62 protein-coding genes and 1 other RNA gene (1 of these 63 running past the window's edge) are annotated in these 57,671 nt (G+C 32.2%); 40 read left to right on the top strand and 23 right to left on the bottom strand.

The features are described from left to right. From ABD011_RS09520 to ABD011_RS09440, 17 genes are all read left to right on the top strand, one after another. Positions 1–588 carry the 3' portion of a putative phage abortive infection protein gene (locus ABD011_RS09520; protein WP_343797769.1) on the top strand. It extends 438 nt beyond the left edge of the window, so the window shows 588 of its 1,026 coding nt (coding positions 439–1,026); its start codon lies beyond the left edge, outside the window; its stop codon occupies positions 586–588. A 141-nt stretch (positions 589–729) separates the two neighbouring features. After that, entirely contained in the window at positions 730–1,173 is a 444-nt protein-coding gene (locus ABD011_RS09515; protein ID WP_343797767.1) for a hypothetical protein, read from the top strand. A 96-nt stretch (positions 1,174–1,269) separates the two neighbouring features. Continuing rightward, entirely contained in the window at positions 1,270–2,091 is an 822-nt protein-coding gene (locus ABD011_RS09510; protein ID WP_343797765.1) for a leucine-rich repeat domain-containing protein, read from the top strand. A gap of 141 nt (positions 2,092–2,232) precedes the next feature. Then, positions 2,233–2,697, top strand: coding sequence for a hypothetical protein (locus tag ABD011_RS09505; RefSeq protein WP_343797763.1), 465 nt, complete (start codon positions 2,233–2,235; stop codon positions 2,695–2,697). A gap of 151 nt (positions 2,698–2,848) precedes the next feature. Continuing rightward, complete coding sequence (locus ABD011_RS09500) at positions 2,849–3,142, top strand: barstar family protein (protein ID WP_343797761.1); 294 nt, start codon at positions 2,849–2,851, stop codon at positions 3,140–3,142. Continuing rightward, complete coding sequence (locus ABD011_RS09495; RefSeq protein ID WP_343797759.1) at positions 3,143–3,448, top strand: hypothetical protein; 306 nt, start codon at positions 3,143–3,145, stop codon at positions 3,446–3,448. 159 nt (positions 3,449–3,607) lie between these two features. Further along, on the top strand, positions 3,608–4,177 hold the full coding sequence (locus ABD011_RS09490) for a hypothetical protein (RefSeq protein WP_343797757.1): 570 nt from the start codon (positions 3,608–3,610) through the stop codon (positions 4,175–4,177). A gap of 162 nt (positions 4,178–4,339) precedes the next feature. After that, positions 4,340–4,909, top strand: coding sequence for a hypothetical protein (locus ABD011_RS09485; RefSeq protein WP_343797755.1), 570 nt, complete (start codon positions 4,340–4,342; stop codon positions 4,907–4,909). Positions 4,910–5,065: 156 nt separating this feature from the next. Then, a complete protein-coding gene (locus tag ABD011_RS09480) occupies positions 5,066–5,251 on the top strand; it encodes a hypothetical protein (protein ID WP_343797754.1) in 186 nt (61 codons plus the stop codon). Further along, positions 5,251–5,778 carry a DUF2199 domain-containing protein gene (locus ABD011_RS09475; protein ID WP_343797753.1) on the top strand — a complete coding sequence of 176 codons (528 nt, stop codon included), beginning with the start codon at positions 5,251–5,253 and terminating at the stop codon, positions 5,776–5,778. Before ABD011_RS09480 ends, ABD011_RS09475 begins: the two co-directional genes overlap by 1 nt. 202 nt (positions 5,779–5,980) lie before the next feature. Then, on the top strand, positions 5,981–6,523 hold the full coding sequence (locus ABD011_RS09470; protein WP_343797751.1) for a hypothetical protein: 543 nt from the start codon (positions 5,981–5,983) through the stop codon (positions 6,521–6,523). Between the two features lie 238 nt (positions 6,524–6,761). Further along, a complete protein-coding gene (locus tag ABD011_RS09465; RefSeq protein ID WP_343797749.1) occupies positions 6,762–7,304 on the top strand; it encodes a hypothetical protein in 543 nt (180 codons plus the stop codon). Positions 7,305–7,481: 177 nt separating this feature from the next. Then, complete coding sequence (locus ABD011_RS09460) at positions 7,482–7,832, top strand: hypothetical protein (RefSeq protein ID WP_131506588.1); 351 nt, start codon at positions 7,482–7,484, stop codon at positions 7,830–7,832. Positions 7,833–8,015: 183 nt separating this feature from the next. After that, on the top strand, positions 8,016–8,795 hold the full coding sequence (locus ABD011_RS09455; protein ID WP_343797747.1) for a hypothetical protein: 780 nt from the start codon (positions 8,016–8,018) through the stop codon (positions 8,793–8,795). A 145-nt stretch (positions 8,796–8,940) separates the two neighbouring features. Continuing rightward, positions 8,941–9,390 carry a hypothetical protein gene (locus ABD011_RS09450; protein ID WP_343797745.1) on the top strand — a complete coding sequence of 150 codons (450 nt, stop codon included), beginning with the start codon at positions 8,941–8,943 and terminating at the stop codon, positions 9,388–9,390. Between the two features lie 72 nt (positions 9,391–9,462). Beyond that, complete coding sequence (locus ABD011_RS09445) at positions 9,463–10,152, top strand: hypothetical protein (RefSeq protein ID WP_343797743.1); 690 nt, start codon at positions 9,463–9,465, stop codon at positions 10,150–10,152. A gap of 37 nt (positions 10,153–10,189) precedes the next feature. After that, positions 10,190–10,831, top strand: coding sequence for a hypothetical protein (locus ABD011_RS09440; protein WP_343797741.1), 642 nt, complete (start codon positions 10,190–10,192; stop codon positions 10,829–10,831). A gap of 125 nt (positions 10,832–10,956) precedes the next feature. Here the strand turns inward: ABD011_RS09440 and guaB are convergent, their stop codons facing one another. Continuing rightward, positions 10,957–12,429 carry an IMP dehydrogenase gene (gene guaB, locus ABD011_RS09435; RefSeq protein ID WP_134201329.1) on the bottom strand — a complete coding sequence of 491 codons (1,473 nt, stop codon included), beginning with the start codon at positions 12,427–12,429 and terminating at the stop codon, positions 10,957–10,959. 235 nt (positions 12,430–12,664) lie between these two features. Between guaB and ABD011_RS09430 the strand changes: the two genes are divergently transcribed. Next, positions 12,665–14,896, top strand: coding sequence for a TonB-dependent receptor family protein (locus ABD011_RS09430; RefSeq protein WP_343797738.1), 2,232 nt, complete (start codon positions 12,665–12,667; stop codon positions 14,894–14,896). 57 nt (positions 14,897–14,953) lie between these two features. Here ABD011_RS09430 and ABD011_RS09425 read toward each other — a convergent pair whose 3' ends face one another. Beyond that, positions 14,954–15,817, bottom strand: coding sequence for a hydroxymethylglutaryl-CoA lyase (locus ABD011_RS09425; protein WP_131506577.1), 864 nt, complete (start codon positions 15,815–15,817; stop codon positions 14,954–14,956). A gap of 132 nt (positions 15,818–15,949) precedes the next feature. On the opposite strand from ABD011_RS09425, the gene ABD011_RS09420 reads away from it, so the two are divergent. After that, positions 15,950–16,852 (top strand): T9SS type A sorting domain-containing protein, encoded by a 903-nt coding sequence (locus tag ABD011_RS09420; RefSeq protein WP_343797736.1) that lies wholly within the window; start codon positions 15,950–15,952, stop codon positions 16,850–16,852. Here the strand turns inward: ABD011_RS09420 and ABD011_RS09415 are convergent. Then, the gene (locus ABD011_RS09415; protein WP_343797734.1) at positions 16,838–17,854 is read right to left on the bottom strand and encodes a quinone-dependent dihydroorotate dehydrogenase; all 1,017 of its coding nucleotides are present in this window, start codon (positions 17,852–17,854) and stop codon (positions 16,838–16,840) included. The two genes, ABD011_RS09420 and ABD011_RS09415, sit on opposite strands and share 15 nt — an antisense overlap. A gap of 96 nt (positions 17,855–17,950) precedes the next feature. On the opposite strand from ABD011_RS09415, the gene pepT reads away from it, so the two are divergent. The 7 genes from pepT (at position 17,951) to ABD011_RS09380 (ending at position 23,988) form a co-directional block, all read left to right on the top strand. Next, the gene (pepT, locus tag ABD011_RS09410; protein WP_131506574.1) at positions 17,951–19,192 is read left to right on the top strand and encodes a peptidase T; all 1,242 of its coding nucleotides are present in this window, start codon (positions 17,951–17,953) and stop codon (positions 19,190–19,192) included. A gap of 181 nt (positions 19,193–19,373) precedes the next feature. Further along, on the top strand, positions 19,374–19,790 hold the full coding sequence (locus ABD011_RS09405; protein WP_131506573.1) for a hypothetical protein: 417 nt from the start codon (positions 19,374–19,376) through the stop codon (positions 19,788–19,790). A gap of 38 nt (positions 19,791–19,828) precedes the next feature. Further along, positions 19,829–20,509, top strand: a complete 681-nt coding sequence (locus tag ABD011_RS09400) for a hypothetical protein (protein ID WP_343797731.1) — start codon at positions 19,829–19,831, stop codon at positions 20,507–20,509. A gap of 102 nt (positions 20,510–20,611) precedes the next feature. Continuing rightward, positions 20,612–21,472, top strand: a complete 861-nt coding sequence (locus ABD011_RS09395) for a helix-turn-helix domain-containing protein (protein WP_343797729.1) — start codon at positions 20,612–20,614, stop codon at positions 21,470–21,472. Positions 21,473–21,561: 89 nt separating this feature from the next. Next, positions 21,562–22,581 (top strand): alpha/beta hydrolase family protein, encoded by a 1,020-nt coding sequence (locus ABD011_RS09390; protein ID WP_343797727.1) that lies wholly within the window; start codon positions 21,562–21,564, stop codon positions 22,579–22,581. Between the two features lie 156 nt (positions 22,582–22,737). Then, positions 22,738–23,388: a hypothetical protein gene (locus ABD011_RS09385; RefSeq protein WP_343797725.1), complete on the top strand. Its 651-nt coding sequence runs from the start codon at positions 22,738–22,740 to the stop codon at positions 23,386–23,388. Between the two features lie 3 nt (positions 23,389–23,391). After that, positions 23,392–23,988 carry a YdeI/OmpD-associated family protein gene (locus tag ABD011_RS09380; protein WP_343797723.1) on the top strand — a complete coding sequence of 199 codons (597 nt, stop codon included), beginning with the start codon at positions 23,392–23,394 and terminating at the stop codon, positions 23,986–23,988. Positions 23,989–24,072: 84 nt separating this feature from the next. Here the strand turns inward: ABD011_RS09380 and yajC are convergent, their stop codons facing one another. The 4 genes from yajC to ABD011_RS09360 all read right to left on the bottom strand — a co-directional run bounded on the left by yajC (position 24,073) and on the right by ABD011_RS09360 (position 27,095). Continuing rightward, positions 24,073–24,363: a preprotein translocase subunit YajC gene (yajC, locus tag ABD011_RS09375; RefSeq protein ID WP_129761827.1), complete on the bottom strand. Its 291-nt coding sequence runs from the start codon at positions 24,361–24,363 to the stop codon at positions 24,073–24,075. A 6-nt stretch (positions 24,364–24,369) separates the two neighbouring features. Then, positions 24,370–24,867, bottom strand: coding sequence for a DUF1573 domain-containing protein (locus tag ABD011_RS09370; RefSeq protein ID WP_129761826.1), 498 nt, complete (start codon positions 24,865–24,867; stop codon positions 24,370–24,372). A 74-nt stretch (positions 24,868–24,941) separates the two neighbouring features. Further along, positions 24,942–25,886 (bottom strand): transcription antitermination factor NusB, encoded by a 945-nt coding sequence (nusB, locus tag ABD011_RS09365; RefSeq protein ID WP_343797719.1) that lies wholly within the window; start codon positions 25,884–25,886, stop codon positions 24,942–24,944. Positions 25,887–25,991: 105 nt separating this feature from the next. After that, complete coding sequence (locus ABD011_RS09360) at positions 25,992–27,095, bottom strand: Glu/Leu/Phe/Val family dehydrogenase (protein WP_134201345.1); 1,104 nt, start codon at positions 27,093–27,095, stop codon at positions 25,992–25,994. A 135-nt stretch (positions 27,096–27,230) separates the two neighbouring features. On the opposite strand from ABD011_RS09360, the gene ABD011_RS09355 reads away from it, so the two are divergent. The 3 genes from ABD011_RS09355 (at position 27,231) to ABD011_RS09345 (ending at position 32,046) form a co-directional block, all read left to right on the top strand. After that, entirely contained in the window at positions 27,231–28,991 is a 1,761-nt protein-coding gene (locus tag ABD011_RS09355; RefSeq protein ID WP_343797716.1) for an ABC transporter ATP-binding protein, read from the top strand. Between the two features lie 71 nt (positions 28,992–29,062). Beyond that, the gene (locus tag ABD011_RS09350; RefSeq protein WP_131506564.1) at positions 29,063–29,461 is read left to right on the top strand and encodes a PUR family DNA/RNA-binding protein; all 399 of its coding nucleotides are present in this window, start codon (positions 29,063–29,065) and stop codon (positions 29,459–29,461) included. A gap of 83 nt (positions 29,462–29,544) precedes the next feature. Then, positions 29,545–32,046 (top strand): M14 family metallopeptidase, encoded by a 2,502-nt coding sequence (locus ABD011_RS09345; RefSeq protein WP_343797714.1) that lies wholly within the window; start codon positions 29,545–29,547, stop codon positions 32,044–32,046. Here the strand turns inward: ABD011_RS09345 and ABD011_RS09340 are convergent. Genes ABD011_RS09340 through ABD011_RS09330 form a run of 3 tightly spaced genes read right to left on the bottom strand, consistent with a single transcriptional unit; the run spans position 32,041 to position 34,320 of the window. Further along, positions 32,041–33,069, bottom strand: a complete 1,029-nt coding sequence (locus ABD011_RS09340; protein ID WP_343797712.1) for a lysophospholipid acyltransferase family protein — start codon at positions 33,067–33,069, stop codon at positions 32,041–32,043. The genes ABD011_RS09345 and ABD011_RS09340 overlap by 6 nt on opposite strands. Then, positions 33,066–33,980: a bile acid:sodium symporter family protein gene (locus ABD011_RS09335; RefSeq protein WP_343797710.1), complete on the bottom strand. Its 915-nt coding sequence runs from the start codon at positions 33,978–33,980 to the stop codon at positions 33,066–33,068. The genes ABD011_RS09340 and ABD011_RS09335 overlap by 4 nt, the downstream gene beginning before the upstream one ends. Before the next feature lies 1 nt (position 33,981). Continuing rightward, positions 33,982–34,320 (bottom strand): tRNA-binding protein, encoded by a 339-nt coding sequence (locus ABD011_RS09330; RefSeq protein WP_343797708.1) that lies wholly within the window; start codon positions 34,318–34,320, stop codon positions 33,982–33,984. Positions 34,321–34,358: 38 nt separating this feature from the next. Here ABD011_RS09330 and ABD011_RS09325 point away from each other — a divergent pair, with 38 nt between their 5' ends. After that, complete coding sequence (locus ABD011_RS09325; RefSeq protein ID WP_343797706.1) at positions 34,359–34,913, top strand: thioredoxin family protein; 555 nt, start codon at positions 34,359–34,361, stop codon at positions 34,911–34,913. A 98-nt stretch (positions 34,914–35,011) separates the two neighbouring features. Here ABD011_RS09325 and ABD011_RS09320 read toward each other — a convergent pair whose 3' ends face one another. Beyond that, positions 35,012–36,046, bottom strand: coding sequence for a hypothetical protein (locus tag ABD011_RS09320; protein WP_343797704.1), 1,035 nt, complete (start codon positions 36,044–36,046; stop codon positions 35,012–35,014). A 110-nt stretch (positions 36,047–36,156) separates the two neighbouring features. Here ABD011_RS09320 and ABD011_RS09315 point away from each other — a divergent pair, with 110 nt between their 5' ends. Then, positions 36,157–36,624, top strand: a complete 468-nt coding sequence (locus ABD011_RS09315) for a nuclear transport factor 2 family protein (RefSeq protein ID WP_343797702.1) — start codon at positions 36,157–36,159, stop codon at positions 36,622–36,624. Between the two features lie 133 nt (positions 36,625–36,757). On the opposite strand, the gene ABD011_RS09310 is transcribed toward ABD011_RS09315, so the two are convergent. The 7 genes from ABD011_RS09310 to ABD011_RS09280 are packed head-to-tail and all read right to left on the bottom strand — an operon-like array spanning position 36,758 to position 42,555. Continuing rightward, positions 36,758–37,306, bottom strand: coding sequence for a 1-acyl-sn-glycerol-3-phosphate acyltransferase (locus ABD011_RS09310; protein ID WP_335975316.1), 549 nt, complete (start codon positions 37,304–37,306; stop codon positions 36,758–36,760). A gap of 1 nt (position 37,307) precedes the next feature. Beyond that, the gene (locus ABD011_RS09305) at positions 37,308–38,390 is read right to left on the bottom strand and encodes an iron-containing alcohol dehydrogenase family protein (RefSeq protein ID WP_343797699.1); all 1,083 of its coding nucleotides are present in this window, start codon (positions 38,388–38,390) and stop codon (positions 37,308–37,310) included. 45 nt (positions 38,391–38,435) lie between these two features. Next, the gene (locus ABD011_RS09300) at positions 38,436–39,053 is read right to left on the bottom strand and encodes a CatA-like O-acetyltransferase (protein WP_343797698.1); all 618 of its coding nucleotides are present in this window, start codon (positions 39,051–39,053) and stop codon (positions 38,436–38,438) included. Next, a complete protein-coding gene (locus ABD011_RS09295) occupies positions 39,054–39,755 on the bottom strand; it encodes an HAD family hydrolase (protein WP_129761814.1) in 702 nt (233 codons plus the stop codon). Further along, positions 39,746–40,474, bottom strand: a complete 729-nt coding sequence (gene kdsB / locus ABD011_RS09290; protein WP_129761813.1) for a 3-deoxy-manno-octulosonate cytidylyltransferase — start codon at positions 40,472–40,474, stop codon at positions 39,746–39,748. Before kdsB ends, ABD011_RS09295 begins: the two co-directional genes overlap by 10 nt. A 48-nt stretch (positions 40,475–40,522) precedes the next feature. Then, positions 40,523–41,089 carry a DUF4126 domain-containing protein gene (locus ABD011_RS09285; RefSeq protein WP_134201371.1) on the bottom strand — a complete coding sequence of 189 codons (567 nt, stop codon included), beginning with the start codon at positions 41,087–41,089 and terminating at the stop codon, positions 40,523–40,525. A 41-nt stretch (positions 41,090–41,130) separates the two neighbouring features. After that, entirely contained in the window at positions 41,131–42,555 is a 1,425-nt protein-coding gene (locus ABD011_RS09280) for an ATP-dependent DNA helicase (RefSeq protein WP_131506555.1), read from the bottom strand. 199 nt (positions 42,556–42,754) lie between these two features. Between ABD011_RS09280 and ABD011_RS09275 the strand changes: the two genes are divergently transcribed. From ABD011_RS09275 to rsmD, 3 genes are read left to right on the top strand one after another with little or no spacing between them, the layout of a single operon-like run. Next, positions 42,755–43,483: a hypothetical protein gene (locus tag ABD011_RS09275; RefSeq protein WP_238155778.1), complete on the top strand. Its 729-nt coding sequence runs from the start codon at positions 42,755–42,757 to the stop codon at positions 43,481–43,483. Then, entirely contained in the window at positions 43,446–44,294 is an 849-nt protein-coding gene (locus tag ABD011_RS09270) for a DUF3822 family protein (RefSeq protein ID WP_343797693.1), read from the top strand. Before ABD011_RS09275 ends, ABD011_RS09270 begins: the two co-directional genes overlap by 38 nt. Further along, positions 44,294–44,848 (top strand): 16S rRNA (guanine(966)-N(2))-methyltransferase RsmD, encoded by a 555-nt coding sequence (gene rsmD / locus ABD011_RS09265; RefSeq protein WP_131506553.1) that lies wholly within the window; start codon positions 44,294–44,296, stop codon positions 44,846–44,848. The genes ABD011_RS09270 and rsmD overlap by 1 nt, the downstream gene beginning before the upstream one ends. Before the next feature lie 35 nt (positions 44,849–44,883). Here the strand turns inward: rsmD and rnpB are convergent. Beyond that, positions 44,884–45,211: RNase P RNA component class A (gene rnpB / locus ABD011_RS09260), an RNA gene on the bottom strand. A 102-nt stretch (positions 45,212–45,313) separates the two neighbouring features. Here rnpB and ABD011_RS09255 point away from each other — a divergent pair. Genes ABD011_RS09255 through ABD011_RS09240 form a run of 4 tightly spaced genes read left to right on the top strand, consistent with a single transcriptional unit; the run spans position 45,314 to position 49,361 of the window. After that, positions 45,314–47,050, top strand: coding sequence for a DNA polymerase III subunit gamma/tau (locus ABD011_RS09255; protein WP_343797691.1), 1,737 nt, complete (start codon positions 45,314–45,316; stop codon positions 47,048–47,050). Positions 47,051–47,053: 3 nt separating this feature from the next. Next, positions 47,054–47,617 (top strand): hypothetical protein, encoded by a 564-nt coding sequence (locus tag ABD011_RS09250; RefSeq protein ID WP_343797689.1) that lies wholly within the window; start codon positions 47,054–47,056, stop codon positions 47,615–47,617. A 2-nt stretch (positions 47,618–47,619) separates the two neighbouring features. After that, a complete protein-coding gene (locus ABD011_RS09245) occupies positions 47,620–48,201 on the top strand; it encodes a MiaE family protein (protein ID WP_131506550.1) in 582 nt (193 codons plus the stop codon). A 38-nt stretch (positions 48,202–48,239) separates the two neighbouring features. After that, a complete protein-coding gene (locus tag ABD011_RS09240) occupies positions 48,240–49,361 on the top strand; it encodes a T9SS type A sorting domain-containing protein (protein WP_343797684.1) in 1,122 nt (373 codons plus the stop codon). 59 nt (positions 49,362–49,420) lie between these two features. Here the strand turns inward: ABD011_RS09240 and ABD011_RS09235 are convergent, their stop codons facing one another. From ABD011_RS09235 to ABD011_RS09220, 4 genes are all read right to left on the bottom strand, one after another. Next, a complete protein-coding gene (locus ABD011_RS09235) occupies positions 49,421–49,969 on the bottom strand; it encodes an outer membrane beta-barrel protein (RefSeq protein WP_343797682.1) in 549 nt (182 codons plus the stop codon). A gap of 93 nt (positions 49,970–50,062) precedes the next feature. After that, positions 50,063–50,974, bottom strand: coding sequence for a Ppx/GppA phosphatase family protein (locus tag ABD011_RS09230; protein WP_343797680.1), 912 nt, complete (start codon positions 50,972–50,974; stop codon positions 50,063–50,065). Then, positions 50,974–53,028 (bottom strand): polyphosphate kinase 1, encoded by a 2,055-nt coding sequence (gene ppk1, locus ABD011_RS09225; RefSeq protein WP_343797678.1) that lies wholly within the window; start codon positions 53,026–53,028, stop codon positions 50,974–50,976. Before ppk1 ends, ABD011_RS09230 begins: the two co-directional genes overlap by 1 nt. A gap of 137 nt (positions 53,029–53,165) precedes the next feature. Continuing rightward, positions 53,166–53,654: a SixA phosphatase family protein gene (locus ABD011_RS09220; RefSeq protein ID WP_343797676.1), complete on the bottom strand. Its 489-nt coding sequence runs from the start codon at positions 53,652–53,654 to the stop codon at positions 53,166–53,168. Between the two features lie 357 nt (positions 53,655–54,011). Here ABD011_RS09220 and ABD011_RS09215 point away from each other — a divergent pair, with 357 nt between their 5' ends. After that, the gene (locus tag ABD011_RS09215; RefSeq protein ID WP_343797674.1) at positions 54,012–54,515 is read left to right on the top strand and encodes a hypothetical protein; all 504 of its coding nucleotides are present in this window, start codon (positions 54,012–54,014) and stop codon (positions 54,513–54,515) included. Positions 54,516–54,562: 47 nt separating this feature from the next. Beyond that, a partial coding sequence (locus ABD011_RS09210) for a SprB repeat-containing protein (protein ID WP_343797672.1) occupies positions 54,563–57,671 on the top strand: 3,109 nt, incomplete at its 3' end.

The following is a 57,671-nucleotide window of genomic DNA, read 5'->3' as shown; positions in this document are numbered from 1 at the left end:
AAATCTAGGACTGAATTAAAAAGGGTTATTAAAGCCTTGAAATCTGATTCTTATAACGAATATTCTGAATGGGGCGAATACTCTGAATATTATGAATCACCAACCAACGAATATGAAGCACATAGTCTTACGGAATCGAGAAGAATAGCTTACACTCTGAAATACTACAGAATTTCAAAAGAAACTTGGCAAAAGGCTAAAGATATGCAATCAATTGAAGTTGCAAGATTAGCCTATGGTGTGTTTTTCAATAGGTTTCATTTTGTAATGGGTCATTATTTTAGACATTTATACCATATAATTAACTTTCTAGACGAAAAAGAAAAAGAAAGAAAAATTGATAAGACTGGCCCAGAAAAAGAAGAGGTAGAAAAAGAATTTCAATCTTATGCAGATTTTGTACAAGCACAAATGACAACACCTGAATTATTCTTATTATTTTATAATTCTTTGTCATTTCCGAAACTTCAAAAATTGCTTATCAAGTATAATATATTGGAAAACTTAACTATCGAAGATTTACTTGAAGAAGACCATAATTGTATTGATGGTATTAACCTAAAAAGTAGAAACGAACTATTAAAATAACTATGCACAACAATGGCTATAAGTAATTGCTTGTTCTCGCCTACTTCTGAAAATCCTTGCGGATTTTCAGTTTGGTGTGTACTTGCTAAATTACGTGCTAAACCACGCAACGAAATCATACACAAAACCGTTGTAAAATATTTGAGAAAATCAAAAATCATATCATCATTAGTTCTGATTTTAATAATCGGATGCAAATCTCAAAGCGGAATTAAATACTCTGCTGATGATGGATTAGGTTTTGAATATTTAAATATCAAACAAAGTTTTAACATGAAATTGGTGGATTTTTTTCAGAATACTGCTCATTGTGGAACTGAAGGGCTTCCTTACGCACTTCTGATTGGAAAAACGGAATCGGAATTTGTACCTGAAAACATAACTGTTCTTTCTTATTGCGATAACAGGATATTTAAGGTTGGAGAGAAGTTAAAAATTGAGCTAACCGAAAATCCAACCGAAAAAACAACTATGAATCCAATATATTTTGTAAAAGACACAATAATTAATGGAAATAAAAATAGATGGTTAATTGGTTCGGAATATAAAGCGATCTGGGGAAGACCAATTAAACTTAAGAAATAAAAAACTATAACCGCATTTGCTTCACCAGTTCTTAACCGAAAATTAACATATATTAGTAACTGATGATTATACGAGACCGTTGTGCGTAATTAGAGAATGAACGATATTTCAATAAACAGATTTGAGAATAAACCAGAATTCACTTCTGATTTGGCGGATTTTGACAATTCTAAAACGGAATTGCATATTCGTGCGGACGTAAAAAATAGAAAGCTCTTAAACGAACTGAATATTGAAAAACTTTGGTTAATTGGAGCTAAAGAAAAAGACATTGAACAAATTTTTTCGCTTCATCAACCGAAATATGTGAGTCTTTACCAATTTCTGGCAAAAGATTTAAGCTGTTTAGAGAATTTGAATAAGTGCGAAACTCTAATAACAGAATGGAATACAAAAGCGACTGAACTTTGGAATATAGAATCTAATCCAAACTTGAAAAAATTGGCGATTAGAGATTATTCTAAAATTTCGGACTTGTCAGCATTAGAGAAAGCGACTAAAATCAAAAGTTTGTCATTAGATGGTGGAATAAATAATAAATTAAAAGTAGACAGCTTAGAACCGCTATCTAAACTTCCTCAATTGGAATATTTGAGACTGACTAACATAAAAGTCGGAGACGAATCTCTTGAACCAATTGCAAATTTGAGAAATTTAAAATTACTTGAACTTTCCAATCAATTTCCGACAAAAGAATATGCAAATCTTGCAGTCAAATTGACCGAAACGGAATGTTCAATGTTTCGACCTTATCACGAAGTTGAAATAAAAGACTCAAACGGAAAATTGGTTTATGACAGGATGATTATCGGAAAAAGAAAACCATTTCTCTTGTCGTCAAAAGACCAGAGTCGAATAGAGAAATACGAAAAGGAATTTGAAAAACTAAAAAACAACTACGCACAACAATGGCTATAAGTAATTGCTTGTTCTCGCCTATTTCTGAAAATCCTCGCGGATTTTCTATTCGGTTTTTATTTGCTAAATTACTTACTAAAACACGACACAAATTATACACAAAACAGTTGTAGCACATTAAACCAAAATCGCGTGAAAAGAATGAATACCTACATAATCTTTGGAGTTTTAGCACTAATCGGAATATTTGTTTTGATTAGTTGGAATTCAAACACACACGGAATTGCGGAAGATAAAACTGAATTGCGGAATCGTGAAATCCGACAAGAAAAACGAGATTTAAAACTCATTATTACCTACGACTACGGAGAAAAAACAGAAATTATAACTGAAAAAGCAACAGCGGAAATAATAAAAAGTACGATGAAATCAATAAATTGGAATGAATTTCACATCGTGCAATTGGAAGACACAAATGCGGATGGATATAAAGCTTTGGACGTTGGTGGAAGTTTAGGAGATGACGGATTAGCTTCTGGACTTGTGACAGACGATAACCACATTCTATTGGTAAAGCCATTGGAAACGGTTGACCAAATGACTGAAATACTTCTTGACTTTTTGAAAGGAGAAGAAATTTGGCGGAATAAATATGAATATAAATAACGTGCTACAACAACGTGTATAGCTCAATGCGGCTGAATTCCTAATCGGAATTCATTGCAATTTTGCTATCTTTGGTTTACGGCGGAAAATCCTCGCGGATTTCCCGCAACGAGCCATACACAAAACCGTTGGCAGTAATTTAAGAACCGAAATGCAAACATTCAGAATAAAAGGAAAAAGATTAAAAAATTGGAGGACATTCCACTCTGAATTTAAGAAAGAAATGAATTTTCCAGATTATTATGGAGAAAATATGAATGCTTGGATTGACTGCGTTGACGAACTGACTGACGAACCAACTATTTTACAAATTGACAACGGAAAATACCTGAAAGAAAACGAACCCGAATTATTTAACGCAATTTTGGAATGTGGAGCTTTCGTGAACTATAGGAAATTGAAAGTCGGAGAAAAGCCGAATTTGATAATTGCAACTGATTACTAAATGAAGGAAAGTAAAACTTTAAAATGGACTTTGATTTCGATTTGCGGAATTGGAATGATGCTGATAAGTTTTACCTTATTATATGATTTGCTAATTCCAGACATTTGCTACTATCACACTCACGAAATGAATTCATTTTTGAATTTATTTTATAGTGCTGGACCAGCAAGTAATGGACATCCAGAACCGAATATTTTGAATTTCATTTTATCATTATCAGTTGGTGGAATAATTGGAAATGGAATTTATGGAATACTGACAAAAAAGAACGAATTAAAAATAAAAACTACTGCCAACAATGTATAACCGCAATTACGGCGGATTCGACTACGTCCGAATCCACTCGGAATTGCTAACGTTATTAGTGCTAAACCGAAAAATTTGCGTACTTTATCCCGTAACTGACGGTTATACGAGACCGTTCTACGCAATTTGAAAAAAGTATTCGACATAGCATTAATAATTGTGACAATATTAGTTGTCGGTTTTGTTGGTATTTCACTTTTTGCTGTTTCAATAATGGGAAAAAGAGCAAATCCGAAAAATGACTTTCAAACAGAACAAAAAACATCTGATTTCAATTTAAAAACTGACTTAACTGATTTTAAGAAAAAAATGACTGAATTAGATACCATAAAGGTTTTCTTTGACCATTCAGTTTGCACTTACGAAGGTTTTGAGAGAATTGAAATCACAAAAAAATCTGACTCAATAAAAGTACGGACTGAATTTAAAGAATTGACTTTTAATGAAAATCAAAATCCCAATTGGAATTTAGTTTACGAGAAAAAAATTTCAGAAACCGATACAATTTGGCAATTTGAAAAGTTTATTGAGCGAAATTCTAACCGCAAAACATCGGACGAAAAAGAACGCGGAATTTTAATTGTTGCAAATAAAAAAGATACTATTCAGTTTTTCACAAACGGACTTGTGGACTTGAATCGATTTTTAGAAGATTATTATTTGACTATGAGAAAAATCTATCCAGAAAACAAAAATGGAATTTACGGAATTGAGCTTATTGAGGAATAAAAACTGCGTAGAACAATGGCTATAATTCATTGCGGTTGAATTCCTAATCGGAATTCAACGCAATTTTGCTATCTTTCGGCTACGGCGGAAAGAATCCTGCGGATTTTTCCGTAACGAAATCATAGCCCAAACCGTTGTAGGTAATTTAAGAAACTGTGTGACTTGAGAAAACAAATAGTATTTTCCATTATAATTTTAATTGTGTTTATTCTTGTAAACACTAGTTATTTATGGGAGGAAAATAGTGGAATCTTTGCTTTTGTTTTTGGAGCTTTTTTTATGATTTCATTTTTGATAATTGGAATCATCCAATTAATAAACATTGGAGTAATCATTTTCAAAAAAAAGTTTGGACTAAAAAGAATACTCTTAAATCTCTTTAATATTGTACTCTTGACAATTCTGTTTTTCAACCCAAATGGCATTATCAAACCGAAAGAAACAAGAGAAATATATTTAGAAGCATTTGCAGAAGGTGCTGCTAACTGTACGACTTCTTTAAAATTATTCAAAAATAAAGAGTTCAAGGAACTGAATATTTGTTTCGGAATTACAAGTGCAAAAGGAACATACAGAATTGAGAATGATACTGTTTATTTTGACACCAAAATAGTCCCAGAACATTCTAACAGATATTTTGATTTCGCAGTAATTAAAAATAAGGAATCGGAAATTATTAGATTTTATAAAAACGACACTATAGGAAAAAGACTAAAAATTAAACTGAAATAAAAACTACCTACAACAACGTGTATAGCTCATTGCGACTGAATTCCTAATCGGAATTCATTGCAATTTTGCTATCTTTCGGTTACTGCGGAATAACACTGCGTGTGATTCCGCAACAAGCCATAGACAAAACCGTTACCCAACATTTTGACATTAACTATGGATAAAAAAATATTAGGGAATTTTATAATCTATTTTCCAATTGTAGCATACACAGCTTACACAATTGTTATGAAAAAAGAAAACTCTGGAATTGATTGGACATCAGTCGTTATTGGAGGACTAATCGGAATGATAAGTTATACGATTGGAAATAGAATAAAAAATAAAGGAGAGGTTGAATAATGTTCTGGAATAGAAATAAGAAACATAAATGCTCAGAATGCAGACAAGTCCATTCGGAATGGCCTGCTTTGGCGTTTAAATCTCCTGTGAATTATGATTTTCTTTCCGAACAAGAAAAGTCTGAAATTGGAAAATTGGATTCTGACTTTTGCGAAATCCATTACGGAAACCAAATTGACAGATTTGTAAGAGTAACTCTAACTCAAAAAGTAAATGATACTTGTGAAAACTTGGATTATGGAGTTTGGGTTTCGCTGAGTGAAAAAAGTTACTCGGATTATAAATGCAATTTTGACAATGAAAATCACGAAACTGGATATTTTGGTTGGTTATGTAGTAACATTCCAGAATACGGAGACACAATGTCAATTCCTTGTGATGTAATTACAAAAAGTGGAAATGATAGACCTGAAATTTTTCCACACGAAGATTTTGACCATCCATTTGTTCGCGATTATTATGATGGAATTTCAAAAACAGAAGCGGAAAAGAGAATAAACGAAATGATAAAAAAACAGTGGCTATAAGTAATTGCTTGTTCTCGCCTACTTCTGAAAATCCTCGCGGATTTTCAGTTTGGTGTGAACTTGCAAAGTTAAGTGCTAAACTACGCAACTACTCATAGCCGAGACCGTTGTGCATAATATGAAAAAAACATTTTTGCTAATATTATCATTTTCGTTTTTCCTATTTCTAAACTCTTGCGGAACGAAATACTCGACGGCTGAAATGGAGTCAAATTTTACCCAAACTGAAATTGAAGATTTAAAACAAGTCACGGACTTTTTTATTAAAAGTGTATGTGGAAAATCGGATTTTGAAAATTGCTATAAAAACGTAAATCACGATTCCCTAATGATGCAAGGAACTGGAATATGGAAGAAAATAAATTTTGAAGAGCAGAAAAATATTTATGAACAAATATCTAAAACGACTTTTGACAAAATTTGGATGTATTGCGAATCGACCTATTATCCGAGTGAAACAAAATCCAAAGATATTTGTGCAGTAGCATTGGGAAAATACCAAAATTATTTGGCGGAATTGGGAAAAACAAACCCAAGAATTGCCAAATATGCCGAAAGAATTCAAGCATCAGGGGCATTTAATGGATTTGACATTCAGTATCAGGAAATTTTAAAATCAGATAGCAACTTTGATTTAAATGACCCGAATATAAAACTGATTTTGGCAATACATTATTTATCGCTAAACGATGAAGTAAATAGAAACGCTCATTTAAGGCAACGACAAGAACCAACATTTAAATAAAATACTATGCACAACAAGGTGTATAGCTCATTGCGACTGAATTCCTTAATCGGAATTCATTGCAATTTGCTATCTTTTGGTTACGGCGAAAAATCATAGCTGATTTCCCGCAATGAGCCATACACAAACCGTTGGCAAACATTTAAGAAAACCGGTTAACTAATTGAAAATCTACCTTCACTCATTAAGAGTTTCGGGAAAATAAAACACGTAATAGATTTGACAAAAGTCTAACTGAATGAAAAAAATTGGAATAATACTTTTGACAATTTTGCTGAATCTCAATTTGAGTTTCTCACAAACCAAATCTGAAATTGACTCATTGTTAAACGGAATTTCGGAAACAGAAAACTCTAAAGAAATTACGAAAACCGAGCAAGCGAAAAAGATTATTGCTTTTGGAGAAAACTCTCTGAAAACTCTTGCGGAATTTTTTACTGACTCAACTCTGACTAAAGTTAAATCGGAATGTCAAGAGCGGAATTTAACGAAAGGAGAAATTGCAATTATTATGGCTGACCGAATTGAGGGAATGCCATACTTTACAGTAACTGGAATTCAAAACTGTTTAATTACTTTCTGCGAAAACAATCCGAATTTAATAGAGTATTATTTATGGGCGATTAAAAGAGATGGAACCGAAAAGTTTAAAGAAAAATATTTAGCGTGGTTAGAAAGTGATGACAGAATAGAATGGACACCACTACTCGACTATAAATCAAGAAAAGAACGGAAAAAAGAAATACGGAAACGAAAACGTGAAAAGAGGAAAGCTGAATAAAAAACGATTTGCCAACACCGTGTATAATTAATTGCTTTGGTCGTTGCTTATTTGGAAAATTCCTTCGGAATTTTCTCGCGTTCGTTTTTGTTTACTAAATTAGTTGCTCAACCACGCAACTAATCATACACAAACACGTTGTGTATAATTTGTAAAAATAGAAATCAAAACTGAAATTTGAATAAAACTGCAATAAATATCAAAACTGAAAAGTGGAATGAAATAATCTCTGTATTAAGAAAAAGAGGTTGGGTTGTAACCGCAAAATATTACGGATTTGACGCAGGAATTGATAATGATTTTTTGATTTTAAGAAAGGGATTCAAAAAAATATTGTTTGGTTGGACTAATTGGTTTGAGGGAGAAATAAAATGTAATGACCGAATTTTTGACTATTTAGAATCTGAATTTAAACTGGAATTTGAATATGGAAAACCGACAAGTCTGAAACCAGTTGTGGTTGCTACTTACAGGATTCAATCTCTACCGTTATTTCTTGTAAAAAAACTGAATTTATTAAAAAGTTGAAAAATAGAAGCTGTACACAACAATGTATAACCGCAATTGCGACGGATTCGACTACGTCCGACACGAGCACAAAGTGCGAACTGGCGAAGCAACCCACTCGGAATTGCTAACGTCAGTTCTAAACCGAAAATTAACGCATATTAACCCGTAACTGGCGGTTAAACGAGACCGTTAGCACCAATTATGAAAAAAATTCTGCTTACCATAATATTTATTACTATTTCAAGCAAACTTTTGGCTTGTTCTTGTGGAATAGTTCCATTAATGGATAGAATTCCAATGTCTGACTTTATTGCAACTGCAAAAATCCTTAAAATTTCACCTGACAAAGAAAATTCGAACTTACATGATATTCAAATAGAAATAATTGACCTGTATAAAGGACAACAAACGAGCAATTTAAAAATCTATAGTGCTTTAAATAGTAGTTGTGCATTTTATACACCTGAAAATAGTGAATGGTTAATTTTTGCGAGTAAAAATAAAAACGGAGATTTGAGTTTTGGGTATTGTTCTGGCGCAAAACAAATAGATAGAAAATTCAACTCTGAAAAATATCCATACGCGGAAAAGAACTATAAAAAATCGATTGAACTCAAACTTCAAGTCCTTGAATATTTAAAAAAGTCTGAACTTCAAACTTCAAACGAATTTGGATTAAGAACATCATTTTCTAACGGTTGCTTAAAGGAATTCAAAGGTTATGAAGTCAAAACGGATAGATTTGCACTTTATGAATTGACTGTTGAGAGTGATTTGTCGATTAGTGAAGTTAAAGCATTAAAAGAATTTGACAATGAAAACCTTAAAAATGACTTGTTGAACTGTGTTAAAGAAAGTGTCAAGATTTATACTCGGAAAAAAGAAACTGATATATCAAATAAAACAAAAATTATAATTGGACTTTACTATTATGCTTCCGAAAGAGGTAACGAAAGTTTTATAGGACAATTTGATTTATAAAATAACTGGTGTTAACAATGTCTATAAGTAATTGCTTGTTCTCGCCTACTTCTGAAAATCCTCACGGATTTTCTATTCGGTTTTTATTTGCTAAATTACTTACTAAAACACAACACAAATCATACACAAAACGGTTTAGTACATTATGAAACACCTCATACTAATCATTTTAATACAATTCTCATTTATTTGCTTCGGTCAAGAATCAATTGAAAACAATGGTGAAATGTGTCGATTGTTGAATGAAATGATTAATAATGATCAATTATATAGAAGTGGAGAAATCTTAGGTGGTTCTTTTGGTACTGAAAATAATAGTTCAAAAAAAGAAATTGATTCGGTTTGGTCTCTACAAATTAAAATTGATAACAGAAACACTGAAAAACTAATTGAACTGACCAAAAAATACGGATGGATATCTGATGAACGAATTGACTGTCCTAAACTTAACATTTGGCTTATATTTAGACATTCTCAAAAAAAATATTTTCCAGAGATTTTGGAACTAATTACAAAGGAACATGAAGCTAAAAGACTGAATGATTTTCATTACAGACTTATAAAAAATCATTTGGAAGGAAGACCAAAAATGTAATTTGCTATTAGTAAATGTGACAAAACAACGTGTATAGTTCATTGCATTTTTACAACACACAAACACTCAACTATGAAAAAAATACTACTACTAATTGCAACTGTTATATTATTTAACTGTACTAATGACGATTCTGACTCAATAGATACCAACAATAGTATTGAAATGGTTTCTGAATTTAACAAGTGGTATCATAGAGGCGAATATGAATATTTTAATGGTGCAACAGCAACAATTGAATCTACCAAAATATATTTAACCTATTTTTTTGATGGAGATACGCTTATTAACAACGTTGAGTACAAAAAAATGTATACAAATCAGTTAGATTCCATTTTTCATTTACCTTCTTCTTCTAGTGCTTATCAATTTATATCTACAAGTACAAGTTTAAATTATAGATGCGCAATGCGTCAAGATGCAAGTATGGTGTACTTTGTTAATAAAAATCAAAATAACGAAGAGTTATATGCTGATTTTAACATTACCCTTGGAGATGTTTTAAACTATAAATGGAGCTCAAATAATGAAGTGGTTACCGAAATTGATTCAATACCTATAGGAAGTAGCTATTTAAAAAAATATAAACTAAGTAATGATCAATATTTTTATGAAGCTATAGGTGCATCATATGGGCTGTTTAAAGACTGGAGTATTGGTTTTGAAGGAGGTCATTATTTAAACTGTTTTAGGCATAGCAATGATAAAATAAGTGTTGATGAGAGTTTAAGTCCTACAAACAACTACTGTCCTGAATATTAATTTTTTACTCATAAAAAGTTAAAAAAGCTGCTATATAATGATAACGCATCGAAAAATAAGAGGTGGTAATCGTATTTTAAAATCTATTGAAGAATGGAAAAACTACAATATAGAGTTAGACTTAGATTATCTTAAATCTAGTAAACGAAATTACTGTAAAATATGGGTAAGTCCTTTTGTCAACATCTCTATTACAGGTTCCAATATACCTTCACCTAAACTCAAACACAGACAAGAAATTATAAAAGGTTTATTGGAAATTTATAACCATTGGGAACAGCAGCTAAACACATTAAACAAGCCTTACTATTTGGCAATTTGGTTGTTTGAACCTCGCTTAAAAAAGTCTCAAGTTGTTTGTGCTATTGATGAAATGGTAAATTTTTATGACATCACATTTTATAAACCAAAAGACCAGCACAATTTTCCGTCTCAAAATTACGGTAAACTTCAAGAAGAATTAAACACTTTTAATTGGACTTATGCGTTGGATGAAGATCATTTTTTTCAGTCTGATATCGATTTAGAAGAAGATAGTTATGCTAGCAAGCAAGACTATATTGGCATGCAAAAATGGTATAATAGAAAACTAAAACAGGGTTTGCGAACCGACACTTCTTCAAAAGACACCTTTTATGCTATAAAAATGGGTGCTACTTGGATTGGTACTAAAAATTAAATAATAGATCCTATAATGGTACAATAAAAAGTACCTTCTGAAAAGTATAATGCTAATACAAATCCTAAATTATCTAATTTGTAATCTATCCCATTAAAAAGAGTAAACCCAATAACAATCTAAATCTATCTTGAATAATTAGGAGCTTCTTTAGTAATAGTGACATCATGCGGATGACTTTCGTTGATTCCGCTAGCTGTGATTTTTACAAACTGTCCTGTTTCTTTAAGTGTTTCAATATCTTTGGCTCCACAATAACCCATTCCAGCACGTAATCCGCCAATAAACTGATGGATACTTTCTACCAATTCGCCTTTGTATGGCACACGACCTACAATACCTTCTGGTACTAGCTTCTTGATGTCATCTTCTACATCTTGGAAATAACGGTCTTTACTACCTTGTTTCATGGCTTCAACCGATCCCATTCCTCGATACGATTTAAATTTTCTTCCTTCGTAAATAATGGTTTCACCTGGAGATTCTTTAGTTCCTGCTAAAAGCGATCCTAACATTACACTATCAGCTCCTGCTGCAATGGCTTTAGGGATATCACCTGTGTAACGAATACCACCATCAGCAATTACTGGTACTCCACTACCCTTTATTGCTGCAGCAACTTCTAATACTGCTGAAAATTGAGGAAAACCTACACCTGCAACTACACGTGTTGTACATATTGACCCTGGACCAATACCTACTTTTACAGCATCAGCTCCTGCCTCTACTAAGTACTTTGCAGCTGCAGCAGTAGCTATATTACCTACTACTACATCCAATTCTGGGTATTTAGTTTTTACTTCTTTAAGCACTGAAACCACACCTTTGGTATGCCCATGGGCTGTATCAATAATAACAGCATCAACACCTGCACTTACTAGAGCAGATACTCTATCTAGAGCATCTCCTGTAACACCAACAGCAGCAGCAACACGTAATCTTCCGTATTTATCTTTATTTGCAATAGGTTTTTGGGTGAGTTTAGTAATATCTCTAAATGTTATTAACCCAATAAGTTTATAGTTATCGTCAACTACAGGTAATTTTTCAATTTTATTGTCTTGTAAAATAACTTCAGCATCCATTAAAGATGTGCCTTCACCAGCAGTTACTAAGTTTTCAGAAGTCATTACTTCAACAATGGCTCTGTCATTGTCTTTTTCAAATCTTAAATCACGATTGGTAACAATTCCTTTTAATGTTCCGTTTTCATCAACAATAGGAATTCCGCCAATACTGTGCTCTGCCATATTTTGCTTAGCATCAATTACTTTGGCAGTAAGCGGTAAAGTTACAGGGTCTATAATCATACCACTTTCGGCACGTTTTACACGTCTTACCTTTATAGCCTGCTCCTCAATGGTCATGTTTTTATGCAACACACCAATACCTCCTTCTCTAGCAATGGCAATAGCCATTCTACTTTCGGTAACGGTATCCATAGCTGCAGAAACTATAGGAACGTTAAGTGTAATGTTACGCGTGAATTTTGTTTGGATGTTAACCTCTCTTGGTAATACTTCGGAATAGGCTGGGACTAAAAGTACGTCGTCATAAGTTAATCCTTCTCCTAGTATCTTATTTTGATGTGCTGTCATGTTGCAATTAAAATTAATTGCGCGTAAAGGTACGATTTATATATGAAATTACACTTAAATTTTAATATTAAAAGTATTATTTCTGATATAATTTACGAGCTATTTCATAAGCTAACTCTAGAAGAGTATTCAATTGAAATTTATTTTTAATTATTCTAAATAAAATTTGATAAACTAAAAATGAGTAGTAATTTTGCAGGCTGAAAACCAAATTATACTTAATCAGTCTAAATAAATGAAAACTAAGTTATTATTACTTTTATTAATAGTTACAAGCAGTTTAACTGCACAAAATGCTATTGATAGTACAAAAACTAACCTAGATTCTATTCAAAGTCTAGAAGAAATTTTAATTAAAACTAATGTTATTTTTGGGAATAAATATTTAGCTAAAAACCGTACAGGTTCTGCTTATTATATTTCCCCATCTGAATTAAAAAAACTGGGTTATACAGATATTAACCGTGTTTTAAAAACCGTTCCTGGTGTTACTATTGTAGAAGAAGATGGTTTTGGACTACGTCCAAATATTAGTTTAAGAGGAACTTCTGCAGAACGCAGTGCAAAAATTAGTTTAATGGAAGACGGAGTACTAATAGCTCCTGCTCCTTACAGCGCCTCAGCTGCTTATTACTTTCCTTCTGTAGGACGTATGGAAGCTGTTGAAATTTTAAAAGGTAGTAGTCAAGTACAATATGGTCCATTTACAACTGGTGGTGCTATAAACATGGTCTCTACACAAATACCTGATAGTTTTTCTGGGCGAATAAAAGCTTCTTATGGTAGTTTTAATAGTGGTCAAGTATATGCAACTGTAGGAGATAGCCATGAAAACTTTGGGTACAATATTGAGTATTTAAATTTTAATTCTGATGGTTTTAAAAACTTATTAAACGACCTTAACACAGGATTCGATAAAAACGATGTTGTTGCAAAATTCCGACTAAACACAGAGAAGGAAGCAAAGATTCAACAAAGCTTTGAAACTAAATTTCAGTTTGCTGATGAAGTATCAAATGAAACCTATTTAGGGTTAACAGATGCTGATTTTAATAATAATCCTTTTGATAGATACGCAAGTTCTCAAGAGGATAAAATGACCAATGAGCATATTCAACTGTTATTAACTCACAATATTGAATTTTCTAAAAAATTTGCTATAACCACCAATGGGTATTTTAATAGATTTGAAAGAAACTGGTATAAATTAAACGATATTACCGCTAATGGTGATAATGTAAGTATTGCTAACATTGTATCTAACCCTGAATTATATCCTACACATTTTAATTACATGACAGGTTTAGAAAATGCGCCAGAAGATGCATTAACAGTCAAAGCTAACAATCGTAAATATATTTCAAAAGGTGTACAAACTAAATTAGATTATCATTTTTATGGAGAAAACACTTTTCATGATATTGAGTTAGGATTAAGATACCACTACGATGAAGAAGATCGTTTTCAATGGAAAGACTACTATAACATTGTAAACAATACTATGCAATTAACTACTAAAGGTATACCAGGAACAGATGCAAACAGAATTAGTAGTGCTAAAGCTTTTGCCTCTTACGTTATGTATAAATTTAAGTATAAAAACTTAACATTAACACCAGGTTTGCGTTATGAAAACATTGTACTTAAGCGTGAAAACTATGGTACAAACGACGTAAACAGAACAGGAAGTGATTTATCGATAAGAGAAAATAAGGTAGATATTTTTATTCCTGGGATTGGTTTTAACTATAAATTCAACAATAACTATTCTGTTTTTGGTGGTGTACATAAAGGGTTTTCACCTCCTGGAAATGAAGACGGACAAAAACCTGAAGAAAGTATCAACTATGAGTTAGGAACCAGATTTAACTATAATGGTATACAAGGAGAAGTTGTTGCGTTTTACAACGATTACAGTAACTTATTAGGAAGTGATCTTGCTGCAAGTGGTGGCACTGGGAGTTTAGATGTATTTAACGCTGGAGAAGTGGCTGTAAAAGGTATTGAAGTGCTGCTAAACTATGATGTTTTAAAAAGCAATACAGCCTTTGATTTACCAATTACTATAGGTTACACTTTTACAGATACTGAATTTTTAAATAGCTTCGGTAGTGATGATGGTATTTGGGGAACAGTTACTGAAGGCGACGAAATACCTTACATAGCAAAACACCAATTAAATGCAAGTATTGGTTTTGATCATAAAAAATACTCAATTAACTTAAACGGTAGATATAATGGAGAGTTTAGAACAGTTTCTGGTAGCGGATTTATACCTGAAAACCAAAAGGTTGACTCTGCTATTGTTTTAGATCTTGCTGGTCGCTATAATATTACTTCTAAGTTAAGTACAACATTAAACATTATTAACCTATTAGATAACGAGTATGCAGTATCAAGAGTACCTGCAGGATTAAGACCTGGTCATCCTTTTGGAGTGTATGCTGGTTTAGAATTTCAGTTTTAATCTAGACAAAACAATAAATAAAGAAAAGAGTTTGTATTATTTACAAACTCTTTTTTATTAATGATAAAAATTAAAAATTTTACTCGCTTCGTTATAAGCACTTTCAAAACTCATAGCGTTAAGGTCGCTACTTTTTTGAGATGTAAAGTAAGATAATAGCTTTTCAGTAGGCATATTACCCGTAAGTTCGTCTTTGGCCATAGGACAACCACCAAAACCTTGTATAGCTCCATCAAAACGTCTGCAACCTGCTTTATATGCTGCATCTACTTTTTCGAACCAAGTAGTTGGTGTAGTATGTAAATGTGCCCCAAACTCTACATGAGGATATTTAGGAATAAGGTTGGAAAATAAATAATCAATACTTTCAGGATTAGAAGTCCCTACAGTATCACTTAACGAAAGAATCTTCACTCCCATTGCTGCAAGTTTTTCGGTCCATTCACCAACAATATCCACATTCCAAGGGTCTCCATAAGGGTTACCAAATCCCATAGAAATATAGACAACCACTTCTTTGTTTGACTTATCTGCTATTTCCAGTATTTCATTTAAGGTCACTACAGATTCTGCAATGGTTTTATGCGTGTTTCGCATTTGGAAGTTTTCAGAGATTGAAAACGGATAGCCTAAATAGTTAATTTCCTTGTGCTGTGAAGCATCATTTGCTCCTCTTGTATTTGCAATAATTGCCAACAACTTGCTAGTCGTTTTGCTTAAATCTAATTGCGAAAGGACTTCGGCAGTATCCACCATTTGCGGAATAGCTTTAGGTGACACAAAGCTTCCAAAATCAATAGTATCAAAGCCTACACGTAGTAAAGACTGAATGTACTGTACTTTCTTTTCGGTAGGAATAAATGCCTTAATACCTTGCATGGCATCTCTAGGGCATTCAATGATTTTTACTGGATTGCTCATTAGCTTCAAAGATAGAAAAGAATATTGTCATCGAAAACGATTTCATAAAAATCTATTTTCAACAAACAGCTAATACTTTGTAAGTTATTAATATAAGTTTTCGACTTAACAAATAATTATCATTTGCAAGCTATGAAAAACTTTACTTTACTATTTCTTTTCCTCTGTTTTAACCCTCTTCTATTTTCGCAAACTACTGCTGTTTACGATGTTGTATTTAATAGTATATGGAATGAAGCCGATCATGGTACGTTTCCTAACAATCCGCATTGGTCAAAACTTGTAGGCGTTAATCACAATGCTAACATTACATTTTTAGAACTTGGTGGTATTGCTTCACAAGGTATTGAAGACGTTGCTGAACTAGGTATTAATGATGCTTTTGAAGCAGAAGTACAAACAAGCATTACTAATGGAAATGCTCAACAGTATATTGATGGTGACCAACTTGCTACAGCTACAGGTAACATTGAGGTTTTAGGCTTACAGATAAGTGAAGATTATCCGTTGCTTACTTTGGTTTCAATGATTGCTCCTAGTCCTGATTGGATGATTGCAGTAAATGGTGTTAACTTAAGAGCAAGTGGTACTTGGGAAAATTCACTAGTTATAGACTTATACGTTTATGATGCTGGTACTGATAGCGGAATGAATTATTCATCACCAAATGCCGATATTACTCCTCATGTTCCTATAACAAGTCTATCTGGTGTAGCGCCTTTTAATACCGAAAAAGTAGGCACTTTAACCATTACGCTTCAACAAGTACTTGGCGTAAATGATATTGAAACAACTAATCACATCCAGCTCTTTCCTAATCCAGCAACTTCGGTACTGCAAATCTCAACAGAAACAACTAGTCTATCAGAAGTAGTGTTTTATGACGTTCTTGGAAAAAAAGTTAAATCTTACAAAAACACTTCAAACAGTAAAGAACTACGTATTGATATCAACAGCTTAACAACTGGTGTGTATCTTGTAAAATCGATTGCTAATGATGGCTCTAACAACATCCAGCGACTACTTGTTAAGTAATGCTTTATTGATGTCTTTAATAAGTTTTGGTCCTTCGTAAATAAACCCAGTATAAAGCTGAACTAAATCTGCTCCAGCCTCTAGTTTATCAAGCGCATCTTGAGCTGTATGAATGCCTCCTACTCCAATTATTGGAAATGCTTTTTGGCTTTTTTCTGATAAGAAACGAATCACATCAGTAGAACGTTGCGTTAATGGCTTACCACTTAATCCGCCAACTTCTGTTTTATTATCAGACTGTAAACCTTCTCTAGAAATGGTTGTGTTGGTAGCAATAACACCATTTATTTTAGTTACTTTAACAATATCAATGATATCTAATAATTGCTCATCGGTTAAATCTGGAGCAATTTTTAATAAAATAGGCTTAGGATTAGCCTTTTTAGCATTTTGCAGTTTTAACTCTTGTAAAAGCTTAGTTAGAGGTTCTTTGTCTTGTAACGCTCTTAAATTAGGTGTGTTGGGAGAACTTACATTTACCACAAAATAATCGACATAATCATATAAAGCGTTAAAGCAGTATACGTAATCATCAGTTGCATTTTCGTTAGGTGTTACTTTATTTTTACCAATATTACCACCAATAAGCACACCTTTGTTTTTCTTTAATCGTGTTACAGCCTCTTCTACACCTCCATTATTAAAACCCATTCGGTTAATAATAGCGTTATCTTCTTTTAATCTGAATAATCGCTTTTTAGGGTTTCCTGGTTGCGGCTTAGGAGTTAGCGTTCCTATTTCAATAAACCCGAACCCTAAGTTACCTAGTTCGTTAAACAGTTTAGCATCCTTATCAAAACCAGCAGCAAGACCAACGGGATTTTTAAATGTTAATCCAAATAATTGTCGCTCTAGCGATTTGTCTTTCATCAAGTATAAGCTTTTAAACAACGAAGGTACCAAAGGTATTTTGTTTAAAAATCGAATTAATGAAAACGTAAAGTGATGGATGCGTTCTGGGTCGAAACAGAATAGTAATGGACGAACAATGATCTTGTACATGAAATTATGTTTGCGCAAAAGTAATTTTAAATAAAAAAACCTACAATTCAAAAACCAAAAAAATTATAAATGTTATTTTTGAATAAAATAAAAAACATGATCGAAAAACAACATATTATTGACCGCTTTATAAGCTATGTAACCGTAGATACTGAGTCTGACCCAAACTCTGATACAACTCCAAGTACAGCTAAACAATGGGATTTAGCACACGCACTTGTAAAAGAACTTATAGCTATTGGGCTTAAAGACGTTACCATAGACAATAACGCTTATATTATGGCAACCTTACCTAGCAATGTTGAGCACGATGTACCAACAATTGGGTTTATATCGCATTTTGATACTTCACCAGATTTTACAGGAGCCAATGTAAAACCTCGCATTATTGAAAACTACGATGGTAAGGACATTGCTTTAAATGCAGAAGAAAACATTATCCTGTCTCCTAGTTATTTTGAAGATCTGTTGCTTTACAAAGGTCAAACCCTAATCACTACTGATGGTACTACGCTTTTAGGTGCTGATGATAAAGCAGGTATTACCGAAATTGTTTCGGCAATGGAATACCTTATTCAGCATCCTGAAATAAAACATGGCACGATTAAAATTGGGTTTACACCAGATGAAGAAATTGGTCGTGGAGCGCATAAGTTTGACGTTGAAAAATTTGGAGCAGATTGGGCTTACACTATGGATGGAAGTCAAATAGGTGAATTAGAATATGAAAACTTTAATGCTGCAGGAGCAACTGTAAAAGTAAAAGGTAAAATTGTACATCCTGGTTATGCCAAAGGAAAAATGGTAAACTCTATGTATATCGCTACCGAATTTATTAATGCCTTACCACGATTAGAAACACCAGAGCACACTGAAGGTTACCAAGGCTTTTTTCATTTACACTCTATACAAGGCGAAGTTGAAGATACTGTTTTAAAATACATTATTAGAGACCATGACAAAGCACACTTTGAAGCACGTAAAGAAGTAATGCAAAAACTTGCTTTTGATATCAATACCGAATATGGCAGAGAAGTTATTGACATTGACATTAAAGACCAATACTTCAACATGAAAGAAAAGGTTGAACCTGTTATGCATATTGTTGATATTGCCGAAGAAGCCATGAAACAACTTAATATTGAACCTTTGATAAAACCTATACGAGGTGGTACTGATGGGTCGCAGTTGAGTTATATGGGATTACCTTGCCCAAACATTTTTGCTGGTGGACATAACTTTCATGGACGTTATGAGTATGTACCAGTTGAAAGCATGATAAAAGCAACCGAAGTAATTTGCAAGATTGCTGAATTGACTGCTGAAAAGTATAAGTAATTATTAGTTGTGAGCAATATGACTGACTCAAATAAATCAAAATTGACTAAAGAAGAGAAAATCAGAAAAATTCTTGATGAATAAAAAACAGCTAACAGCAACATGTGTAGTTCATTACCGGTTTTTTATTTGTTAAATAATTGCTAACCAACATTACGTATCCTTTACAAAAATTTGAGAAATGAAGGAAACCATTTCAAATAATAAGAAATCTTTAAATATTCTGAATAAATTAATTCTGAATGGATTTTATGACGGAAATATAAGTCCAAACAGAATAGAGTTTGAACGAAAAAAATTTCCTTCTATTCTATCTGTAAACCAATACAGAATAATTGGATTTCTTAACGATGAAAACAAATTTGAGTTGGGTTTTGACTTCAAATTTCCACTAAACATAGTTGTGAAAGTAGCACTTGGAATCGGAATTATTTTTTCAATAATATCTTTAATGTATGGAAATTGGGTTACACCAATACCATTGTTTGTTTTACCGTTTCTGATTATATATATTAATTTTAATTTAAAAAAGAGAAAAGAAATAAGTCTCTTAACTTCTAAGTTCTTGGAATTGTATAAATCTGAATATGAAACTTAATTAAACCATACACAAACTGTTATTACATACCCTACACTATGAAATTTAGTCGAATAATAGTTGTCTTTTTTATATGTTTATTTTTGTTTACTAGCTGTAAAAGTAAAATTATTCCGCTTTCAAAAACCTATTATGATAACACCAACAAAGTTGGAGTACTCTTTATAGCTGACTCTATTAGAGCAGAAATTATTGGAGACCAAAGTTTATTAGAAATGGCGTTAACTGGTACTAAACGGTTTAGAGCACCATTAGAACTAGTCGACAAAACAATTAACCCTATTAGCGACATTGAAAACATTTACTTTAACACTTACCAAGAAAAAGGAAAACCGATTAAAAAAATTGATTACGAGTTTAAAACTGAAGATTTAGTTGAGTTTGAAAAACCAAAAAAATCTAAGAAGCAGTATTTTAATTATGATTTAAGATTTTTACAAAGTAAAGACATTGATGAACTTTTAATTGTAACTATTGAGTATGGACTTTTGGTAAACTACGATGGTATTTTTGAAGAAGAGAAACTAGGAAATTGTAGAATAGAATCTAAAATCATAAACCTAAAAGACAATTCTATTTTGTATAACAACTTTACGGTTTTTAATGTTGAAGTTATTGGTAATTGGAAAACACCACCCAACTATCCTAATTTAAAACATGCCATTCAATTAGCTATTAAACAAGCTATTGAAGAAGAGAAGAGAAAGTTTAACAACTAGATTAATAAAGTTATCGGCAACTAAACAACTAGGGTTAGTTATCACTAAATTTAAATTTTAGTATTATTAAAGTAAATTTAAACCTCTTTGAACATTAAACTAGTGAACAAAAAATTCAACATACCAGATTTTGCTAAATATCTAAATATAGACAACTCTAAAGATGAGGATGTTTTAATAGTACTCTATGACGATAAAAGTAAAGTTCCTCTTAAGTCACAACCAGTAAAAATTGACTTTTACCTCTTGGCATTAAAACTGGACTTTGATAAAAACATGAACTATGGACAAACTGATTTTGATAATGCAGAGTCACTACTTTATTTTGATGCACCAAACAATTCTATAGAATGGGATTTAGAAAAACCTATGACAGGTTATAACATCTTAATCAGTTCTAATTATTTTGACAACTATGCAAAACGATATAGTTTTATGAATTATAACAGTCATGAAGCATTGTTTGTTAAAGACGAAGAAAAAGTAATTTTGTTAGACTTGTTTGAGAAAGCTTATACAGAATACAGTTCTGCACAATTTTCAAAAGAAATTATAACATCCTACGCTAATTTAATATTAACCTACATTGAAAAATATTACAAAAGACAGTTTGATACTCGAAGCTTACTTTATAATAATGTAGTTGAAGATTTTCGCGAAAATTTAGAGTCTTATTTTAACGATACCACAGATATTAAAAAACTACCAACAGTAAGTTATTTTGCGAAAAAAGCAAACCTTTCTTCAAACTATTTTGGAGATGTTATAAAGCATTTTACAGGTGAATCTGCACAAAATTATATTCAACACTATATTTTACAAATTGCTAAAACAAAATTAAAACAATCTTCATTATCTGTTAGCGAAATAGCCTATAGCCTAGGCTTTGATTACCCAACATATTTCACCCGATTTTTTAAAAAAGAGGTAGGAGTTACACCAACTGTTTTTCGTAAACAGTAATTTGTTTCAGTCTTCAAGTAATCTGTTTAAGTGTCTAGAGTACATGTGTCTATATCTTTGTTGTATTGTTAATCTAAAAATATAATACAATGGAAAATCAAGTAAATTTAGCTGGAAGCGAAAGAGCTTCTACACATACATCTAGAATGTCTAAAGAGCGAATGGAGAATGCTGTTAGACAGTTGAATGAAATTTCAGAAGCAGATTACGAAAAAGTAGTAGGTTTAGCTAATGTTTGTAAACCTTTTAGAAGTGTTATTCATAAAACACCAGATGATTACGGAATGATTGGTTGGGAAGACGTTTTCCTTCACGGTATTGATGGTGTGCCATTAGATGGTTGGTACATTCCTGCAAAAGGAGGCGAAAGTGACAAATTAGTAATATTTAATCACGCGTTACCTATGTGTCGTTCTGGGTTTCAAGGTCATTTTGGGTTACCTTTTAGCGGATATGATAATGTTGAGATTGATTTTGTAATACAAATGAAACATTTAACTGATGCTGGATATAATGTTTTAGCTTATGATATTAGAAACCACGGACGAAGTGGGTCATCAAACAATGGAGTAAGTGGTATTGGTCAATTAGAATGGAGAGATTGTGCAGGTGTAAAGCAATATGTAGATAATCATCCTAGATTAAGCAAAATGAAAGTGGCTTTATATAGTCAATGTATGGGTGGAAATTCGCAATACGAAGCCATTAGTCGTCGTCCTGATTTGTTTAAAAATGTAAAATGTATGGTAAGTCCTATGGTTGTTTCTATGAGAGCCATTTATGAAGCATTTTCTGGATTGCAAGGTGTAAGTCAATATTTAGATTTAGTAGATTTTGAATTACTAAAAATGGGCGGATGGTTAATGGATGAAATGACACCACATACAGCAGCACCAAATGTAAAAATGCCAGTATTTATGATTCAAGTAAAAGACGATGCTTGGACTAAAAACCCTGAAGATGGCCAAAAAACATTTGATCTTTTAGGAAGTGAAGAAAAAGAACTTCATTGGATAGAGAATACACCTTTTAGATTTAAAGACGGTTATAACTATTTTGGTAGACATCCTGAGAAAGTTCTTGCTTTTTTAGATAAATACATGGGCTAAACAAACAGACAAAAAACCATTATCTATAATAGAGATAAAAGCGATTTGAGGATTAACTCAAGTCGCTTTTTCTTTAAAAAAAAGTTATATTGTTGTCAGAAAAATAGATTATAGTAATCTATTGCATTTCACACATAAAACATTTAAACCAAACTCATGAAAAAAACCATACTATTTCTAGCTTTAATCATCAGTTTTTCAAGTTTTTCGCAAAGCATGTGGAAAAAAGAAGCTGATAGATATAAACAAAATGGAATAAAAGAAGTTAAAATCTACTTGTTAGATCTTGAGCATCAAAATGAAAAAAGATTATGGGATTGGGAACTTTATGACAAAAATGGACGTATGATTGAGAAAAAAAGATTTCAACCCAATGGAGCCTTAGAGTCTCATTACAAGTTTGAATATCCTAATGATACATCCCGAATTTTAATTTCCTATAATTCCAAAGGAAAAGAAATTAAGCGAGTAGACCAAGAATTTGACTTATCTGGTGATAAAAATCCACAGAATCAATACAGTAAAAATGGTGCTTTTGAGTACGAATACAACAAAGCAGGTGACATTACTAAAGTTTGGAGAGTTAAAGACAACCCTAAACGACTTCAAACTGAAAACGTATATGATGAAAAAGGATTTTTAATTGAAAGTAAAAGCTTAGTGTTTACAAATAATCAAAAAAGTAATTACATATCCACAAGTACCTACTGTGTGGACAACACTGGAAATATTTCAAAAATAACTACCGAAGCTAACGGAACAATAACAAGTGTCGCTATTTATGAATATGTAAAACATAATAACTAAACTATGAAAAAAGTATCCTCAGTAGAAGAATATATAGAAGTCAATAGCCATTTTAGTGATGCCTTAACCTTATTACGAGACCTTATAAATTCCACCCAACTTGATGAAAGTTTAAAATGGAGTGCTCCTGTGTATTCCCTAAACGGTAAAAATGTTGTGGGTTTAGGTGCTTTTAAACAGCACTTTGGTATTTGGTTTTTTAATGGTGTGTTTCTTAAAGATGAACAACAACTACTAGTTAATGCTCAAGAAAAAACAAAAGCTTTACGGCAAATGCGTTTTGAGTCTATTGAAGATATTGACAAAGCTGCTGTATTAGCCTATGTAAAAGAAGCTATAGAAAACCAAAAGCTTGGTAAAGAATTAAAACCAGAACGTAAAGGTAAAACTGTGATTATCCCAAAAGAACTAAGTACAGTTTTAAAAGTCAATAGTGAACTTAACACTAGTTTTAAAGCTTTAACTCCTGGTAAACAACGAGAATACTGTGAGTATATTGAAAGTGCTAAAAGAGAAGCTACCAAACAAACCCGATTAGATAAAATTACACCAATGATTTTAAAAGGTGTTGGCTTACATGATAAATATAAGAATTGCTAATTGGTGTTTGGTGTTTAGAATAAATACATAAAAAAACTCCGAAGGATTACTTCGGAGTTTTTTATTTTATACTGTTTAAGCAAGTTACTTAGTAGTTGCAGGAGCATTTAACTTTTTGCTCATTTCCATTGAAATGGCTGAACGTTCAAATTTTATTTTTCCTGCTAAGGTTTCAATGACACAGCTATTGTCTTTGTCGTTTAATTCAACAACTTTACCATGCATACCACTTTTGGTAATAACCTTATCTCCTCTTTTTAATTCGCTTGCAAACTTTTTTTCCTGTTTAGCTCGTTTCATTTGAGGTGCAATCATAAAGAAATACACCACAACAAACATGGCTATAAAAGGTAAAAAACCAGAAATTCCTTCCATTAATTATTAGTTTACTTGCTTAATACTTGCACTACCTGCTGCTTTTTGAGGAGCGTTTGGATCTGGCTCAATAAAAGCTTTAATTTTAACTTGCTCTGAACCTTTTTCAGTATTTGTAGTTAAAGTAATAGTTTTAGTGATTTGGTTTTTTCCTTTACCATTGAATTTTACAGTAAATTCAGATGACTCACCTGGAGCTAAAGGTTCTCTACTCCAATCTTGAGGTACAGTACATCCACAAGTACTTTTAATGTTACTAACTACTAATGGTGCTTTACCTGTATTAGTATATTTAAATTTTGTTTCAACTGGAGTTCCATCAACTATGGTTCCAAAATCGTGTTCTGCTTCTTCAAAAGAAATCACTGGAAGTTCACCAGCAACTGCATCTCTTTCAGCAGCTTGAGCTACATTTTCAGATTTCACTTTGCTTGCTGCATCTTCCTTACATGAAGTAAAAGCTACCATACATAATGCGCTTAAACTTAAGATCACTTTTTTCATAGGGTTAAATTTTTAAAAATTATTATTTAAATGTTTTACATTTTTCAGCAGATAAAGGTACTAATAATTTCTTATTACATCAATCCTCTGCCTATTTTATTTAGTTTCCCGTCGGTTTTGTATTCTTTAACAATTTTGTCTAAAACACCATTTATAAAGATGCTACTCTTAGGTGTTGAGTACTCTTTAGCAATCTCTAAATACTCATTTATAGTTACTTTAACTGGAATAGATGGAAACTTTTGAAACTCACAAATTGCCATTCTTAACAATACCGAATCTAAACTCGCGATACGCTCAGCATCCCAGTTTTTGGTTTTGTTTGCTATTTCATCGTTATAAACTGTAGTGTTTAAAACGGTTTTTTTGTACAACTCTGTAGCAAAATCTTTATCGTCTAAATCTTTGTACAAGCTTGGTGTAAAGAATGCTTCTGGAGCATCTGGCTTACATTTTTTAAGCAACTTTAATATGCTAGTGTTTACTATTGGTAAATCATCTACCCAAGTAAGCTTTTTGTCTTCAAAGTAATCAAATAGCTTTTCGTTAGGCGCTATGATTTCAGTAAACAAATCAACTATTACAGCTTTATCTTCATTAAAACTAGAAGTTTTAGTAGCCATATAGTCTTTGTAGATTTTACTTTCTAAAATGGCTTTAAAAATGATTTCGATGTACTCAAAATCTAAATACCAATAGTTTAGTTTACGATTTTCTAGTTCGTCCTTTAGGGCTTCGTTGTCTCTTAAAGCACAAAGTATACTATTGTTTACAAACTTTGAATTAGGATTTTTTTCTTCATGTGTAGCTAAAAACTTCTTTTGTGTTTTGTCTAAGTGGTCTTCAGCTCTTTTTTGAACTTCAATAAGTAATGATAGAATAGCCAAGTACAAATCGTACATACTATCTAAACTTTGAAGCAGGAATTTTTCATCTTTTTTGAGGTCAGAACTTTCTGAACCATTAAATGCATAAATGGTTTGCATGACCTTGATACGAATATGTCTTCTGTTAAGCATATTATAAAGAACGTTAAAATTAAGAGGCGAAAAGCTTTACCTTTTCGCCTCACAAAAATAGTATTATTTATTCATTACCGAAACTAAATGCTGGTAACTGTTAAATTATTTTGCGTTTTCTCTTTTTCTAGTCTCGATACGCTCTTGAGCGATATCTAAAGCAGCTCTGTTGGTTGTGATACCATCGTGTTCTGCTTTTTTAAGAATTTCTAAAGTGGTATTGTAGATATTCTCTGTTTTACGCATAATTTCTGGTTTTCCGTAGTTTTCCAATTCTGCGTAAACATTAATAATTCCACCAGCATTAATTAAGAAATCTGGAGCGTACACAATACCTCTTTCTTGAAGTATTTTACCATGAACCTCTTCAATCTCTAATTGGTTGTTTGCTGCTCCTGCAATTACTTTAGCTTGTAATTTATGAATAGTATCATTGTTTATAGTAGCTCCTAAAGCACAAGGTGCATAAATATCCATAGTTTCACTATACAAATCGTTACCGTTGTAAATAGTTACACCATATCTGTCTCTAATGCTTTCTAAACGCTCTTTACTAATATCACTAATAGTTACGTTAGCTCCTTCGTTAACCAAATGCTCTACTAAAGCTTCACCAACATTCCCAATTCCTTGTACAAAGATGGTTTTGTCTTCTAAAACATCTGAACCAAACTTAAACTTGGCAGCTGCTTTCATTCCCATAAATACACCATAAGCTGTAATTGGTGATGGGTTACCTGCTCCTCCAATACTTTCAGAAATTCCAGTTACGTAAGGTGTTACTTCTCTTACTGTATCCATGTCTGAAGTTTCCATACCTACATCTTCAGCAGTAATATAACGACCACTTAAAGAGTGAACAAACTCACCAAACTTTTTCATAAGTTCAGGAGTTTTTTGGGTTTTAGCATCTCCAATAATTACTGCTTTTCCACCACCTAGGTTTAAACCAGTAATTGCCGATTTAAAGGTCATACCTCTAGACAATCTCAACACATCGTTAAGTGCTTCCCACTCGTTGTTATAATTCCACATTCTAGTTCCACCAAGTGCTGGACCTAAAACTGTGTTATGAATTCCAATTATTGCTTTTAAACCAGTATCTTTGTCGTTGCAAAACACAACTTGCTCGTGATTGTCAAAAGATACTTGACCAAAAACAGGATCAACCTTTGAAAGTTCTTTAGAACTTATGACGTCTGATATCATTATATTTTTATTAATTTTATAGCTTTTTTAGTTTGTCTAAAAACAGCGTGCAAAAATAACTTAATATTAAAGTATTCGCAAAATTATCCGACTAAAATTACATAGTAACGATTATTAAATCTTTGCAATCCTTAAATGAAAGAATTACAACATCTCAATAAATACTTTTACAAATACAGATACAAACTTCTATCAGGAGTTATAATTACTATAGTTGCTCGTATCTTTCTATTGTTTACACCAGAGCTTGTAGGTTCATCGGTTGATGTTATTGATGAATACCGAAAAGGTATTATTACTGATATGGCTGTTGTAAAACGAGAACTTCTCATCAACATTCTTTACATTGTTGGTGCTGCGGTTATTGGAGGCATTTTTACTTTTTTAATGCGACAAACCATTATCAATGTATCAAGATATATTGAGTTTGATTTAAAAAACGAAGTTTATCAACAATATCAACGTCTGTCGTTAGACTTTTATAAATCCAACAGAACAGGCGACCTTATGAGTCGCATAAGTGAAGATGTTGGTAAAGCTCGCGAATATGCTGGACCAGCAATTATGTATAGCATCAACACGCTAACATTATTTGTTATTGCCTTGTTTTTAATGTTTAAGTCTGCGCCATTACTAACACTATATACTATTATTCCACTACCAGTTTTATCCTACCTTATTTATGTTTTAAGCAAAACCATACATAAACGTAGTACAATTGTACAAGTATGGCTTTCAAAATTATCAACCTTTACACAGGAATCGTTTAGTGGTGTTAGTGTTATAAAGTCGTATGGTATAGAAGAGCAAGTAAATGCTGATTTTGATACCTTATCTACCGAAAGTAGAGAGAAAAACATAAACCTTACCAAGGTACAAGCGTTGTTTTTTCCTTTAATGATTTTTTTAATTGGATTAAGTAACATCATTGTAATTTATATTGGTGGTAAACAATATATCGATGGGGAAATAGAAAGTTTAGGTGTCATCGCTAAATTTATTATATATGTAAACCTTCTTACTTGGCCTGTTGCAACTGTAGGTTGGGTAACTTCGGTAGTACAACGTGCTGAAGCTTCTCAAAAACGTATAAATGAGTTTTTAAAGCAAGAACCAACCATAAAAAACAATACACAAGAGCATACTACTGTTGAAGGTAATATTGAATTCAGTAATGTATCTTTCACGTATCCTGACACTAATATTGAAGCATTAAAAGGCATTAGTTTTTCGCTCAAAAAAGGTGAAACTCTTGCTATACTTGGTAAAACAGGATCAGGAAAATCAACTGTTTTAGACCTTATTGGTCGTTTGTATGACATCAATCAAGGTAGTATTACTATTGATGACAAACCTATTGATATGCTCAATCTTAATGATTTAAGAAATAGTATAGGTTACGTGCCACAAGATGCTTTTTTATTTTCTGATACCATTAAAAACAATATTATGTTTGGTAAAGAAAATGCTACTGACGAAGACGTTATTAATGCTGCAAAAAATGCTGATGTACACAAAAACATTAAAAAGTTTAGCAAAGGATACGATACAGTTTTAGGCGAAAGAGGTATAACGCTTTCTGGTGGTCAAAAACAACGTGTTTCTATTGCTAGAGCTATTATAAAATCTCCAAAAATATTATTGTTTGATGATTGCTTATCTGCTGTAGATACTGAAACTGAAGAGAAAATACTTAAAAATCTTAGTAAAGTTTCAGAAGGTAAAACCACAATCATAGTAAGCCATAGAATTTCTTCTGCTAAAAACGCTGACAAAGTTATTGTCTTAGATGATGGTAAAATTATTCAATCTGGCTCTCACGAAACACTCTTAAACTCTGACGGTTACTACAAAGAGCTCTATTTAAAGCAGCTTACAGAAAAAGAAATATCATAATTTGTTGGTTACTATTCTTTTTTTTTAGATTTTTGAAACGTTAACATAACTAATTTATTAATTTAAAATCTATGAGTGACCACGGAATGATGGAAAAAGAAGAAATTTTTTCTAAAGTATTAAGAGCAGGAAGACGTACTTATTTTTTTGATGTGAGAGCTACTAAAGCAGGAGATTACTACTTAACAATAACTGAGAGTAAAAAATTCACTAATGACGACGGTTCTTTTCACTACAAAAAACACAAAATCTATTTATACAAAGAAGATTTTGCTGAGTTCAATGAAATATTAAATGAAATGACCTCATACATCATCGACGAAAAAGGTGATGAAGTTATAAGCGAGCGTCATCAAAAAGATTTCAAAAAAGACGATTACAGCAATGCTGATATTGAAGAAGGTGGAGAAACTATAAATGTTTCTAAATCTACAGAAAGCTTTACAGATGTTAACTTTGAAGATATATAAACACAACATCTTTTGTTAAAATACATTAAACCGTTACTAATACAGTAGCGGTTTTTTTATATTTATACACTAACACAATCCTTATGAAATTTTTATACTCACTACTCTTTTTTGTTTTAGCATTTAACCTACAAGCACAAACCAATTTAGACTATTATTTACCACAAAACACAACTTATAATCCTGATATACCTACACCACAATCGGTAATTGGGCATGAAGTTGGCGAATGGCATGTAACACATGATAAACTTGTGCAGTATATGTATGCGTTAGCAGAAGCTTCAAATAGAGTGCATATAGAAAATAGAGGTTCTACTTATGAAGACAGACCTTTACTCCTACTTACTATAACTTCTCCTGAAAATCATAGTAATCTTTCAGAAATACAGAACGCTCACATTGCTGCTACTGAAAGTAACACTGTAAGTACTGCAAACAGACCAATAGTAGTGTATCAAGGGTTTTCAATACATGGTAACGAACCAAGTGGTTCTAATGCTGCACTTTTGGTTGCTTACTATCTTGCTGCTGCTGAAAGTGATGCTGTAAAACAGTTATTAGATGAAAGTGTTATTTTGCTTGATCCTGCTTTTAATCCAGATGGTTTACAACGTTTTGCCTATTGGGCAAATACCAATAGAGGTAAAAACTTAAATCCAGACCCAAACGACAGAGAGTATCGCGAAGTATGGCCTGGTGGAAGAACCAACCACTATTGGTTTGACATGAATAGAGATTGGTTACCAGTTCAGTTACCAGAATCGAGAGCGCGAATTGCTACATTTCATAAGTGGTTACCAAATATTTTAACTGACCATCATGAAATGGGAACTAACTCTACCTTCTTCTTTCAACCAGGAATCCCTTCGAGAACACATCCTTTAACACCTAAATTAAATCAAGAGCTTACCAAAAAAATTGGAAATTATCATGCTAAAGCTTTAGATAAAATAGGCTCATTATACTATACCGAAGAAAATTTTGATGATTTTTACTATGGAAAAGGATCAACTTTTCCTGATATAAATGGAGGCATTGGTATTTTGTTTGAACAAGCTAGTTCGCGAGGACATATACAAGAAAGTGCTAACGGATTGTTAACTTTTCCGTTTACAATAAGAAATCAATTTACTGCTGCTTTATCTACTCTAGAAGCTGCTGAAAGTATGCGAGAAGAATTATTGACCTATCAGCATAATTTTTATAAAGACGCACGAGAAGAAGCTGCTAAAGAAAATGGTAAAGCTATTGTATTTGGTGACGAAAAAGATGCTGCAAGAACCTATCATTTAGCTGAAATTTTAAAACGTCAAAACATAACCTTTTACAATATAAAATCTGATTTTAAAGCTGATGGAAAATCGTTTAAAAAAGGCTACAGTTATATTGTTCCTAAAAATCAAAAAAACACACGTTTAATTAATGCAATGTTTGAAAAGCGAACTACGTTTACCGATAGCTTGTTTTATGATATTTCGGCATGGACATTTCCTTTAGCTTTTAATGTAGATTATGCTGAAAATGTTTCAACTTCACACTTAGGAGAAGAAGTTACTCAACTCACTATGAAACCAGGAAAGGTTACAGCTAAAAGCAACTATGCTTATCTTATGCAATGGCATGAATACTATGCTCCAAAAGCACTTAACGCTATTTTAAAATCTGGTATTAGAGCCAAAGTAGCTATGCAACCTTTTTCATTACAAAACACTGATTATGATTATGGAACCATACTTATTCCTGTTCAAAATCAATCTAAAAATGCAGATGAGTTGTATTCGTTTTTAAATGAAATTGCCAAAGAAAGCCATATAACTATTAATGCTGTTTCAACAGGACTTACCGAAGGAATTGATTTAGGTAGTGGTAAATTTAGAACTTTGGAACAACCTAAAATAGCACTAATCGTTGGAGATGGCATCACTTCTTATGATGCTGGAGAATTGTGGCACTTATTTGACCAACGCTTTGATATAACTGTAACAAAACTAGACACAAGGTCTTTACAACGTACCAATCTTGATCGTTACAATACTATAATTTTACCAAGTGGATCTTTAAATGGTGCTGATGCTAAAGCTTTAAAAACTTGGGTGGAAAATGGAGGGACTTTAATTGGTTACAGATATGCTTTACGTTGGTTGAACAACAACGAATTTTTAAAACTAAACTTTAAAACTGTAGAACGTACTGCAACAAACATTTCATTTGAAGAACGTAGTGATTATAATGGTGCTCAGGTTATTGGAGGAGCCATTTTTGAAACAAAATTAGATCGTTCGCATCCAGTGAATTTTGGTTATAAAAATGATAAGCTAGCTATGTTTAGAAATACGACGTTGTTTGTTTCAGCTGATAAACAGAGTTACAACAATCCAATTCAGTATACTAAAAACCCTTTGTTGAGTGGTTATATTTCACAATCCAATCTAGATAGTTTATCGTTAACAGTTCCTTTTAAAGTGCAACGTTTAAGACGTGGCAATGTAGCTGTTTTTACAGACAACACTAATTTTAGAGCGTTTTGGTATGGTACAAACAAGCTATTGTTAAATACCATCTTTTTTAGAGAGCAACTATAGTTTAACTGAAAAAAGTGCTGTTCCTAAAACAAATAGAAACCAAGATATTGCTAGTTTAAAACTCAACATTGATAATAAAACAACAACTATTACCATGTAAATTGGCACTAAAGTTATAGCAATAGCAAAACGAAAGGTGTCTATAAATTCTGCTTCTTTAATTTTTGGTTCTATTACGAACTTCCAAATGAGGTAAGGTGGAAATAGATGAATAATTAAAAGCAGTTTAAAAAACGATTTAAATATTGAAAATCGGTTAGGTTTTGCTAGTTTACAATTTTCAAAATGACTAGCTATACAAGCATTAACACTTGTCGGTTGTAAAAAGTCAACTTGTAAATCATTTAATGTCTTTATGTCGTTTTCGTAGTTTGCTTCTGAGATATGAGTGGTAAGCTCACAAAGCTGATTAAATACTTTTGTTTTTAGAGATTTAGTGCTTTCCTCTACACTTTTTATAACTTCAGAAGTCACTAAAATTGGAGTTCCAAAGTTTAATGATACACTGCTACCAAAACGTGTTGGATTGGAGTAATTAAAACCTACAGGAAGCATTTTAACTTGTAACTCAGGATTATGCTGTAACGCTTCAAAAACCATTCTAGTAAATCCTTTGCTCAAAGGTCTAACACGTCGTTTTAAGCTATGATTTCCTTCAGGAAAAACAGTAATGGCTTCTCCTTTATTTAATAAATTAGCACACATTGAAAAAACCGAATTGTTTTTAGAAATATTGCTCCAGCCATCTCTAACTCTATACACAGGAAGCATTAATAAGCTCTTTAAAATGCTTGCAATCACTTTCTTTTTAAATACACTTGCTCGCGTTAAAAAGTACGAGAAGCGTCCACTTTTTACAGCAATCAATAGCGCATCCAATAAGGCATTTTGATGGTTTCCCAAAAATAAAACAGCTCCATTTTTAGGCACATTTTCAGCATGTACAACTTTAATGGTCTTGAAATAAAAAAACAAGCCCAAACTTAAATAAGCTCTAACAATATGCAACCATAATATTTTCAAACTGCTGTTGCTTTAGAAGGTTTGTAAGACCAAAAGAAAGCCAATAATAACCCTGAAACAATATGCCAAATTCCCCAGAAGGCTGCCATAATAGCCATACCTCCTAACCCACTAAAAAAGGTAAAGATGAGTAACAACCCTAACCCTGAGTTTTGGATTCCTGTTTCAATAGCAATTGTTTTTTGGTCTCTAAATGTTAGTCTAAACCCCTTGGCTATGAAAAATCCTAAAAGTATTGCTAGTAAATTATGTGCAATCCCAATGAGAAGCACGTAATGTATATAGTTATTAAAAACTTCTAGATTATTTGTAAAGGCAATAACCACAATTGCAGCAAATACAAGTATTGATATAGGTTTTAACAGTTTTGATAATCTATCAGCTAAGGCTTTATTTTTGTGCCTTAAAAACATTCCTAAGACTAAAGGTATTCCAAGAATTAACAAGACTAGTTTTACCAACTGAAATGGTTGTAGCTGAACACTTTTTAGTATTTCGGCAGTTGGCTGATATAAGTTTCCGTAGAGTTGAAAATTAATAGGTGTAATCACAATAGCCATCAATGTCCCAAAAGCTGTTAAACTCACTGATAATGCTGTGTTCCCATTAGCCAAATGCGTCATAAAGTTTGATATATTTCCTCCAGGACATGCAGCAACCATCATCATTCCTAAGGCAATACTGGGTTGTGGTTTTATGCAAATAATAATCAAAAACGTTAGTAATGGTAAAGCTACAAATTGTGACAATAGCCCTACCAATACTATTTTTGGCTGTTTTAACAAACGCTTAAAATCACTCACCGAAATACCTAAAGCTACACCAAACATTACCACAGCTAAAGCTAGGTTTAAAACCCAAAGCTCATTACTATTAAATTGTATTTGTACGTCGTCTAGCTGCTTTATCATATTAGGCTACTGTTTCGCCATTTTTAACCTTTTGTTCAGGGTTTAACAAAATGACATCCTTTCCATTAACAGCTCCCAACAACAAACATTCGCTCATAAAGTTTGCGATTTGCTTTTTTGGGAAGTTAACTACGGCTAGAATTTGTCGGTTAAGCAATTCCGGTTTTGTATATAATGTTGTAATTTGTGCGGAAGACTTTTTAATACCCAAATCACCAAAATCAATCGTTAATTGGTATGCTGGTCGATGTGCATTTGGAAAATCATTAACCTCAATTATGGTTCCCACACGAATATCCACTTTGGAAAAGTCTTCAAAAGTTATTATAGTATTATCCATAGGTTAAAAATACGTTATAAAACTAAAATCACAAATAAATGGCAAGAACTCCATCAAATATGTTACCCTTAGGAACCAAAGCTCCAAATTTTAAACTACAAGATAGTGTAAGTGGTTTGCAAATGTCACTCGATGAATTAAAAGGTGTTAATGCTACTTTAATAATGTTTATATGCAACCACTGTCCTTTTGTAAAGCATGTGAATCCGCAATTATCTCAATTGGCAAAAGATTACATTTCTAAAGGTGTAAACTGTGTTGCCATTTCCAGTAATGATATTGAAAACTATCCACAAGACAGACCTGAACTTATGAGAAGTAATGCCATTGAGCAAGACTTTATTTTCCCATATTTATTTGACCAAACACAAGCAGTCGCTAAAGCTTATGATGCTGCATGCACTCCAGATTTTTATGTGTTTGACAAAGATTTAAAATTAGTTTACAGAGGACAACTAGACGACTCTAGACCAGGAAATGACATTGATGTTACAGGAAGTGACATTAGAGCTGCTCTAGATGCGCTTTTAGCTCAAAAACCTATTAATGAGCTGCAAAAACCAAGTATAGGCTGTAATATTAAGTGGAAGTAGTAGATAAAAAAACATAACAAAAAAAAAGGCTATCAAAATATTGATAGCCTTTCGTCTTTCTCATAGCAATTTTAACCAAAAGTTAATCAAAGAAAGATTTAGTTTTTATATAGATATACTGAAGATGCAGCAGCCAAACTATTGTTTAAAACAGGTGCTATATTTCCTCCTGTACCAATATTATTAAATGCTAAAATACGTCCACCATTATTACCAGCTTCAGCAATATAAACTGTTTCTGTTTCACTATCATAAGCTACATCAACAGGGTTACCTAGCATTGTTGCACTACCAGCAACTCTAATTTGTAGACTCATAGCCAATGTTCCTCCATTAGACACACCATTAAACTTAGATGTAAAGTTTTCAATAATATGAAACCCTCCATCATCTTGACCATTCATAGCCGAAGCAATATCAGTCATTACCATAGTATCTGTAGTAGCATCATAAGTTAAACCGTGTGTTCTTACAATACCTTCAATAACTACTCGCTTTGATGCTGATAACATAGCATCAGTAGTGTTAGATAAAAAGTTTGTAAATACTGCTAACTCACCTGTAGCATCAACTACAGCATATAAATCGTTGTTATAAAATGTAATTCCCCAAAGTTTAAAATCGGTTGTAATTACATTTCTTAAAGTAAAACTACTTCCGTTTTTAGAATAGATATACAATCTACCATCAGGCGTGTTGGTGTCACCATCAACATCAGCATTATCAGCCACAACATAAAAATTTCCATTTACAGCAACCTCTCTAGGACTAGACATATCTTGAGTTCCCATAATATCTACTCCTACTGAAGTTCCGCTAGTAATAGTTGAAATATTAGTCACTCCCTCTAATCCTAAATTAGAACGTGAAGCCTGAATAACTGCATCATCAGATTGGTCATAGTAAATACCATCAGCCGCTACAGAAGTTGTAATAAGTGTTTTTGTAGTAACGTTGCTTCCATCGGTAACATCGTAAATGTTTATGTTTCCATCAGAATTATTTGAAGCTAATAAATATACTGACGTTTCCATTGTAGGATTACTATTGTCATCGTCATCACTACATGAGAAAACAAAAGTTGATAAAGCAGTGATTAAGACTACTAATTTTAATGAATTAAATCGTTTCATGTGTTTAAAATTTTATTGTTATTAGTATACCTACGTAATTTTATAAAAAGCGGTTTTAAAATTTTTTTAAAAATTAAAGATTACATTTACTAAAGCTTAAAACTGATTGTATGCAACACACAATAGAAACATTTTATAAGGCATTCAATAATCTAGATGCAGAAACCATGGTGTCTTGTTACCACGACGATATTACTTTTGAAGATCCTGCTTTTGGAGTGTTACAAAAAAACAGAGCAAAAAACATGTGGCGAATGCTTTGTGCTTCACAAAAAGGGAAAGACTTTAAAATTGAATTTTCAAACATTGAAGCCAATGAGCAAACTGGTAAAGCGCATTGGGAAGCCTATTACACTTTTAGTAAAACAGGTAGAAAAGTACATAATAAAATTGATGCTGAGTTTAAATTTAAAGATGGAAAAATCATACGCCATATTGATACATTTAATCTTCATAAATGGTCGCAGGAAGCTATGGGTTTTAAAGGCTTTTTATTGGGTAGTACTGGGTTTTTCAAAAAGAAACTACAACTGCAAACCAATAAATTGTTAGATAAATTTGAAAGTAATGTTAATTAAAAAAAAGCTACTCCATTTACTGTGAAGTAGCTTTGAATTAATAGCAAAAACTGTTTCTTTTTAGGGACTTGAATAGTTTACTTTATGTTTCAGCTTGACTATTGCTTAGTTATATTCAAATTTTATGCCAAAACTAAGAGTATTCAGGTTTCTTACCTACTACACCTTTGTAAAAATTATGCATAAACTCAAAGTCTGCTTCCATATCATCAGAAGGATAAAACGGTTCTGAAATTCTATTCTCTTTCTTTCCAAAATCTAGTGTAAACATAATAATAGGTACTTTGGCTTCTTTAGCTATGTAGTAAAAACCTGTTTTCCATTTATCTACTTTTTTTCTAGTACCTTCTGGAGCAAGAGTCATTCTAAACTCTTCTTTTTGAGCAAAAAGTTTTGCAATAGCTTCAACTTTATTTTCTTTAGTTTGTCTATCAATTGGAGCACCACCAATGGCTTTTAAGTACCAACCAATAGGACCAACAAACAATTCTTTTTTAGCTATAAAATTGGTTTTTATATTTAAAACCTTACGAAGTAAAACACCTATATAAAAGTCATGCCAACTGGTATGAGGTACAGCAATAATAATTGCCTTTTTTACTGTATCTCTAGACATATTAACATTACCTACTACTTTCCAGCCAAGGAGTTTAAAATATATAAATTTGGCTAGCCAACGCATATTACATTTTTTCGTACAGAGCTCTTAGTTTTTCTCGTGTAATGGTTTGTTTCCAGTTTTTACCTAAGGCATTTTCCCATAAAGGTTCTAGACTAATTGCAACGTCTATCATAGTATCAAATTGCTGTTCGTCAAGATCAGCACAAAGTCCTTGAGGAAGTTTTATATCAAACTTCTTTTTCATTTTTTTAAACAACGCAACACCTTCTGGATAAAATTCTTCTAAATGATCAAAAACAATACAATTTCCTATACCATGTTTTGTCCCTAATAAGAAAGATAATCCATAACTCATAGCATGAGCTACACCTACTTGAGAATAGGCAATACTCATTCCTCCATGCCATGATGCCATCATGAGTTTATCTTGCGACTCTTCTTCAGATAAATCATTATCTAAAAATATTTCTTTACAAAGCTCATAAGCCTTTTCTCCATAACTTTGACTAAACGCATTTAAGTATGTACCGTTAAGCGATTCAATACAATGAATATAGCAATCCATTCCTGTGTAGAACCATTGTTCTTTAGGAACATCTTTAGTAAGTTCGGGATCAAGAATAACTTGGTCAAAAGGTGTATAATCAGAGTTTATCCCAAGTTTTTTTTCTGGTCCTGTAAGAACAGTTGTTCTAGAAACTTCGGCTCCTGTACCTGAAATTGTTGGCACACCTACATGATATATTGCTGGATTTTTAACTAAATCCCAACCTTGGTAATCTCTAGATTCTCCCTCATTAGTTAGCATAATAGCTACTGCTTTAGCAAGATCTAGCAAAGTTCCTCCTCCAATACCAATAATTCCTGAAGGTCTATCTTTATGGGTTAGTATAATTTGCTCAACAAGCTCATCAACCTGGGACGTTTTTGGCTCTTCTTTAGCTGAAATATAAATTAACTGATCGTCATAGGCTAAAGGAATACGAGAGTTTAACCATGCATCTCCTTTAAACACATCATCTACCAAAAATATAAATGGTGCTCTAGTGTTCAACCGTTTAGGCGAAATAATATCTGCCAACTGATTAAAACAGCCTCGTCCAAAAACTACTCTGGACACCATTGGATAATTTTTATAACTCATTTATTTTTATGTCTTTAACAAAAGTAATAACAAACTTTGTATTACCTAAGTATTTAAATTATTTTGAAACTTTTCAGCAAATAAACCTACATGATAACCGTCTATCAATGCATGATTTACATGTACTGAAACATTCATTATCAACTTACCATTAGTTTCTTCGACTTTTGAAAAAGCCAATTCAGGAATTGATTCTAATTGACCTGATGAAGGCTCTTTATGTCCTGAAAAACTAAACCATGGCAACGCAGAACAATGTATACAATCCTGACCATTTACAGGTGGATACAATTCGTCTGAGTTTTGAATACGCTCTTTTTCTTTATTGAAATTAATTACAAATTGTTCTAAATTCTCATTAAAAGTGATGTATGAAAACCCATAAGTATTATCTTCTCTAGCTATAGTAGCAGAAGCATGAATAACATCAAAATCTACTACTTTATCATCGATAATACGATAACGAAAATTATCTACCGCATTTATAGCTTTCATACAATCGTGTAAATATTTCACAAAAAAACTTACATTTTGTGCTTTAGAAAATTGATATGCTTTGGTAACATCAAAAGGTATTACAACTCCAAAATAAGGGTCTTTAAGTTGCCTAAAATGTGTGTAAAGTCTTTTTCTATTCCAAGATTCTATATTAATTTCTTTCATCTAAAGTTCTTCTAAAATGTGAATTAGACTTTCAACCGTTTTATAACCTTTACCATTAGCCTCTTTACTAGAAACAGTTTCATGTTGCCAAGTCGTATGAAATGGCACATGAATAGCTTGAGCCTTAATATTTACCAGTGGTAAAATATCGGATTTTAGCGAGTTACCAACCATTAAAAACTCTGAAGGTTTAATATCTAAATGGTTTAATAATTTAGAATAGTTAGCTTCCTGTTTATCACTCAAAACTTCTATATGATGAAAATATTTTGTCAATCCTGATTTTTCTAGCTTTCGTTCTTGATCTAGAAGATCGCCTTTTGTTACTAAAATCAATCGGTAATTTTTTGATAACTCAACTAAGGTTTCTTCAACACCTTCCAATAATTCTACAGGTTTGTTGAGCATATCTTTACCTATTTTTAGTATGGCATCAATTGTAGCGTTAGACACATCATTATTAGATAACTCTAAAGCCATTTCAACCATAGAAAGTACAAACCCTTTAACTCCATAACCGTATAGTGGAAGGTTTTTCATCTCCATTTTAAACAGTTCTTGGTCAATTTTATTAACAGTTTCGTACTGAGATAGCAGTTTTGCGAATTCCATTTCGGCATCCCTAAAATAGGTTTCGTTTACCCAAAGTGTATCATCAGCATCAAAGCCAATAACTTTTATGTTACTATAGTTTACTTCCATAAGCGCTTTGCTCTTTCAAGATCTTCAGGTGTATCAATTTCTACACCTTCCACAGTGGTTTCAACCATTTTTATTTTTTTACCATATTCCAAATACCTGATACATTCAATCTTCTCGGTAGCTTCAATAAATTGCATTGGTAATTTTTCAAAATCTAAAAGTGCTTGTTTTCTAAAGGCATAAATACCTTTATGTTTAAAATACCTAGCTCCTGCTTCTTTATCTCTTGGATAAGGAATTGGGCTTCGCGAAAAGTATAATGCAAAATTATTTTGATCTACAATAACCTTAACTGTATTTGGGTTGTTTATCTCATCCCAATCGTGTATTTCAACCATTAATGAGGCTAAATCAATTTCCTTTTTATCGTCGTGCTTAAAAACCTCAATAACTTTTTGCAAGCTTTCGCGTTCAGTAAATGGTTCGTCTCCTTGAACATTTACAACAATATCCACATCTAAGTCAGCAACTGCTTCAGCAATCCTATCACTTCCTGATTGATGCTCACGTTTACTCATTATGGCTTTTCCTCCATTATTGACGATTTCATCAAAAATAATTTCGCTATCGGTTACTACATAAACATCATCAAAGAGATGTGTAGCTACTGTAGCTTCGTATGTTCTAAGTATTACTGACTTACCTGCTAAATTTTGCATAAGCTTAGCAGGAAAACGTGATGCACTGTAACGTGCTGGAATCATTGAAATTATTTTCATAAATGGAAAGTCGAATTTCTTTTCAAAAATAAAACTTTTAAAGGATAATTAAGGTCTACTTGGTTTAATCTTTTTGTAAACTTTGAATATTACATACATTACCACAATAACAAGAATAAATCCTATAATTGGTACAAATACAGACAAAATTGACATTACTACTGATGTACCTGTTTCTACAGTTGATACTACAGGATTAGCAAAACCAGCTGTGGATACTGTTGAGGTTAACCGTGTTGCTCCTGCTGTACTTTTTATGGCTGCAGCAGTTCCTCCACCAGCAATAATTGCTAAAGCCCAAGTTATTACTGGACTTAAATCGGCTACTGTTGACACCATAACTGCTGTTCCCGCTACAGTTGCCAACGGAATTGCGATAGAGTCTAATAAATTATCTACATAAGGAATGTAATACGCAGTAATTTCTACCAAAGTTGCAACACCCAATGTAATTACTGCTGCTAAACTACCTATCCATTGCCAAGACTCATTGAGTTCCCAAAGATTAAAATAAGCTGCTAAGCTAAGTACAAATAAGGGTACAAACACTCTAAAACCAACTGATGCGGCAAGCCCAATCCCTAAGAAAATACTAATAATTGTTTCTACTGTCATTTAGTGTTTTTATATTGATGAAAGCATAAAGCTTGCCAAACTTAATTTTGAAAAAATTCGTCCTTAAAGCCAATAAGATACAACTTTTCTTTGGCTCTTGTAACAGCTGTATACAACCAACGTAAATACTCTTTATCTATTCCGTTTGGAAGATAAGGTTGCTCCACAAATATTGTATTCCATTGTCCTCCTTGAGATTTATGACAGGTAATAGCATAGGAGAATTTAACCTGTAATGCATTAAAATGTTTGTTTCCTTTAATCTTTAAAAACTTTCGGTAGTTAGAGGTTTCGTTTTCATAGTCTTTTTGAACTTCTTGATACAGTCTATTAGAATCTTCATAAGGTAATGAAGGTGACTCAGCATCAATAGTATCTAACAGTAAAACCGTTTCAAAAGGTCGCATTTTTGGGTAATCAACCATTTTTACTTTTACTTCGGCAAAACGAAATCCGTATAATTCTTGAATATTGAAAATTTCCAAAACTTGAATAATGTCACCATTTGCGATAAATCCTGCTTCGCTAGTAGGTTTAATCCAAAAGTAATTGTTCTTAACAACCATTAAAAAATCACCCGTTGTTAATTCGTTTTCATTAAATAAAATTCTACTTCTTATTTGCTGATTATAAAGATTTGCACGCTTATTACTTCTAACTATAATTGCAGTTTCTTCATGACCATTAGCAGTGTATGAATCATTGATAGCATCCATAATTTCATGTCCATCAACAAGCCTTACAATATCCTTATAGTTTCCTAAATTAAATGTAAAACTCTCATAAAAGCCATCTTGCAAGACTTCTCTTAGCTGTGTAGCATTCTCAAGTATTCCTGAATCTTGTTCTTGTCTTACAACTTCGTCCAATTCAATTGAAGTTACTTTTTTATTGTAGTTTAAATCTAACTGTTCGCCATCTAAAGCAGGACTTAATTCTGATTTTACAGGAGGTAATTGTGCTTTGTCTCCTATAAGTAGTAGTTTACACTTATGTCCTGAATACACATATTGCATTAAATCGTCTAGCAACGAGCCATTTTCAAACAGTTTAGAATCTGCAGGAGCATCAGGAATCATAGAAGCTTCATCCACAATAAAAATAGTATTACGATGCTTATTAGGCTGCATTACAAACTTAACACCTCCTGCTTTATCCTTTTTAGGGAAATATATCTTTTTATGAATAGTAAAGGCTTCTTTACCTGAATAATTTGAAATCACCTTTGCTGCTCTACCTGTTGGTGCCATTAATACAGCACTTTTTTTAGTTTGCCAAAGGTTAGACACTAAAGTTCCAATAATGCTAGTTTTACCTGTTCCTGCAAAACCTTTTAGTAAGTAAAGAGCATTAGGAGTATCGTCAAAAACAAACTCAGAAAGCTGTAATAAGACAATTTCTTGCTTACTAGTTGGTTGAAAAGGGAATTTTTGTTTTAAAAGTTTATAAAATTCTGAAGCAGTCATTTTTTTATTTAAGAGTGGCAATATAATACTTATATAACATAGCCTTAAAACATTAATACTAAATTTAAGACTTAATTATGTGAAACAATTTTTATATCTTTCTTTTTTTTAGTCTAATTTTATTTGCATTGGTTTTTGTGAATAAAAAAAAATTGTAGATTTGCGTATCACCTTTAATAAAAAATAAAAATAACTAACTATGTTAACAATAATTATTGCTGCTATAATTGTTATTCTTCTTACGATAGGAATCGTATGGTTGATTGATAAATTTGTACCTAAAAAATTAAAACCTGTAATCAACATTGTACTTTGGGCTGTAATTGCTTATCTAGCCTACTCTACATTTATGTCTGTTTACGGAGAGATTCAATTCAATCAACTAAAAGAAAAACGCTATGCGGTTGTTATTGAAAAACTAAAAGATATTAGAGATGCTGAGTTAGCTCACAGAACTGTAACTGGAAAATTCACTGATAACTTTGATGATTTAGTGAAGTTTATTGACACTGCTCAATATACTATTACTCAACGTAGAGATTCTACTGTTATTGATGAAGAATTAACAAGACGTTATGGTGGAGTAGAAACTACCAAGGATATTGTTATCATTGACACTTTAGGTTTTGTTCCTGTAAAAGATTCACTTTTTGGAGCTGACACAAGATACAAAACAATGATGAACGTACCAGTTGGTCAAGAAGGCGCTAAGTTTGAACTTAAAGCAGGAATGTTGGACGAAATTCCAGTGTTTGAAGCTAAAGTTGACAAATCAGTAATCTTATTTGATCAAGATAAAAACTTGGTTAAGAAAGAAAAGCAAGTTATTTCAGTTGATGGTGTAAATGGACCATCTCTGAAAGTAGGTTCAATGGACGAAGTAAAAACCATTGGAAACTGGCCAATTAACTATTCAAAAGAGCAATAATCGTTTGAACCAAAATAACATCAAAGAACTGTCCATTCAAATTAGTTTGAGTGGACTTTCTTTTTGTATACTAAACAGGACTTCAAATACTATTGAGCTTTTACAGCATCAAAACTTTAATAAAAAGCTAACACCTTTTGATGTTTTAGAGCGACTTAAAACGCAATTAGAACACAATTCTGATTTTAATTACGCTTTTAAATCGGTATTGATTATCTATCAAAACGAGCTTTCTACTTTAGTTCCTAAAGCATTATTTAATGAAGATAATTGCGCAGACTATTTAAAGTTCAATGCCAAAATACTTAAAACTGATTTTATTTCGCATGAAGTTATAGCTGTTAATGACAGTGTTAATGTATATGTGCCATTGGTTAATATTAACAATTATATTTTCGAGAAATTTGGTGCTTTTGAGTACAAGCATTCATCAACCCTATTAATTGATACCTTGCTTCAAAAAGCCACACAAGAAGGTGCCTCTTATTATATAAATGTTTGTCAAAATCATTTTGAAATTATTGTAGTTGAAAATGGTAAACTACTACTCTACAATACCTTTGAGTATAAGACAAAAGAAGATTTCATATACTTTGTACTTTTTACAGTAGAGCAATTAAAATCTGACCCTGAAACTTTACAACTCTATTTTAGCGGACAAATTACTGAAGACTCAGAACTCTATACAATAGCATATACTTACATTAGGCATATTCAATTTATAGATCCAAAACATACTTTTAAATTTGCTGCTCAAAGCAAACCAAACCATAATTACAATCACTTTATAATTTTAAACAGTTTTAGTTAATGCGAATTATATCTGGAAAATTTAAAGGAAGACGAATTTCAGCTCCCAAAAAGCTACCTGTACGTCCAACTACAGATATGGCAAAGGAGTCGTTGTTTAACATACTTAACAATCATTATTACTTTGACGAAGTTTCAGTACTAGACTTGTTTTCTGGAACAGGAAATATTAGCTATGAATTTGCCTCAAGAGGCACTGAGCGTATTACTGCTGTTGATGAAAATTTTGGCTGTATTAAATTTATTAATGAAACTGCTGATACTTTTGAAATGAACATCACTACCATAAAAAGTGATGTATTTAAGTTTTTAGAAAAAAACGTTCAAAAGTTTACTATCATTTTTGCAGATCCACCTTATGATTTTCCTGTTGAAGAATTTGCTAAAATTCCGCAGTTAGTATTTCAAAACCAACAATTAGAGACTGATGGTTTGTTGGTGGTTGAGCATTCAAAACATACTGATTTATCACAAATGGAACACTACAGTTATTCCAAAAGTTATGGTGGTAACACTTTTAGTTTTTTCGAAATTCTATCAGACGAAGAAGAATAAAAAACAAAGCCTTTTGACATGTCAAAAGGCTTGTTTATATAAGTAAATTTATAAGCCGAATTCTGTTACTAACAATGATAATCATGTTAGTATCCCTATCATTTATCTGAGTGTACTGTTACCAACACACTTTAGCTGCCTACCCTCCAACAATCGAGCGTGCAGCCCTCAAACGTTGGTATACATGGCATTGCACCACATAGAGTTTACCTGATTTCACTACAGCATAACCTGTACATTCTTTCTGTTGCACTTTTCCTAACCTCACGGTTGGTGGCTGTTAACCACTATGTTTGCACTATGGTGTTCGGACTTTCCTCCACCTTGACTTTACATCAAGACAGCGATAAGGCAATTTACTTGCAGGCAAAAGTACACAAATTGTTAATAACTACTCTTAAATTCTGAACACAGGATTTAAATTTTTGAATTGAATTTTTAACTTTGTTATTCTAAGTTTTTTCAATGGAACACTTTGTAGTATCAGCACGAAAATATAGACCACAAACCTTTAAGGATGTTGTAGGACAGTCTGCTATTACAAACACTTTACTTAATGCCATTGAAAACAATCACTTAGCGCAAGCCTTGTTATTTACAGGACCTAGAGGAGTTGGCAAAACCACATGTGCTCGTATTTTAGCTAAGATGATTAATAGTGATGGTACTGAAACTGAAGAAGAAGATTTTGCTTTTAATATTTTTGAACTAGATGCAGCTTCAAATAACTCGGTTGATGATATTAGAAATCTTACCGATCAGGTTCGTATACCACCACAAGTAGGAAAATATAAAGTATATATTATTGATGAGGTACACATGTTATCTCAAGCGGCATTTAATGCGTTTCTTAAAACACTAGAAGAGCCACCAAAACACTGTATCTTTATACTAGCAACTACTGAAAAGCACAAAATAATACCTACAATACTTTCACGTTGTCAAATTTTTGATTTTAAACGCATTACTGTTAGAGATGCTAAAGACTACTTAAAGTACATCGCTGAAGAACAAGGTATAAGTGCTGAAGATGATGCATTACATATTATTGCTCAAAAAGCTGATGGAGCAATGCGTGATGCCTTATCTATTTTTGACCGAGTAGTAAGTTTTTCTGGTAAAAACCTAACCAGACAAGCTGTTACTGAAAACTTAAACGTATTGGATTATGAAACGTACTTTGAAAGTACCAACTTAATCCTGGACAATAATATACCCGGATTGTTAATTCAATTTAATGCTACTCTTGCCAAAGGTTTTGATGGTCATCATTACATTGCTGGTTTAGCTTCTCATTTTAGAGATTTACTAGTTTGTAAAAATCCAGAAACTTTAAGTTTACTTGAGGTTGGTGAAGACACTACCCAAAAGTATATGGACCAATCTAAAAGAGCGTCTCAAGAGTTTCTGCTAAAAGGTATTGAGTTAGCCAACGAATGTGATTTAAAGTATAAAAACAGTAAAAACCAACGTTTACTTGTTGAACTTTGTTTAATGCAATTGGCCTCTATCACTTTTGATGGAGAAAAAAAAAATAGCAGTCGGTTCATAATACCTGCTTCTTATTTTAAAGCTAAAGGCATTACTCCTATTCCTATTCAAAAGGAAAAACCTACTCAACAAGTAACAATTCCTGAGCCACAACAACAGCCAAAACAAGAAGAACCTGTTACTAGCGTTAAAGAAGAAACGGTTACAACTCACGAGCCTCCAAAGCCAAAAATTGCTTTAAAACGAGATGCAACTACAACTTCTGGCTTATCGCTAAAAAGTATACGTGCTAAAAAAGAACATCAAATTCGTCAAATGGAAGTTGTTATTGACGAAAATGATTTACCAAGAGAAGCATTTACCGAAGAAGAATTCATTTCGGTTTGGAACGATTATATCAAAACACTTCATACCAAAGGCGAAAAGATTATGGCTTCCATACTAGAAATGGACACGCCTAAATTAAATGAAACCAGCATTGAATTAGAATTCCCTAATGAAACATTAAAACTAGAGTTAGAAAAAGCGCAATATCCTTTAATGGAATACATGCGCAGAACTCTAAAAAACTACGATTTAAAGCTTGAGATTTCAGTAAATGAAGAAGTGGCAAAACAGTATGTATTTACTGCAAAAGATAAATTTGAAAAACTTAAAGAAAAAAATCCTAATATAGAATTGCTGAAGACCACCTTTGGCTTAGACCTATAAACTATGAAATATTATTATCTATTTGCTGTCCTATTATGCGTTGCTTTTTCTAGTTGTGATGGCAGAAAAAGTCATAAAGAGTCGTTGGAAGAGTCTGTATCAAAATTCAAATTAAAAGATTCCAATCTTGACATTATAACCTATTATCCTAAGCAATATACTGAAGTAGCTACTGATACAATTTTATCTAACACATTTCAAATTAAGATAAAAAACTACTCACTCATGGATAACAACGTTATTATAACTACATCAAGCCAAGAGAACAGAAATAAAATTGAATACCACAGAGTTTTTGAGTCAGAAATTATAGTTTTTAATAAGTCTGAAAAAATACTTGAAACCACTATAAATGCTGAGATTTTCAAGCAGCAATCAACTATTAATTCTTTTTGGGATAACGCAACATTGGAGCATGTTTGGGTTAATCAAGAATCATCTAATGATGATACGGTTAATTTAGAAATTTCATTCATCAACCCAAAAGACAAAGCTCGTAAACTATACCAAATGTCTATTGATAAATTAGGTAAGTACAATACATTTTTAAGAGACGAACACATATAGATATGCTAGGACTAAAACTACCTACAGATCCACGTTGGGTAAACATTGTTGAAAAAAATATAGAAGAAATTCTTACTGATCACGCGTACTGTGAGCAAAAAGCGGCAAGTACAGCAATTTCATTAATAGTGAGTTTTCCTGAGTATACCGATTTGGTTCAGGAAATGATAGCTTTGGTCAAAGAAGAAATAAGCCATTTTAAAATGGTACATGATAAAATTCTTGAACGTGGTTGGACACTTGGTAGAGACCGAAAAGACGAGTATGTTATTGACCTTGTTAAGTTCTTTCCTAAAGGAGGAAGCAGAACTACACAATTAGTACATAGATTACTTTATGCAGCTTTAATAGAAGCTAGAAGTTGCGAACGTTTTAGGCTACTTTCAGAAGAATTGGAAGATAAAGAATTAGCAGAGTTTTACCGAAAACTTATGGTAAGCGAAGCAAACCACTACACCATGTTTTTAGGTTTTGCAAGACAATATGGTGAGCGAAAAGAAGTTGACCAAAAGTGGCAACAACTACTTGATTACGAAGCAGATTTGATGAAAAATTTAAGTAAGAACGAAACTATACATGGTTAATTTTGTATTTTAGATTACTATCTAAATACAACATCTCCATGAAACATCTCTACTTATTTTTTACCTTTCTTTTTTGTGTATCTGCAAATGCCCAAAATGAAGACCTTTTAAGCGAATGGTATTTGTACAATATTAATCGTAACAGTAATACCATTGCTAATATTTATAGTTATGTTACTTTAAACTTAACTGAAGACACAAATAATTCAAATTTTAATTTCAGTGCAATGTCTTCATGTAATCCAATTTTCTCTGGTGAATATGAAGTTACTTCAAGTGATATAACTATTTTTTCGGCTGATGTAGGTTTAGCTGATTGTTTCCCTAGCGAAGAATATGAAGGGGAATTTGAGGGCTATTATTTAGGTATTCTTTTAAACGGAGAATCATATCCTAATGAATTATCTTGGTCCATAACAGGAAGTGGAAACGACGCTGTATTGACTCTAACAAAAGCTAATGGAGATTATTTAACTTTTAGCAGACAACAAATGCCAACAGATTTATTTGGTAATTGGTTTCTCCATTCATTAGAAGTAAATTCAACCTCTGTAGAAATACCAGAAAGCGCTACGCCTACACTTAATTTTGATAACACTCAAGGTCCAACAACTAATGGTTTTGAATTTGAAGGCGAATTAGCTTGTAATAGTTTTTCGGGAGAATTTAGTCATTCTCCAAACAGTACGTTTGATATTCTTTATTATACCGAAACTTTAGGTATATGTTCAAGTCCAGATGAAAATAACTTTGAAAGTTCTTATGCTTTGGTATTACCATCATATGATATTGGAGGCAACTTTGAAACCGTCAATTATGAAATTACTGGCACAGGAAATAATCAAACACTAATTATAAACAACATTACCAATAACAGTGTTGCTGTTTATGGCAGACAAACACTATCTTATACTGAAAATGAAATAGTAAACTCAATACGTTTAAAAGAAAATCCTGTTAATGAAAACCTAAGTTTTTATAACTTAAATAATGAAAGTGAGTTATTCTTTACTATGTATTCAATACAAGGTAAAACTATTACATCACAAAACTTATTAGATGCTGAAATAAATGTTAATCATTTACCATCTGGTATTTATTTTATCACCATTTCAGACAAGCTGCATAATTCAAAAACACTAAAATTTATTAAATTATAAAGCACAAAAAAAGCTCTAGTAAAATCACTAGAGCTTTTTTTATATTTTGAATTAATAGCTTAAAATACTTTGTAGTTTAGTCCTATTTGGATAACACCTGTAGTTGCCTCAGGAACTAACTCTTCATCAAAAACATTTGAGAAACCGTAGTTATAACGCGCGTCTACATAAAAATCTCCTGTGAGTTTAAACTCTATAATTCCTACTCCAGAAAACACAAAGTTTTTAAATCCGTCATTATCCTTGTGTACTTTTACGCCTACTTGTGGACCAACACCAAATGCAACAGCATCATCAAACAGTTTATATTTTAAAAGCACAGGAACATTAATATAGTCATTAGCAAAATCTTCATGATTTGCACCTTCAGGTGAAAACTGAATTTCTGGTGCTACACTAAGGCTAGCAGCTAAAGGGATTTCGGCATAAATGCCAAACAAGAAACCGTTTCTGTGTTGATTTTCATTGATAGGACCATCTTTATAGTCCATATTAGAAATAGTCAAACCTGCTCTTACTCCATAACTAACAGATTGAGAACTATTGCTTTGAGAAAACCCTATGGTGGTGCATAACGCAAGAACTAAAGTAGTAATTAATGTCTTCATAATTTATAATGATTTGAGACGTCGAATATAAAATGAAAAATATGAATTACCCTTAATTATTAGATATGTAACAAAAAAATTAAGACGAAATGCTTATTTTTCTAATTTAATGCTACTTACAGTTTTATAGTACATACTTTTTATTATTCCGTCGGAAAGTCCAATTTTGGGAACATAAATGTCTTTGGCTCCACTCCATTTCATAGCTGATAAATAAATGCGTGTTGCAGGAATAATTACGTCAGCTCTATCTTGATTTAAGTCTAGCTCTGTAATTCGTTCTTCGTAAGAATAAGTTTGTAATTTATTATAGTAACTAGTTAAATAAAAGTAAGTTAAAGGTTTACCAAGTGCTTTTCCTGAAATCTTGAAAATTTTATTGATGTTACCTCCCGAGCCTATTAAATCTATTTTATCATAACTCTTGGTTTGTTCCTTAATCCATAATTCTAACTCATTCCAAGTTTCATTGGTAACAATATCATTAAGTAATCGTACTGTACCTATTTTAAAGGACTTAGAAACAATTTTTTCTCCATTATAAATTACAGAAAACTCTGTACTACCACCACCAACATCAACATACAAATAGGTTTTACTAGGGTCGATATAGCTATCAAGGTCAGTAGCTGCAATTATTGTTGCTTCCTCTTCTCCATCAATAATATCTATGTCAATTTTAGCTTTTTCAGAAATGAGTTTTGATATTTCTCTTCCGTTTGAAGCTTCTCGCATTGCAGAAGTTGCGCAAGCTTTATAGCTAACCACTTTATGCGATTTCATTATCAACTTAAAGGCAGTCATGGTGTCTAACATACGTTGCTCGTTTTCTTTAGATATTTTGCCTTTTACAAAAACATCTGCTCCCAAACGGATAGGAACACGAACTAATGAGTTTTTTTTAAACCTAGTCGACTTTCCTTTTTGTTCTATAATATTTGAGATTAATAAACGAACCGCATTTGAACCTATATCAATTGCAGCGTATTTTTTTATGGTTAACATTAACTTTCTAACTTTTTTAAATAATAATCATAAGTAGCGAATTGGGTTCTAACTTTTGGTAGATTATTACGCTTATATCTATTATTTTGATTTTTGTTCAAAATACGAGATTTTACATTATCACTCCAACAAATATCAAAAATATCTAACAGTTCTTGTTTGATATCTTCATCATAGATTGGACAGGTTACTTCTACTCTATTTTCAATATTTCGGGTCATCCAATCTGCTGAAGAAATATACACTTTTTCGTCATTATCATTACAGAATATATACAACCTAGTATGCTCTAAAAATTTATCGATGATACTAATAACTTCAATATTCTCACTCATACCTTCTACTCCAGGAATTAAGCAACACAAGCCTCTCACAATCATTTGAATTTTTACTCCTGCTCTACTCGCTTCATAAAGTTTATCAACCATTGCATAGCTAGAAATACTATTGAGCTTTAGCTTTATGTAAGCAGGTTTACCCTGTTTTACATTTTCTATTTCCTTGTCAATGAGTTTAAAGAGTTTAGCTTTGGTATAATGTGGTGACGTTATAATGTGTTTATAGCGATAGATTCTATAATTTATCTCAAAGAAATTAAACACCTTATTAAGGTCTTTTAATATTTTTTGGTTGCACGTAAAGAGTGTAAAATCGGTATAAATTTTAGCTGTTGACTCGTTAAAGTTCCCAGTACTTATAAATCCGTAACGCTTTAGTTTTGTACCTTCTTCTCTTTCAATCACACACATTTTACTATGTACTTTTAAACCAGAAACACCAAACAAAAGGTTTACACCTTCATCTTGCATTTGCTCAGCATAATCAATATTTGCTTGCTCATCAAATCGTGCTTGTAATTCAATTGAAACAGTTACTTTTTTCCCATTTTTGGCTGCATTAATTAATGAACTTGCAACGTGGGATATTTGAGCTAATCTATATATAGTAATTTTTATAGTTTTTACTTTTGGATCTAAAGCTGCTTCTCTAAGAAACTTAACCACATAAGAAAAAGTATGATAAGGCGTGTAAAGCAAATAGTCTTTTTTTGCAATTGTATTAAAAATACTTTCCTCTAAACTTAAACCTTTTACTGGCAATGCTTTTATCTTGTCATACAACAAATCTGTTCTGCCTAAACTAGGGAAACCCATGTAGTCTCTCCTATTATGGTAACGACCTCCAGGTATAACACTATCATTTGAATCGATACCCATTTTAGCCATTAAATACCCTAAGGTTTCCTTGTCAATGGTTTTATCATAAACAAACCTAACAGGTTCTCCTACTTGTCTATGCTTAACACTATCAGAAATTTTCTCAATAAAACTTTTACTTAAATCACTGTCAAAATCTAATTCACCATCTCTAGTGATTTTAATCATGTGAGCTGTAATACTTTTATAATCGAAAATGTTAAAAATATCATTTAAACAATACCTTAGTAAATCATCTAATATTATGATAAAGTCTTTATTATCCTTTTTGGGTAAAACAACAAACCTATCCATAGATCTTGGTATTTCAATTAAGGCAAATTGCTTTTCATTATTTTCAAGATTCATTCTTACAGCTAAATAGGCTGCACTATCTTTTAAAATAGGTAAATCTACTAAGTCATTGAGTATTATTGTTACTAGTGCTGGACTAACATTTTGGATAAAATAATTCTTAATAAAATCGTGTTGAGAATCGTCAATTTGTGACTCATTAATGATATAAATACCTTCATCTTCAAGGTTTTTTTGAATATCATTAAGTATTCCTAAACTTTCACTTTGCTGTTTAATAACAACTTGTGTAATTTTTTCTAATAACTCACTAGCCTTAATACCTCCTAACTCACTCTTACCTGCTTTTCCTGCCTCGTCAATTCGCTTAACAGTTGCATATCTTACTTTAAAAAACTCATCTAGATTATTAGAGAAAATCCCTAAAAAACGAAGTCTTTCTATTAAAGGAACTGATTTGTCTGCCGCTTCTTGTAGAACTCTAGCATTAAATTGTAACCAGCTTAATTCTCTATTGATATAACTGTTTTTATCTTTGGTCATTAAGTTTCTATTTAGTTAAGCACAAATATATTCTATTTAGAAAATATAAGCGCTGTTGGTAGATTTAATAAATTGTAAACCTATTTAAAGATTTATAAATATTTCTCATCCAAATGAATTAGTATAAAATACTTATTTTATGATTTTAATTCCTTAGGAAACAGCAACATATCAGTATGTCCTTTATTAATTTTTGACCATTGGTCAGTATCAAAATCAATTTTTGCTAATCCACAAGTTGGTAAGTTGCCAATAAATTGATCTCCAAGTTCATTTACCAATGTAGTAAATGCATGGTTATGTCCAAATATCATAATACAACTATGGGTGTCATCAACCGATTTTATAAAATCCATAACCATTTGACCTCCAAAATCATATAAATTAGTGTCTATAACTAGCCTATTTTCATCAATATTTAGAGTTTTAAGAAATATCTTACAAGTTGTTAAGGCCCTATTTGCAGGGCTTGAAAAGACCATTTCTGGTCGTATTTTATAGCTTTTAAAGTGGTTTGACATCAAATCAGCATCATTTAAACCTCTAGAGTTCAATGGTCTATCAATGTCGCTTACATCGTACTCCCACGACGATTTTGCGTGTCTTACAAATAATATCTGTTTCATTTAAATATCGATTAAATGCGTTTTTTTTCGATAAAGTGTTGCATAATTCCGTTTTAACGATTATTTTCGTCCCTTTAACATTTATTTTTGTGCAACATCTTTTTATTAAGTTGATTTGTTCTTGTAAAATTAATGTAAATGACCCCAAATCAAAAACATATTAATCAATCCATTCGTACCGTAATATTTTGCGATACACTTCCCTCTAAACATAATTTAAGAATTTTAACTAGTATTCAATGTAATTGGAATGACTATTTAAGTTAATATATGCAATAATAATTGCACACTTTGGGATGCTCTAATTTTAATATAGCAGCTCAAATATAAATTTAGAAAAATCTAATTAAAGAAATTATGAATATTAAAATTAATCCTTTGGTAATAGCATTGTTCACTTTGTGCACAATTATTTCTACTAAAACTTCAGCTCAGGAAAATGACGTAAAGTTGTTTAACAATGATGTCCAATCTAATACCAGATCAAAAGGCTTACCTGACAACGATGCACAAATGCTTAAAAAGTTAGTGTATAAAAAAGTTGAAACTGCTTATTTATCGAATAATGAGTCAAAACCAATTATGCTAAATACAGAACGTGTAGTTGTTGATGTTGCTTCTTTGAATACAATTAACAGAAAGCCATCTAACATGGTCAAAGTTCTTGTTATAAAAGTGCTTAACCAAAATGACCTAAGTAAAACTATTGACTACGATGCATTTTCTGTTTTTCCTAACCTAGAGTGCATATATATAAGTTGTGAAGTTGAAGCTTCTCAACCACAAATAATAAGAATGATTAAAAAAAGAGAAGATATTAAATACCCTCCAACTTTTTTAGGTATTAATATTCCTATTTAATGATATAACGCTATTATCAAATTACAAAGAATAAAACTCAGGCAAAAATGAAAAACTATACTATAAAACCTGTTATCTTCAATAAAAAAGCTTTAAGCATGCTAATGCTTATTTTTGCTATTGTAGGTTCGTCATTTGCTCAAGTACAAGTGCCTTTTACGCAACGTACATCGCAATACACGCCAAGTAAAGTTATTTATAACGTAAAAGGTGATTTTACCCTTATAGGAAATTCAAACTTAACGTTAGACTCATACAATGTTAACTATAATAATAGTAACAGAACTATGGAGTTCGTTGACGTTGATAACGACTCTTCTACTGAAAATTCATCTTCTGCAACGTTAACCTTTTCAACAGAAAATGGTGCTAACCCAGACTGTTCCAATATTATTTATGCAGGTTTGTATTGGACTGGTAGAGGTGATGATGATGATTTAACTAATTTACAAAAACGTACAATTAAGCTAAAAGGTCCTAACGACTCTAGTTACCAAACACTTGTAGCTAACCAAAATGATATTAGGTATCCTGGAAATAATGGTATGTATGCTGGTTATATAGAAGTAACTGACCAAGTTAGATCTAACGGACTTGGTGAATACTTTGTTGCTGATATAGCTGTTTCTGAAGGTAATGGAGGTAGCACAGGATATTATGGTGGTTGGGGAATGATTGTAGTTTATGAAAACTCAAAAATGAACTGGAGAGATGTAACTGTTTTTGATGGTTATGCTTACGTTCAAGGAAACACTACAACAAATTATGAGCTACCTGTATCAGGATTTAATGCTGTTCAATCTGGTCCAGTAAATATTAAATTAGGTTTAATGGCTGGTGAAGGTGATAGAGGTATTTCTGGCGATTATTTTGAAATTATTGAAGCCGATGAAGTTAATAACCCTAACCCAAATAATAATGATTGGGTAGATTTAAGTCACTCTGGTAATAGTACTAGTAACTTTTTTAACTCCTCTATACAAACAGGAGGTAATGCAAGAAATCCGAACTTAGTAAACAATACTGGTTTGGATATTAGCATGTTTGATTTAGACAACTCTGATAAATCTTTAATTGATAACAGCCAAACATCAACTAAATTTAGATACGGATCAACACAAGATACTTATATAATTTTTAGTATGGCAATGTCTGTTGATGCTTACATCCCTGAATCTGAAGGAGTTTTATCAAATACTACAATTAACGGAAGTGCTCCAACTCCAGGTATGCAAGTATTACCAGGAGATGAAATTGAATATAAAGTTGAAATTAAAAATAAAGGTACAGAGCCTATTCTTGATGCAAGATTGGTAATACCAATTCCTTTTACATCAGAATTTATACCTGGAAGTATTGTACACAACGCTTATTTACCAGCATTTGCAGCAGGAACTCCGTATTATGATCCAAATGAAGGGGCTACTGGTTCTATTGTTTGGGATATCAACTTTTTACCTTTATTCCCTGCTGACATCGATCTCTTATTAGCTGATTTATCTTTTAAACTCAAGGCAACCGAAGACTGTTCGGTACTTGTAAATGCCAATTGTGAGCCAAAAATTGTAATTCTTGGTGGTTATATTAGTGGTACAGGTATGATTTCAGGAACAGATTATTCTCTTCCTTTAATACAAGGTTATCAACAAGAAGGAAATTGTCAAGGAGAACCAAATACTGATCCAATTGAAATTAATATTGACGCTCAAGATTATATTAATGATAATTGTACAGGTGTTACAGTAGAAAGAGATTTCTTCTATTGTAGTTTTGAAGGAAACTCAATACCTGTTTCTGAAATTGAAGCTGAATTTCCTCCTGGATCTAGATTTTATGATTCTTACCCTGTAACTGGTTCAACAACTGAATATACTAGTACAAATCCGTTCCCTGCAACATTAGGAACTACAACTTACTATGCTATTCCTCCAGGAGACCCAAGTTGTCATTATATATTTACAATTGCAACTAGCAGTGTAACAACAACGCCTTCGGCTAATGATGAAGTATATTGTTTAAATGAAACAGCTACTCCACTTACAGCTCAAACTACTGACCCTAATTATATATTATTATTTTACCCAGATAATAATCCTAATACTGTAGGTCAAACGTCATTAATACCAGATACAAGTGTAGCAGGTACATTTACCTACTACGTTTCTGAAGGTCCTAATGAAATGTGTGTAAACAGTGAAAGAACTCCTTTAACTGTTACAGTATACAATGCTATTTCAATAACATTAGAAGAGTTAGTTCATAGCTCATGTAGCGATAGTAATGATGGAAGTATTAATATTTCTGTTAGTGGCGGAACCGGAAACTATACTTATGATTGGGACAACAACGGATCTGAAGACCCTGATACTGACTCACAAGACTTAACCAATTTAGATAATGGAACTTATACTGTAATTGTTAGTGATGAAAACTCTAACTGTTCAGCTACTGCTACTTTTAATGTAAATTTAATAGATACTACAGCTCCAACCATTTCAGCTCCAGACGATATAGTTGTTGAAGGTTGTTCTACAAGTGATATTCAAAATGGTAATCTTACTGCTTTACCTTTTAGTTCTAGTACTGCAACTATAACTGAAGCTCAATTCTTAGCAGAAGGTGGAACTTTTACAGAAGACAATGTTGACTCTATCACTTATATAGATGTTGCAACAGGCTCTTGCCCAATAAAAGTTAGTAGAACTTATACTATTACAGATATTTGTGGTCAACAAGCAACTGATGTTCAAGTTATAGACATCAATGATACTACTGATCCTGTGCTTACTGTTCCTGCTACTGCTAATGTAGAGTGTGGTGACAGCATAGACCCTTCACAAACTGGTAACGCAACTGCTACTGATTCTTGTGGATCGGTAACTGTAACTTATTCTGATAGTGTTGCAGCTGGTTCTTGTGGTAATACTCAAACTATTACTAGAACTTGGACTGCTACTGACGATTGTGGTAACGATGTATCGCAAGATCAAATCATAAACGTAATTGATACTACTGATCCTGTGATTACTGTTCCTGCTACTGCTAATGTAGAGTGTGGTGACAGCATAGATCCTTCTCAAACTGGTAACGCAACTGCTACTGATTCTTGTGGATCGGTAACTGTAACTTATTCTGATAGTGTTGCAGCTGGTTTCT

Origin of the sequence: Gaetbulibacter jejuensis (genome assembly GCF_039524015.1) — a bacterium.
In the GTDB taxonomy this organism is placed as follows: domain Bacteria; phylum Bacteroidota; class Bacteroidia; order Flavobacteriales; family Flavobacteriaceae; genus Gaetbulibacter_B; species Gaetbulibacter_B jejuensis.
The sequence above is the reverse complement of the archived record's forward strand: the minus strand, read 5'-3'. Positions and strand labels throughout refer to the sequence as shown.

What these genes read in the sequence shown, in the direction of transcription:
- ABD011_RS09510 (WP_343797765.1), top strand. Translation starts at nt 1,270, where the DNA reads ATGAACGATATTTCAATAAACAGATTTGAGAATAAACCAGAATTCACT.
- ABD011_RS09505 (WP_343797763.1), top strand. Translation starts at nt 2,233, where the DNA reads ATGAATACCTACATAATCTTTGGAGTTTTAGCACTAATCGGAATATTT.
- ABD011_RS09500 (WP_343797761.1), top strand. Translation starts at nt 2,849, where the DNA reads ATGCAAACATTCAGAATAAAAGGAAAAAGATTAAAAAATTGGAGGACA.
- ABD011_RS09495 (WP_343797759.1), top strand. Translation starts at nt 3,143, where the DNA reads ATGAAGGAAAGTAAAACTTTAAAATGGACTTTGATTTCGATTTGCGGA.
- ABD011_RS09480 (WP_343797754.1), top strand. Translation starts at nt 5,066, where the DNA reads ATGGATAAAAAAATATTAGGGAATTTTATAATCTATTTTCCAATTGTA.
- ABD011_RS09475 (WP_343797753.1), top strand. Translation starts at nt 5,251, where the DNA reads ATGTTCTGGAATAGAAATAAGAAACATAAATGCTCAGAATGCAGACAA.
- ABD011_RS09470 (WP_343797751.1), top strand. Translation starts at nt 5,981, where the DNA reads ATGGAGTCAAATTTTACCCAAACTGAAATTGAAGATTTAAAACAAGTC.
- ABD011_RS09465 (WP_343797749.1), top strand. Translation starts at nt 6,762, where the DNA reads ATGAAAAAAATTGGAATAATACTTTTGACAATTTTGCTGAATCTCAAT.
- ABD011_RS09455 (WP_343797747.1), top strand. Translation starts at nt 8,016, where the DNA reads ATGAAAAAAATTCTGCTTACCATAATATTTATTACTATTTCAAGCAAA.
- ABD011_RS09450 (WP_343797745.1), top strand. Translation starts at nt 8,941, where the DNA reads ATGAAACACCTCATACTAATCATTTTAATACAATTCTCATTTATTTGC.
- ABD011_RS09445 (WP_343797743.1), top strand. Translation starts at nt 9,463, where the DNA reads ATGAAAAAAATACTACTACTAATTGCAACTGTTATATTATTTAACTGT.
- ABD011_RS09440 (WP_343797741.1), top strand. Translation starts at nt 10,190, where the DNA reads ATGATAACGCATCGAAAAATAAGAGGTGGTAATCGTATTTTAAAATCT.
- guaB (WP_134201329.1), bottom strand. Translation starts at nt 12,429, where the DNA reads ATGACAGCACATCAAAATAAGATACTAGGAGAAGGATTAACTTATGAC.
- ABD011_RS09430 (WP_343797738.1), top strand. Translation starts at nt 12,665, where the DNA reads ATGAAAACTAAGTTATTATTACTTTTATTAATAGTTACAAGCAGTTTA.
- ABD011_RS09425 (WP_131506577.1), bottom strand. Translation starts at nt 15,817, where the DNA reads ATGAGCAATCCAGTAAAAATCATTGAATGCCCTAGAGATGCCATGCAA.
- ABD011_RS09420 (WP_343797736.1), top strand. Translation starts at nt 15,950, where the DNA reads ATGAAAAACTTTACTTTACTATTTCTTTTCCTCTGTTTTAACCCTCTT.
- ABD011_RS09415 (WP_343797734.1), bottom strand. Translation starts at nt 17,854, where the DNA reads ATGTACAAGATCATTGTTCGTCCATTACTATTCTGTTTCGACCCAGAA.
- pepT (WP_131506574.1), top strand. Translation starts at nt 17,951, where the DNA reads ATGATCGAAAAACAACATATTATTGACCGCTTTATAAGCTATGTAACC.
- ABD011_RS09405 (WP_131506573.1), top strand. Translation starts at nt 19,374, where the DNA reads ATGAAGGAAACCATTTCAAATAATAAGAAATCTTTAAATATTCTGAAT.
- ABD011_RS09400 (WP_343797731.1), top strand. Translation starts at nt 19,829, where the DNA reads ATGAAATTTAGTCGAATAATAGTTGTCTTTTTTATATGTTTATTTTTG.
- ABD011_RS09390 (WP_343797727.1), top strand. Translation starts at nt 21,562, where the DNA reads ATGGAAAATCAAGTAAATTTAGCTGGAAGCGAAAGAGCTTCTACACAT.
- ABD011_RS09385 (WP_343797725.1), top strand. Translation starts at nt 22,738, where the DNA reads ATGAAAAAAACCATACTATTTCTAGCTTTAATCATCAGTTTTTCAAGT.
- ABD011_RS09380 (WP_343797723.1), top strand. Translation starts at nt 23,392, where the DNA reads ATGAAAAAAGTATCCTCAGTAGAAGAATATATAGAAGTCAATAGCCAT.
- yajC (WP_129761827.1), bottom strand. Translation starts at nt 24,363, where the DNA reads ATGGAAGGAATTTCTGGTTTTTTACCTTTTATAGCCATGTTTGTTGTG.
- ABD011_RS09370 (WP_129761826.1), bottom strand. Translation starts at nt 24,867, where the DNA reads ATGAAAAAAGTGATCTTAAGTTTAAGCGCATTATGTATGGTAGCTTTT.
- nusB (WP_343797719.1), bottom strand. Translation starts at nt 25,886, where the DNA reads ATGCTTAACAGAAGACATATTCGTATCAAGGTCATGCAAACCATTTAT.
- ABD011_RS09360 (WP_134201345.1), bottom strand. Translation starts at nt 27,095, where the DNA reads ATGATATCAGACGTCATAAGTTCTAAAGAACTTTCAAAGGTTGATCCT.
- ABD011_RS09355 (WP_343797716.1), top strand. Translation starts at nt 27,231, where the DNA reads ATGAAAGAATTACAACATCTCAATAAATACTTTTACAAATACAGATAC.
- ABD011_RS09350 (WP_131506564.1), top strand. Translation starts at nt 29,063, where the DNA reads ATGAGTGACCACGGAATGATGGAAAAAGAAGAAATTTTTTCTAAAGTA.
- ABD011_RS09345 (WP_343797714.1), top strand. Translation starts at nt 29,545, where the DNA reads ATGAAATTTTTATACTCACTACTCTTTTTTGTTTTAGCATTTAACCTA.
- ABD011_RS09335 (WP_343797710.1), bottom strand. Translation starts at nt 33,980, where the DNA reads ATGATAAAGCAGCTAGACGACGTACAAATACAATTTAATAGTAATGAG.
- ABD011_RS09330 (WP_343797708.1), bottom strand. Translation starts at nt 34,320, where the DNA reads ATGGATAATACTATAATAACTTTTGAAGACTTTTCCAAAGTGGATATT.
- ABD011_RS09325 (WP_343797706.1), top strand. Translation starts at nt 34,359, where the DNA reads ATGGCAAGAACTCCATCAAATATGTTACCCTTAGGAACCAAAGCTCCA.
- ABD011_RS09320 (WP_343797704.1), bottom strand. Translation starts at nt 36,046, where the DNA reads ATGAAACGATTTAATTCATTAAAATTAGTAGTCTTAATCACTGCTTTA.
- ABD011_RS09315 (WP_343797702.1), top strand. Translation starts at nt 36,157, where the DNA reads ATGCAACACACAATAGAAACATTTTATAAGGCATTCAATAATCTAGAT.
- ABD011_RS09310 (WP_335975316.1), bottom strand. Translation starts at nt 37,306, where the DNA reads ATGCGTTGGCTAGCCAAATTTATATATTTTAAACTCCTTGGCTGGAAA.
- ABD011_RS09305 (WP_343797699.1), bottom strand. Translation starts at nt 38,390, where the DNA reads ATGAGTTATAAAAATTATCCAATGGTGTCCAGAGTAGTTTTTGGACGA.
- ABD011_RS09300 (WP_343797698.1), bottom strand. Translation starts at nt 39,053, where the DNA reads ATGAAAGAAATTAATATAGAATCTTGGAATAGAAAAAGACTTTACACA.
- ABD011_RS09295 (WP_129761814.1), bottom strand. Translation starts at nt 39,755, where the DNA reads ATGGAAGTAAACTATAGTAACATAAAAGTTATTGGCTTTGATGCTGAT.
- kdsB (WP_129761813.1), bottom strand. Translation starts at nt 40,474, where the DNA reads ATGAAAATAATTTCAATGATTCCAGCACGTTACAGTGCATCACGTTTT.
- ABD011_RS09285 (WP_134201371.1), bottom strand. Translation starts at nt 41,089, where the DNA reads ATGACAGTAGAAACAATTATTAGTATTTTCTTAGGGATTGGGCTTGCC.
- ABD011_RS09280 (WP_131506555.1), bottom strand. Translation starts at nt 42,555, where the DNA reads ATGACTGCTTCAGAATTTTATAAACTTTTAAAACAAAAATTCCCTTTT.
- ABD011_RS09275 (WP_238155778.1), top strand. Translation starts at nt 42,755, where the DNA reads ATGTTAACAATAATTATTGCTGCTATAATTGTTATTCTTCTTACGATA.
- rsmD (WP_131506553.1), top strand. Translation starts at nt 44,294, where the DNA reads ATGCGAATTATATCTGGAAAATTTAAAGGAAGACGAATTTCAGCTCCC.
- ABD011_RS09255 (WP_343797691.1), top strand. Translation starts at nt 45,314, where the DNA reads ATGGAACACTTTGTAGTATCAGCACGAAAATATAGACCACAAACCTTT.
- ABD011_RS09250 (WP_343797689.1), top strand. Translation starts at nt 47,054, where the DNA reads ATGAAATATTATTATCTATTTGCTGTCCTATTATGCGTTGCTTTTTCT.
- ABD011_RS09245 (WP_131506550.1), top strand. Translation starts at nt 47,620, where the DNA reads ATGCTAGGACTAAAACTACCTACAGATCCACGTTGGGTAAACATTGTT.
- ABD011_RS09240 (WP_343797684.1), top strand. Translation starts at nt 48,240, where the DNA reads ATGAAACATCTCTACTTATTTTTTACCTTTCTTTTTTGTGTATCTGCA.
- ABD011_RS09235 (WP_343797682.1), bottom strand. Translation starts at nt 49,969, where the DNA reads ATGAAGACATTAATTACTACTTTAGTTCTTGCGTTATGCACCACCATA.
- ABD011_RS09230 (WP_343797680.1), bottom strand. Translation starts at nt 50,974, where the DNA reads ATGTTAACCATAAAAAAATACGCTGCAATTGATATAGGTTCAAATGCG.
- ppk1 (WP_343797678.1), bottom strand. Translation starts at nt 53,028, where the DNA reads ATGACCAAAGATAAAAACAGTTATATCAATAGAGAATTAAGCTGGTTA.
- ABD011_RS09220 (WP_343797676.1), bottom strand. Translation starts at nt 53,654, where the DNA reads ATGAAACAGATATTATTTGTAAGACACGCAAAATCGTCGTGGGAGTAC.
- ABD011_RS09215 (WP_343797674.1), top strand. Translation starts at nt 54,012, where the DNA reads ATGAATATTAAAATTAATCCTTTGGTAATAGCATTGTTCACTTTGTGC.